Origin of the sequence: Lysinibacillus pakistanensis (assembly GCF_030123245.1) — a bacterium.
GTDB lineage: Bacteria > Bacillota > Bacilli > Bacillales_A > Planococcaceae > Lysinibacillus > Lysinibacillus pakistanensis.
The window spans coordinates 5,020,910-5,078,580 of record NZ_CP126101.1; the positions used below are offsets into that span (position 1 = coordinate 5,020,910).

General features: G+C 39.4%; 62 protein-coding genes, 6 tRNA genes, 3 rRNA genes and 3 pseudogenes (2 of these 74 running past the window's edge). 3 read left to right on the forward strand and 71 right to left on the reverse strand.

What is annotated here, in order from left to right:
• The 14 genes from glmS to QNH24_RS25065 form a co-directional block, all read right to left on the reverse strand.
• Positions 1-1,023, reverse strand: partial view of a glutamine--fructose-6-phosphate transaminase (isomerizing) gene (gene glmS, locus QNH24_RS25000; RefSeq protein WP_283870045.1) — the 5' portion only. 780 nt of this gene lie to the left of the window's left edge; only the first 1,023 of its 1,803 coding nucleotides appear in the window; the start codon lies at positions 1,021-1,023; the stop codon falls past the left edge of the window.
• Positions 1,024-1,811: 788 nt separating this feature from the next.
• Entirely contained in the window at positions 1,812-2,333 is a 522-nt protein-coding gene (locus tag QNH24_RS25005) for a type 1 glutamine amidotransferase domain-containing protein (RefSeq protein ID WP_283872945.1), read from the reverse strand.
• A gap of 137 nt (positions 2,334-2,470) precedes the next feature.
• Complete coding sequence (gene glmM, locus QNH24_RS25010) at positions 2,471-3,823, reverse strand: phosphoglucosamine mutase (RefSeq protein ID WP_283870046.1); 1,353 nt, start codon at positions 3,821-3,823, stop codon at positions 2,471-2,473.
• Between the two features lie 324 nt (positions 3,824-4,147).
• Positions 4,148-5,209, reverse strand: a complete 1,062-nt coding sequence (locus tag QNH24_RS25015; protein WP_283870047.1) for a CdaR family protein — start codon at positions 5,207-5,209, stop codon at positions 4,148-4,150.
• Positions 5,202-6,038, reverse strand: a complete 837-nt coding sequence (gene cdaA, locus QNH24_RS25020; protein WP_283870048.1) for a diadenylate cyclase CdaA — start codon at positions 6,036-6,038, stop codon at positions 5,202-5,204. Before cdaA ends, QNH24_RS25015 begins: the two co-directional genes overlap by 8 nt.
• 149 nt (positions 6,039-6,187) lie before the next feature.
• On the reverse strand, positions 6,188-6,814 hold the full coding sequence (locus QNH24_RS25025; RefSeq protein ID WP_283870049.1) for a zf-HC2 domain-containing protein: 627 nt from the start codon (positions 6,812-6,814) through the stop codon (positions 6,188-6,190).
• Positions 6,815-6,826: 12 nt separating this feature from the next.
• Entirely contained in the window at positions 6,827-7,390 is a 564-nt protein-coding gene (gene sigW, locus QNH24_RS25030) for an RNA polymerase sigma factor SigW (protein ID WP_054771242.1), read from the reverse strand.
• A 142-nt stretch (positions 7,391-7,532) separates the two neighbouring features.
• Positions 7,533-8,438 (reverse strand): arginase, encoded by a 906-nt coding sequence (gene rocF, locus QNH24_RS25035; protein WP_283870050.1) that lies wholly within the window; start codon positions 8,436-8,438, stop codon positions 7,533-7,535.
• 185 nt (positions 8,439-8,623) lie between these two features.
• A tRNA-Lys gene (locus QNH24_RS25040) sits at positions 8,624-8,696 on the reverse strand.
• Between the two features lie 14 nt (positions 8,697-8,710).
• Positions 8,711-8,785 (reverse strand) — tRNA-Gln (locus tag QNH24_RS25045).
• Positions 8,786-8,799: 14 nt separating this feature from the next.
• A tRNA-Tyr gene (locus QNH24_RS25050) sits at positions 8,800-8,883 on the reverse strand.
• A 14-nt stretch (positions 8,884-8,897) separates the two neighbouring features.
• Positions 8,898-8,973 (reverse strand) — tRNA-Val (locus QNH24_RS25055).
• Between the two features lie 72 nt (positions 8,974-9,045).
• Positions 9,046-9,120: transfer RNA gene (locus tag QNH24_RS25060), tRNA-Glu, on the reverse strand.
• Between the two features lie 119 nt (positions 9,121-9,239).
• Positions 9,240-9,316, reverse strand: a tRNA-Asn gene (locus QNH24_RS25065).
• 265 nt (positions 9,317-9,581) lie between these two features.
• Between QNH24_RS25065 and mbcS the strand changes: the two genes are divergently transcribed.
• A complete protein-coding gene (gene mbcS / locus QNH24_RS25070; protein ID WP_283870051.1) occupies positions 9,582-11,159 on the forward strand; it encodes an acyl-CoA synthetase MbcS in 1,578 nt (525 codons plus the stop codon).
• A gap of 235 nt (positions 11,160-11,394) precedes the next feature.
• Here the strand turns inward: mbcS and rrf are convergent.
• From rrf to QNH24_RS25085, 3 genes are all read right to left on the reverse strand, one after another.
• Positions 11,395-11,510, reverse strand: a 5S ribosomal RNA gene (gene rrf / locus QNH24_RS25075).
• A 70-nt stretch (positions 11,511-11,580) separates the two neighbouring features.
• Positions 11,581-14,508: ribosomal RNA gene (locus tag QNH24_RS25080) — 23S ribosomal RNA — on the reverse strand.
• A gap of 306 nt (positions 14,509-14,814) precedes the next feature.
• A 16S ribosomal RNA gene (locus QNH24_RS25085) occupies positions 14,815-16,366 on the reverse strand.
• The 16S, 23S and 5S rRNA genes sit together here, the layout of an rRNA operon.
• Positions 16,367-16,632: 266 nt before the next feature.
• On the opposite strand from QNH24_RS25085, the gene QNH24_RS25090 reads away from it, so the two are divergent.
• Positions 16,633-17,292, forward strand: coding sequence for a hypothetical protein (locus tag QNH24_RS25090; RefSeq protein WP_283870052.1), 660 nt, complete (start codon positions 16,633-16,635; stop codon positions 17,290-17,292).
• A gap of 34 nt (positions 17,293-17,326) precedes the next feature.
• On the opposite strand, the gene QNH24_RS25095 is transcribed toward QNH24_RS25090, so the two are convergent.
• Positions 17,327-18,007, reverse strand: a complete 681-nt coding sequence (locus QNH24_RS25095; RefSeq protein ID WP_283870053.1) for a KinB-signaling pathway activation protein — start codon at positions 18,005-18,007, stop codon at positions 17,327-17,329.
• Between the two features lie 152 nt (positions 18,008-18,159).
• Between QNH24_RS25095 and gerD the strand changes: the two genes are divergently transcribed.
• Complete coding sequence (gene gerD, locus QNH24_RS25100; RefSeq protein ID WP_283870054.1) at positions 18,160-18,765, forward strand: spore germination lipoprotein GerD; 606 nt, start codon at positions 18,160-18,162, stop codon at positions 18,763-18,765.
• A gap of 58 nt (positions 18,766-18,823) precedes the next feature.
• Here the strand turns inward: gerD and QNH24_RS25105 are convergent, their stop codons facing one another.
• The 53 genes and pseudogenes from QNH24_RS25105 to rpoC form a co-directional block, all read right to left on the reverse strand.
• Positions 18,824-19,879, reverse strand: coding sequence for a P-loop NTPase (locus QNH24_RS25105; RefSeq protein WP_283870055.1), 1,056 nt, complete (start codon positions 19,877-19,879; stop codon positions 18,824-18,826).
• A gap of 72 nt (positions 19,880-19,951) precedes the next feature.
• Positions 19,952-20,665 carry an N-acetylmuramoyl-L-alanine amidase gene (locus tag QNH24_RS25110; RefSeq protein ID WP_283870056.1) on the reverse strand — a complete coding sequence of 238 codons (714 nt, stop codon included), beginning with the start codon at positions 20,663-20,665 and terminating at the stop codon, positions 19,952-19,954.
• Between the two features lie 179 nt (positions 20,666-20,844).
• The gene (locus QNH24_RS25115) at positions 20,845-21,795 is read right to left on the reverse strand and encodes a DUF4822 domain-containing protein (RefSeq protein WP_283870057.1); all 951 of its coding nucleotides are present in this window, start codon (positions 21,793-21,795) and stop codon (positions 20,845-20,847) included.
• A 217-nt stretch (positions 21,796-22,012) separates the two neighbouring features.
• Positions 22,013-22,888 (reverse strand): annotated as a pseudogene (locus QNH24_RS25120) (DUF4822 domain-containing protein); the annotation flags it as partial.
• Positions 22,889-23,224: 336 nt separating this feature from the next.
• Positions 23,225-23,641: pseudogene (locus QNH24_RS25125) on the reverse strand (IS3 family transposase); the annotation flags it as partial.
• 153 nt (positions 23,642-23,794) lie between these two features.
• Positions 23,795-24,553: a MerR family transcriptional regulator gene (locus tag QNH24_RS25130; RefSeq protein ID WP_283870059.1), complete on the reverse strand. Its 759-nt coding sequence runs from the start codon at positions 24,551-24,553 to the stop codon at positions 23,795-23,797.
• 41 nt (positions 24,554-24,594) lie between these two features.
• Positions 24,595-24,927, reverse strand: a complete 333-nt coding sequence (locus tag QNH24_RS25135; RefSeq protein WP_283870060.1) for a magnetosome magnetite crystal formation protein family — start codon at positions 24,925-24,927, stop codon at positions 24,595-24,597.
• A 436-nt stretch (positions 24,928-25,363) separates the two neighbouring features.
• Positions 25,364-25,756 carry a 30S ribosomal protein S9 gene (gene rpsI / locus QNH24_RS25140; RefSeq protein ID WP_004233744.1) on the reverse strand — a complete coding sequence of 131 codons (393 nt, stop codon included), beginning with the start codon at positions 25,754-25,756 and terminating at the stop codon, positions 25,364-25,366.
• 25 nt (positions 25,757-25,781) lie between these two features.
• Positions 25,782-26,219, reverse strand: a complete 438-nt coding sequence (rplM, locus tag QNH24_RS25145) for a 50S ribosomal protein L13 (protein WP_004233742.1) — start codon at positions 26,217-26,219, stop codon at positions 25,782-25,784.
• Positions 26,220-26,397: 178 nt separating this feature from the next.
• Complete coding sequence (gene truA / locus QNH24_RS25150) at positions 26,398-27,138, reverse strand: tRNA pseudouridine(38-40) synthase TruA (RefSeq protein ID WP_283870061.1); 741 nt, start codon at positions 27,136-27,138, stop codon at positions 26,398-26,400.
• A gap of 13 nt (positions 27,139-27,151) precedes the next feature.
• On the reverse strand, positions 27,152-27,949 hold the full coding sequence (locus QNH24_RS25155) for an energy-coupling factor transporter transmembrane component T family protein (protein WP_054771434.1): 798 nt from the start codon (positions 27,947-27,949) through the stop codon (positions 27,152-27,154).
• Positions 27,946-28,818, reverse strand: a complete 873-nt coding sequence (locus tag QNH24_RS25160; RefSeq protein WP_283870062.1) for an energy-coupling factor ABC transporter ATP-binding protein — start codon at positions 28,816-28,818, stop codon at positions 27,946-27,948. Before QNH24_RS25160 ends, QNH24_RS25155 begins: the two co-directional genes overlap by 4 nt.
• The gene (locus QNH24_RS25165; protein WP_283870063.1) at positions 28,794-29,639 is read right to left on the reverse strand and encodes an energy-coupling factor ABC transporter ATP-binding protein; all 846 of its coding nucleotides are present in this window, start codon (positions 29,637-29,639) and stop codon (positions 28,794-28,796) included. The genes QNH24_RS25160 and QNH24_RS25165 overlap by 25 nt, the downstream gene beginning before the upstream one ends.
• A gap of 505 nt (positions 29,640-30,144) precedes the next feature.
• Positions 30,145-30,525, reverse strand: a complete 381-nt coding sequence (gene rplQ / locus QNH24_RS25170) for a 50S ribosomal protein L17 (protein WP_012296051.1) — start codon at positions 30,523-30,525, stop codon at positions 30,145-30,147.
• A gap of 57 nt (positions 30,526-30,582) precedes the next feature.
• Positions 30,583-31,527 (reverse strand): DNA-directed RNA polymerase subunit alpha, encoded by a 945-nt coding sequence (locus tag QNH24_RS25175; protein WP_004233733.1) that lies wholly within the window; start codon positions 31,525-31,527, stop codon positions 30,583-30,585.
• A 139-nt stretch (positions 31,528-31,666) separates the two neighbouring features.
• Complete coding sequence (rpsK, locus tag QNH24_RS25180; protein ID WP_004233731.1) at positions 31,667-32,056, reverse strand: 30S ribosomal protein S11; 390 nt, start codon at positions 32,054-32,056, stop codon at positions 31,667-31,669.
• A gap of 25 nt (positions 32,057-32,081) precedes the next feature.
• On the reverse strand, positions 32,082-32,447 hold the full coding sequence (rpsM, locus tag QNH24_RS25185) for a 30S ribosomal protein S13 (protein WP_004233729.1): 366 nt from the start codon (positions 32,445-32,447) through the stop codon (positions 32,082-32,084).
• A gap of 24 nt (positions 32,448-32,471) precedes the next feature.
• A complete protein-coding gene (rpmJ, locus tag QNH24_RS25190; RefSeq protein ID WP_000868344.1) occupies positions 32,472-32,585 on the reverse strand; it encodes a 50S ribosomal protein L36 in 114 nt (37 codons plus the stop codon).
• 37 nt (positions 32,586-32,622) lie between these two features.
• Positions 32,623-32,841 (reverse strand): translation initiation factor IF-1, encoded by a 219-nt coding sequence (gene infA, locus QNH24_RS25195; RefSeq protein WP_004233690.1) that lies wholly within the window; start codon positions 32,839-32,841, stop codon positions 32,623-32,625.
• An 86-nt stretch (positions 32,842-32,927) separates the two neighbouring features.
• A pseudogene (locus QNH24_RS25200) lies at positions 32,928-32,996 on the reverse strand (hypothetical protein); the annotation flags it as partial.
• A 259-nt stretch (positions 32,997-33,255) separates the two neighbouring features.
• Positions 33,256-33,909, reverse strand: coding sequence for an adenylate kinase (locus tag QNH24_RS25205; RefSeq protein WP_283870064.1), 654 nt, complete (start codon positions 33,907-33,909; stop codon positions 33,256-33,258).
• Between the two features lie 70 nt (positions 33,910-33,979).
• Positions 33,980-35,275 carry a preprotein translocase subunit SecY gene (secY, locus tag QNH24_RS25210; protein WP_283870065.1) on the reverse strand — a complete coding sequence of 432 codons (1,296 nt, stop codon included), beginning with the start codon at positions 35,273-35,275 and terminating at the stop codon, positions 33,980-33,982.
• On the reverse strand, positions 35,275-35,715 hold the full coding sequence (rplO, locus tag QNH24_RS25215; RefSeq protein ID WP_054771430.1) for a 50S ribosomal protein L15: 441 nt from the start codon (positions 35,713-35,715) through the stop codon (positions 35,275-35,277). The genes secY and rplO overlap by 1 nt, the downstream gene beginning before the upstream one ends.
• 34 nt (positions 35,716-35,749) lie before the next feature.
• Positions 35,750-35,932, reverse strand: coding sequence for a 50S ribosomal protein L30 (gene rpmD / locus QNH24_RS25220; protein WP_054771429.1), 183 nt, complete (start codon positions 35,930-35,932; stop codon positions 35,750-35,752).
• 13 nt (positions 35,933-35,945) lie between these two features.
• Positions 35,946-36,449 carry a 30S ribosomal protein S5 gene (rpsE, locus tag QNH24_RS25225; RefSeq protein WP_054771428.1) on the reverse strand — a complete coding sequence of 168 codons (504 nt, stop codon included), beginning with the start codon at positions 36,447-36,449 and terminating at the stop codon, positions 35,946-35,948.
• Positions 36,450-36,470: 21 nt separating this feature from the next.
• Complete coding sequence (rplR, locus tag QNH24_RS25230; RefSeq protein ID WP_283870066.1) at positions 36,471-36,830, reverse strand: 50S ribosomal protein L18; 360 nt, start codon at positions 36,828-36,830, stop codon at positions 36,471-36,473.
• Between the two features lie 32 nt (positions 36,831-36,862).
• The gene (rplF, locus tag QNH24_RS25235) at positions 36,863-37,402 is read right to left on the reverse strand and encodes a 50S ribosomal protein L6 (protein ID WP_283870067.1); all 540 of its coding nucleotides are present in this window, start codon (positions 37,400-37,402) and stop codon (positions 36,863-36,865) included.
• A gap of 30 nt (positions 37,403-37,432) precedes the next feature.
• Positions 37,433-37,831 carry a 30S ribosomal protein S8 gene (gene rpsH, locus QNH24_RS25240; protein ID WP_008181717.1) on the reverse strand — a complete coding sequence of 133 codons (399 nt, stop codon included), beginning with the start codon at positions 37,829-37,831 and terminating at the stop codon, positions 37,433-37,435.
• Positions 37,832-37,860: 29 nt separating this feature from the next.
• A complete protein-coding gene (locus tag QNH24_RS25245; protein WP_004233656.1) occupies positions 37,861-38,046 on the reverse strand; it encodes a type Z 30S ribosomal protein S14 in 186 nt (61 codons plus the stop codon).
• Between the two features lie 21 nt (positions 38,047-38,067).
• Positions 38,068-38,607: a 50S ribosomal protein L5 gene (gene rplE / locus QNH24_RS25250; protein WP_004233654.1), complete on the reverse strand. Its 540-nt coding sequence runs from the start codon at positions 38,605-38,607 to the stop codon at positions 38,068-38,070.
• A gap of 28 nt (positions 38,608-38,635) precedes the next feature.
• Positions 38,636-38,944 (reverse strand): 50S ribosomal protein L24, encoded by a 309-nt coding sequence (rplX, locus tag QNH24_RS25255; RefSeq protein WP_053482809.1) that lies wholly within the window; start codon positions 38,942-38,944, stop codon positions 38,636-38,638.
• 35 nt (positions 38,945-38,979) lie between these two features.
• Positions 38,980-39,348, reverse strand: coding sequence for a 50S ribosomal protein L14 (gene rplN, locus QNH24_RS25260; protein WP_004233650.1), 369 nt, complete (start codon positions 39,346-39,348; stop codon positions 38,980-38,982).
• Between the two features lie 43 nt (positions 39,349-39,391).
• Positions 39,392-39,655: a 30S ribosomal protein S17 gene (rpsQ, locus tag QNH24_RS25265; RefSeq protein ID WP_004233648.1), complete on the reverse strand. Its 264-nt coding sequence runs from the start codon at positions 39,653-39,655 to the stop codon at positions 39,392-39,394.
• An 18-nt stretch (positions 39,656-39,673) separates the two neighbouring features.
• Positions 39,674-39,874 (reverse strand): 50S ribosomal protein L29, encoded by a 201-nt coding sequence (gene rpmC, locus QNH24_RS25270; protein ID WP_004233646.1) that lies wholly within the window; start codon positions 39,872-39,874, stop codon positions 39,674-39,676.
• Positions 39,864-40,298, reverse strand: coding sequence for a 50S ribosomal protein L16 (gene rplP / locus QNH24_RS25275; protein WP_004233644.1), 435 nt, complete (start codon positions 40,296-40,298; stop codon positions 39,864-39,866). The genes rpmC and rplP overlap by 11 nt, the downstream gene beginning before the upstream one ends.
• A 1-nt stretch (position 40,299) precedes the next feature.
• Positions 40,300-40,953: a 30S ribosomal protein S3 gene (gene rpsC / locus QNH24_RS25280; protein WP_004233642.1), complete on the reverse strand. Its 654-nt coding sequence runs from the start codon at positions 40,951-40,953 to the stop codon at positions 40,300-40,302.
• Positions 40,954-40,956: 3 nt separating this feature from the next.
• Positions 40,957-41,301 carry a 50S ribosomal protein L22 gene (gene rplV / locus QNH24_RS25285; RefSeq protein ID WP_004233639.1) on the reverse strand — a complete coding sequence of 115 codons (345 nt, stop codon included), beginning with the start codon at positions 41,299-41,301 and terminating at the stop codon, positions 40,957-40,959.
• A gap of 22 nt (positions 41,302-41,323) precedes the next feature.
• A complete protein-coding gene (rpsS, locus tag QNH24_RS25290) occupies positions 41,324-41,602 on the reverse strand; it encodes a 30S ribosomal protein S19 (RefSeq protein ID WP_036151954.1) in 279 nt (92 codons plus the stop codon).
• Positions 41,603-41,662: 60 nt separating this feature from the next.
• The gene (gene rplB / locus QNH24_RS25295; protein WP_054771424.1) at positions 41,663-42,493 is read right to left on the reverse strand and encodes a 50S ribosomal protein L2; all 831 of its coding nucleotides are present in this window, start codon (positions 42,491-42,493) and stop codon (positions 41,663-41,665) included.
• Positions 42,494-42,541: 48 nt separating this feature from the next.
• The gene (gene rplW / locus QNH24_RS25300) at positions 42,542-42,826 is read right to left on the reverse strand and encodes a 50S ribosomal protein L23 (RefSeq protein ID WP_004233628.1); all 285 of its coding nucleotides are present in this window, start codon (positions 42,824-42,826) and stop codon (positions 42,542-42,544) included.
• On the reverse strand, positions 42,826-43,449 hold the full coding sequence (rplD, locus tag QNH24_RS25305) for a 50S ribosomal protein L4 (protein WP_004233626.1): 624 nt from the start codon (positions 43,447-43,449) through the stop codon (positions 42,826-42,828). The genes rplW and rplD overlap by 1 nt, the downstream gene beginning before the upstream one ends.
• Positions 43,450-43,475: 26 nt before the next feature.
• Entirely contained in the window at positions 43,476-44,105 is a 630-nt protein-coding gene (rplC, locus tag QNH24_RS25310) for a 50S ribosomal protein L3 (protein WP_283870068.1), read from the reverse strand.
• 44 nt (positions 44,106-44,149) lie between these two features.
• Entirely contained in the window at positions 44,150-44,458 is a 309-nt protein-coding gene (gene rpsJ, locus QNH24_RS25315; RefSeq protein WP_004233624.1) for a 30S ribosomal protein S10, read from the reverse strand.
• Between the two features lie 447 nt (positions 44,459-44,905).
• Positions 44,906-46,891, reverse strand: coding sequence for an FtsX-like permease family protein (locus QNH24_RS25320; RefSeq protein ID WP_283870069.1), 1,986 nt, complete (start codon positions 46,889-46,891; stop codon positions 44,906-44,908).
• Positions 46,881-47,642: an ABC transporter ATP-binding protein gene (locus QNH24_RS25325; protein WP_283870070.1), complete on the reverse strand. Its 762-nt coding sequence runs from the start codon at positions 47,640-47,642 to the stop codon at positions 46,881-46,883. Before QNH24_RS25325 ends, QNH24_RS25320 begins: the two co-directional genes overlap by 11 nt.
• Positions 47,643-47,738: 96 nt before the next feature.
• A complete protein-coding gene (locus QNH24_RS25330) occupies positions 47,739-48,755 on the reverse strand; it encodes a sensor histidine kinase (protein ID WP_283870071.1) in 1,017 nt (338 codons plus the stop codon).
• Between the two features lie 6 nt (positions 48,756-48,761).
• A complete protein-coding gene (locus tag QNH24_RS25335) occupies positions 48,762-49,451 on the reverse strand; it encodes a response regulator transcription factor (protein ID WP_283870072.1) in 690 nt (229 codons plus the stop codon).
• Between the two features lie 221 nt (positions 49,452-49,672).
• Entirely contained in the window at positions 49,673-50,860 is a 1,188-nt protein-coding gene (gene tuf / locus QNH24_RS25340; RefSeq protein ID WP_283870073.1) for an elongation factor Tu, read from the reverse strand.
• A 135-nt stretch (positions 50,861-50,995) separates the two neighbouring features.
• Positions 50,996-53,074 (reverse strand): elongation factor G, encoded by a 2,079-nt coding sequence (fusA, locus tag QNH24_RS25345; protein WP_283870074.1) that lies wholly within the window; start codon positions 53,072-53,074, stop codon positions 50,996-50,998.
• Positions 53,075-53,116: 42 nt separating this feature from the next.
• Positions 53,117-53,587 carry a 30S ribosomal protein S7 gene (gene rpsG / locus QNH24_RS25350; RefSeq protein WP_054771422.1) on the reverse strand — a complete coding sequence of 157 codons (471 nt, stop codon included), beginning with the start codon at positions 53,585-53,587 and terminating at the stop codon, positions 53,117-53,119.
• A 44-nt stretch (positions 53,588-53,631) separates the two neighbouring features.
• Positions 53,632-54,051, reverse strand: coding sequence for a 30S ribosomal protein S12 (gene rpsL, locus QNH24_RS25355; RefSeq protein WP_004233609.1), 420 nt, complete (start codon positions 54,049-54,051; stop codon positions 53,632-53,634).
• Positions 54,052-54,149: 98 nt separating this feature from the next.
• Positions 54,150-54,398, reverse strand: a complete 249-nt coding sequence (locus QNH24_RS25360; RefSeq protein ID WP_054771420.1) for a 50S ribosomal protein L7ae-like protein — start codon at positions 54,396-54,398, stop codon at positions 54,150-54,152.
• 136 nt (positions 54,399-54,534) lie between these two features.
• Positions 54,535-57,671 carry the 3' portion of a DNA-directed RNA polymerase subunit beta' gene (gene rpoC, locus QNH24_RS25365; RefSeq protein ID WP_283870075.1) on the reverse strand. The gene runs 550 nt beyond the window's last position, so 3,137 of the gene's 3,687 nt are visible here — the last part of the coding sequence; the start codon falls outside the window, past its right edge; it ends in the stop codon at positions 54,535-54,537.

Below are 57,671 nucleotides of genomic sequence, written 5' to 3' on the forward strand. Positions count from 1 at the left end.
AAACAATGGTCTTTCAGATAGTAGAGGCATATTGTAGCCGAATTCACTTGAAATATGCACTTCTACTGGGATACCCGCCATTTTCTCAAAATATTGCTTTCCGATTAGGCCTGCATGGTAGCTTGTGCCAGCTGCAATAATATACAGGCGATCTGCTGCTCTTAATGCTTTTAAAATATCTGCATCAATTGTTAATTCGCCATTCTCACCTTCATACGCTTGAATAATTTTGCGAATAACCGTAGGCTGTTCATCCATTTCTTTTAGCATGTAGTGAGGGTAAGTTCCTTTTTCAATATCGCTCATATCAAGCTCTGCTGTGTATGGTGCACGTTCTATTAATGAACCATCTAATTTTGTAATTTCCACACTAGCCTTGTGTACAATTACGACCTCTTTATCATGAAGCTCAATGTATTGATCTGTTACTTGTAGCATCGCCATTGCATCAGAAGCTACAACATTGAAGCCCTCACCAACTCCAACTAATAGAGGTGATTTATTTTTTGCTACAAAAATTGTATCTGCCGCTTCCGCATCTAATAGTGCAAGTGCATATGAACCATGTAATAAAGATAAAGTTTTACGGAATGCCTCAGCTGTCGTTAAGCCTTCTTTTACAAATAACTCTACTAATTGCACAATGACCTCTGTATCTGTATCAGATTTCATGGGAATGCCTTTTAAATAAGTTTTTTGTAATAAATGATAGTTTTCAATAACCCCATTATGCACAAGTGTAAAACGTCCTGATGCACTTTGATGAGGGTGAGCATTTAAACGATTTGGCACACCATGCGTTGCCCAACGTGTATGACCAATCCCAATTTTAGCTGTAATTTCTTCGTCCACGGCCTCACGTAAGTCAGCAATACGTCCTTTTTCTTTAAAAACCGTTACGCCTTCTTCATTACGTACAGCAATACCTGCTGAGTCATAGCCACGGTATTCTAATTTCTCTAAACCTTTTAATAGGATTTCCTTTGCATCCGATTCACCAATATAACCTACAATTCCACACATAAAATTCATTTCCTCCGATATCGTCAATTTCATGCAATGACAAATTAGACCCCAGCCTATCGAATTTTTATGAATGTAAAAGTAATACTTCTTTTTCTTAGAAAAAAAGCATACAACTACATGCACCTTACCACTACTTACTCAGCTGACTGAAAAGTAGCCAATCGATACGTGAAGTTTCTCTATTTATCTTTGCTTTCACTAATACCTTTTCCATTTTCTGTACATTCAATCACTCGAATGCTTTCAAAATGAAAAATGACAATCGGGTATGTCGATCGGGAGGCATCCGCCGAATTTTCGATAAACCTCCACCTCGTCTGCTGAAGATTTCTCCGTCCAATTTCCTCAGCTCAGGCGCTATAATTGTTTTCCGATTTAACGCTCTCTTTCCTCCTTCTGCGTTCGTTAAAGGATAAGGTCGGACCTTATCTTCAACTTCTCCATCATACTCAATCATATGCTATCCGTCAAATTATCGTTATAAAAATATCTCCCTTCACCCCTTTATATTGACAATAATGAGACAACTATTAAAAATTTACTAGTTAATCAGAGCAAGCTGTTGATTTAAATGAAAGCTTCCAGCAATAGTACGAAACTCATGACAATTCGGATTATGCATTGGCTGTTTAGTAAGGCATGGTGATGGATAAGACATATCTTTGTAGAGGATTGTTTTATTTTTTAATTGCGGGGATTGGTATTATTAAATGTCTGGAACTTAAAAATGAATATCAAAATAAGGAAATATTCATTTTTCCTTATTTTGATAGTTTACCTCTTTTTTATCGCCCTTTATGTTCAAGTAATTTCACAATTTCTCGGTTAAATGCTGGCAAGTCATCTGGTGTACGACTTGTGACTAATTGTTTCTGACAAACAAATACCTCCTCATCATGAAATTTAGCACCAGCATTTTCTATATCTACACGAATCGATTTATAGCCAGTTGCATCGCGGCCGTTTAAAGTCTTAGCCGTAATGAGTAATTGAGGTCCATGACAAATAGCAAACGTTGGCTTCATATCATCCATAAATTTCTTTACAAAAGCAACCACACGATCATCTGCACGTAATATATCGGGAGAAAATCCACCTGGAATAAACAGTGCATCAAACTCAGCAGCCTTCACCTCGTCAATTGCTTTATCTATTTGTACTTTCTTCCCATGCTTGCCCTGTACGTCTTTCCCAGACTTCGTATCAATTGTTACTAGTTCATGACCTGCTGCTTCCAACGCCTCTTTTGGACTTGTATATTCTATATCCTCGAACATATCAGTAATGACAGTAGCAATTTTAGCCATATTCATCAAACACTCCTTGTTTTTGTGATTCTGTACTAATATTCCCAATCCCATTACTTTCAAACATTCTATTTAGGTACGTATGTTTCATAGAAAAAACTCGATTTCCATTAAAGGAAATCGAGTTTGACTGATTCTTATTCTGTTAGACCCATTTCAGCGCGGACGACATCAGCAATGCGCTCTACATAACGTGAACAGTCTGCCTCTGTTGCAGCTTCCACCATTACGCGTACAAGTGGCTCTGTACCAGAAGGACGAACTAATACGCGGCCGTTGCCTGCCATTTCCGCTTCAACCTCAGCAATGACAGATGCAACCTTAGCATTCTCTGTTACTGCATGCTTGTCAGTTACACGAACATTTACTAAACGCTGAGGGAAAATTTTCATTTCAGATGCTAACTCAGATAGTTTTTTTCCAGTCGCTTTCATAATATTCACTAGCTGAATACCTGTTAGTAAGCCGTCACCCGTTGTATTATAGTCAAGGAAAACGATATGCCCTGACTGCTCGCCACCTAAGTTATATTCATTGGCACGCATTTCTTCCACAACATATCGATCACCAACTGCTGTTTGAACACTTTTCATACTATTGCTTTCTACAGCTTTGTAGAAGCCCATATTGCTCATTACCGTTGATACGATTGTTTGTTTTTTCAAGCGTCCCACTGCATTTAAATGCTTACCGATGATGAACATAATTTGATCACCATCTACAATTTTGCCATTTTCATCAACCGCGATCAGACGATCACCATCGCCATCGAATGCTAGGCCAACATCTGCATCTTTTTCAGTGACAAATTTAGCTAGTCCTTCTGGATGTGTAGATCCTACACCATCATTAATATTTAGACCTGTTGGTGAAGCACCCATTGTTGAAATATCCGCTTCCAGATCAGCAAATAAATGTGTAGCAAGGGAAGATGTAGCACCGTGTGCACAGTCTAATGCTACATGTATGCCATCAAACTCTTCATCTACAGTTTGTTTTAAGTATTGAATATATTTTTGTCCACCCTCGAAGTAGTCACTTACGGAACCTAAATCTGCCCCTATTGGACGTGGCAATGTATCTTCTTGTGCATCAAGTAATGCTTCAATTTCATCCTCTTGCGCATCTGTTAGTTTAAAACCATCTGGACCGAAAAATTTAATGCCATTATCTGCAACTGGGTTATGTGAAGCTGAAATCATGACGCCTGCATTTGCACTCAGAATTCTCGTAAGGTAAGCCACACCTGGAGTTGAAATAACTCCTAAACGCATCACCTCTACACCGATTGATAAAAGGCCAGCCACAAGTGCACCTTCTAGCATTTCACCTGAGATACGTGTATCACGACCAATTAAAACCTTGGGACGGTCAGTTGCATCCTTTGTTAAAATATAGCCCCCTACTCGGCCAAGTTTAAATGCGAATTCCGGTGTTAACTCACTGTTCGCGACACCACGGACGCCATCTGTTCCAAAATATTTACCCATTTTGATTATTCTCTCCTTCAATGCATGTCGGTGATCAGTTCATCCATGTGACAAAAAGATCGCCCATCTGCTTACTTTTGGAAAAGTCAATTTTCGTTTATTCACTGGTAACTATTAATTAAATTTCTATGCTTATTATCTGAATTTGAACAAGTCTCTATATTTTATAAGCAACTTCTAAAAATGCAAAGAATAAACATAGAGTATTTCGATTTAGCTTGAGTATCTATTATCGTTCGTGCTTTTTCTTATCCGAGAAAGAATACTCTACCGATAGAGAATGAATCTCTACTGAATCAAAATAAAATTATAGTCAGTTATTGTTTAAGAATCAATATCTTCTGTTTTCTCAGTAGGAGTATTTTCATCAGAAGGTGTGGTATTTGGTTCCTCAGTAGGAGGTGAAGGTGGAGGAGTAGAAGTTGTTGGTGTTGTTTTCTCCTGCTCTACCTTTGTAATATCTGCCTTTATTTTAATTTTTGAGTCAGATATTTTTGTCACGCCTTCGGGTAATTTTACATCATATTCATACGTTTTAGATTCTGTAATTTTTGACAAATCCACTTCTACAGGAATTCCATTTAAACTGTCTATAATTGATTTTCTTCCATACACTTTCACCATTTTTTGATTAAGTGTTAATTCATTAATGGTCACATCATCTGGCGCTTTTCCAATTTCCTTCATAACAACAGGGAGTTCCTTACTATATTCTGCTATATCAACTTTTACTTTCACAGTCTCTGGTTCTATTGTCACGTCTAATTTATTTAAATCACGATCTAACACTTTAACAGCTGCTACCTGAGAGAATGGTTCCGTTAAACCTTGCTCGCCTGTTACAGTAGCTTTGACATAACTAATGTTTTCAATTGCACTTTTTGCACCTGTAACATATACGGTTGCTGGCTTAGCAGTCATTCCTTTTAAGATAAATCCTTCTTCGATTAAACGATTATTCATCTCAGGGTCAACACGAAATTCCTGTGTGACCTTTTCTTCAATATTTACATTTACCATTGCTGGGTCTAAAGTAACCTGTAATTTATTAGAAATGTTTTCGTACTGCAGCCTAACATTATGCTTTCCTATTAGCAAGTTACTTAAATCCACAAATACCGAGAAATCTTTTGCTGCCTTTGCCTGTAAAACAAGTTGCATTGGGCCTTTTATTGTCACATCAACAGTTTTCGGCAGACCTGTAACAATAAGATTCTCATTGTCATAAAAAACATCGACAGGCACATCGCGAATTACATCTGTTTGCTCATTGGAGGTTGTTTTATTTGAAGAAGTTAGCTCCGTACGAACAGAGAAAAAGAGCAAACAGGCAAGAAATAGTGCGATGATTCGTAACACCCATGGACTATCCATCATTTTATCCATTCTTTTTCCCCCTCCAAGTCAACTTAGAGGCTGCATTTGATTCTTGTGCTGTTCCAAACCACATATTACGTAACAGTGTTTCAAATTCCTCTAGAGAAAGATTTCGGTGTAGATTGCCATTTAGTGTAATACTAATAGCACCAGTTTCTTCTGATACAACAATCGTTATCGCATCTGTCACTTCACTTAGACCAAGTGCGGCACGGTGGCGTGTCCCAAGCTCCTTTGAAATAAACGGACTTTCAGATAGTGGTAAGTAACAAGCTGCTGCAGTTACTTTATCCTTCTGTATAATAACGGCCCCATCATGAAGTGGTGTATTAGGTATGAAAATGTTAATAAGTAATTCAGAAGAGATTGCGGCATTTAGACCAATGCCTGTCTCAATATATTCATTTAAACCTGTTTCCTTTTCAATAGAAATTAACGCCCCTATACGTCGTTTTGCCATATAACTAACAGATTTTTTCATGGCCTCAATTAGCCTTGTTTGTTCTTCCTCGACCTGGCTGGTAGAGCGTTGGAATAGCTTACCTCGACCGATTTGTTCAAGACCACGTCTGATTTCCGGTTGGAAAATGATAATTATCGCTAAGAAACCAAACTCGATGACTTGATTGAGCATCCAGCCTAACGTTTCTAACCCTAAAAAGTCCGTAATGATGCGCGCAATAATTATTACGAAAATTCCTTTTAATAATTGGACAGCCTTCGTACCTTTAATGAGGGTTAAAATTTTATAAACAACGTACCAAACAAGCAGTACATCTAAGAAGTTAATAACAATATTCACAGGTGTTAAATCAGCGAAATGTTCGATAATTTGCACGTGGCATCCCCCACTTTTCATTGCGAATCCATACACATTTAAGTATAGCACATTCTTATCAAATGTAACTTTTTTCAAATGAAAAGTCTACTCATAAGAGTAGACCTTTCAGCCTCTCACGTGCACTATCTTTTAGGACGTATAGAGTGTTATTTAGTTTCTTCTTTATCCTCGAATGTCAAAGCGGTTTTTACTGAATTTTTGATTGTATACCATAACCATTCGAATGCTTCGTCAATTTCCTCAATTTTACCTGATACAACTGCCGAAGAAGCCATATACTGCCCGTTAATAACAGTGATATTGCCATCAACTTCACCCTCAACAATTAAATCACCATTTTTAACAACAATATCGCCTTTCACCACTTCTCCCTCAGGTACAATAACTGTCTGACCATCAACAACTAAGTTTGGCTGCTTGGTCACAGAGAAATGTTGGTCATCCATGAAGTTCCCAATTAAAGTTGCACTCATGAATAAGCAAAATACTGCTGCTGCCACAAATAATGGATGCCGGCGAATCCATTTTTGCATGCCTACACGACTTTTGGGTTTCGGTAAACGAGCCATCACAGATTCTTCAAAATGCGGAGGTGCTGTAATATGGGAAGCACTCTTCACAAAGGCGATTGTTTCACTCAATTCCTGCATCAATTGTTTACAATCACTACATGAATGCAAGTGTTGTTTTAACTCTTGCTCATGCTCACGACTAATGTCACCGTCTAAATAATCATGCATATAGTCTATAATATGCTCTGGACAAGTATTCATGACGCTCCCCTCCTACAGATTGTTTAATTGCTTACGTAATGCTTCACGTCCGCGGTGAATTCTCGTTTTCACCGTTCCAAGAGGCATATCTAAAATCTCGCTAATTTCTTGCAACGATAACTCTTCAATATATTTCAATACTATAACTGAACGATATTTATCTGGTAAACGTCCAATTTCATATTGAATGCGATCCTGTAGCTCCATTTGCTCTATTTGTTCCTCTGGTAGCTGGTCATCTGCTGCGATTTGCGAATACATATCAAGCCCTTCTGTACCAGCTACTTCTGCATCTAAATAATAATCCGGCTTTTTTTTCCGAATACGATCTATGCAGAGGTTAGTCGCAATGCGATAAAGCCACGTAGAAAATTTTCGTTTCTGATCAAAAGTATGCAAATTCATGTAGGCACGAACAAATGCTTCTTGAGCAATATCCTCAGATTCTTGTTTATTTCCTAACATCCTATAGCATACTTGGTACAGTTTGTGCTGATAGAGACTCACAATATCGGCAAATGCGTTTTGATCGCCTTTAAGCACTTGTTTTATTCTCTTATTTACTAACGCATCCATTGTGTTGACTTCTCCACCTTTACAACTGTCTTATACTATACGAGGTTCTGATAAGAAAAGTTTCAATTTATTTTTATTATTTTTAATTATAGCAAAAGATTTTTGTTCATTGTGGTGAAAGACAATTTTTTGTTAATTTTCTTTAAACTAGTGTTTCTCCGAATAAAGAACCCATTAAGGCAACAGCAACATTAGCTGTTGTGTTTTTTTCATCTAAAATCGGATTAACTTCAACAAATTCAGCGGATGTTAACATACCTGATTCTTGTAGCATTTCCATAGCTAAATGACTTTCACGATACGTAATTCCCCCTGGTACAGGTGTCCCAACTCCTGGTGTATACAGTGGGTCCAGACCATCTAAATCAAGGGATAAATGCAAGCCATCAACATTCCGTTCTTTTAAATAGGCAAGAGCATCTTCCATAACACGCGTCATACCAAGGCGATCAATTTCGTGCATTGTGTACACCTTAATCCCTTGCTGACGAATAAGCTCACGTTCTCCCGGGTCTACAGATCGAGCTCCGATAATAATAACATTCTCAGGTTTAATTTTTGGCGCAAAGTCGCGAATACGAACTAAGCGCTCATGACCAAGCCCAATGCTTACAGCTAAAGGCATACCATGTATATTGCCAGAAGGTGTTGTCTCAGGTGTATTTAAATCAGCATGTGCATCATACCAAATAACACCTAGGTTTTTATAATGCTCTCCAAGACCAGCAAGTGTACCAATAGCAATACTGTGATCTCCACCAAATACTAATGGGAACCTTTTTTGTTCTAATACTGCATGCACATTATTTGCTAAAGCTGTGCTAACTTCAATAACTTCCTCTAAATTAAGTAGTTTTTCATCTACAACGGCATTTTTAAGTGTTTGACTAACTCGAATATCCCCTAGATCTTGTACCTTATGACCAATTGCTTCTAAGCGTTCCACAACTCCCGCATAACGGATCGCACTGGGGCCCATGTCTACGCCTCTACGTGCTTGCCCATAATCAGTTGGAACCCCAATAATAGAAATATCAAATTTATTCATCTTTTTATACCTCCTTCTAGTTGTAAGGATATTGTAAAGCCTATATCTGCCTTGGCTCAACTGTACATTTTTTTGCATATTTATACATATATCTTGAACATAAAAAAATCTCCTACTGTTTTCAGCAAGAGATTAGTATCTGTAGTTAATGTAACACTTCTTAAAATAATTTATACTAAGAAAAGTGAGCCATGAAGGACTCGAACCTTCGACCCTCTGATTAAAAGTCAGATGCTCTACCAACTGAGCTAATGGCTCATAAAAAGAAAAAATGGCTGGGGTACTAGGATTCGAACCTAGGCATGACGGAATCAAAATCCGTTGCCTTACCGCTTGGCTATACCCCAATCATTTATAAAACTGGTGGAGGGGGACGGATTCGAACCGCCGAACCCTAAGGAGCGGATTTACAGTCCGCCGCGTTTAGCCACTTCGCTACCCCTCCGAAATAACACTATATGGTGGAGGATGACGGGCTCGAACCGCCGACCCTCTGCTTGTAAGGCAGATGCTCTCCCAGCTGAGCTAATCCTCCATAGAAACAGGTGTTCATTTCTTAACAGCTTATTTTCTTTTTAAGCCTTTGCATTACTACAAAGCTTTAAAATGGTGACCCCTACGGGATTCGAACCCGTGTTACCGCCGTGAAAGGGCGGTGTCTTAACCACTTGACCAAGGGGCCATTTCATTAATGTTCCAAACAGGACAAGATTTATATTACCATTATTTCTAACTTAATGCAATACTTTTTTATATTTTCTTGAACTATGTATAAAAGCATCCTAAAAATGGGCAAAAAAATGGCTCCGAAGGCAGGACTCGAACCTGCGACAACCTGATTAACAGTCAGGTGCTACTACCAACTGAGCTACTTCGGAACAATGCTATTCAACTAAGTTTTCTAAAAACTCTTAAGTACATTTATTATTATAGCAAGCATTGTAAATTATGCAACACTTTTTATAAAAAATTTTATATTTTTTGTCGAATGGTATTATAAAAACCATTAAATATCAAAATAGTTCTCTATTAAATCTAATATTTCTATTTTGCGTATTTAATATTCTTGCTGTATATTATTGTAATTGATAAAATAAATATAGTTTTACGAATTTTCTATTATTTCCGGGGAGGAATGTTCAAATGGTTACAAACGATTTAATTGCACCAGAATTTTATAACATTACTGAGGAATTAGAGAAATTTTCTCAGGATAGTGAACGTCAAGCAATAAGATGGTTAAATACTCAACAGGAGCGTCGAACTATTTCCTATGTTGAGCTTGTTCAAAAAATGAACCAATACGCACATGCTTTTACGAAGAAGGGGCTTCAAAAAGGCGATCGCGTATTAGTCATTACTCCACGACTACCTGAGGCATACTTTGTCTTTCTTGGCTGTCTAAAAGCTGGGATTGTTCCTATATCTTGCTCTGAGATGTTGCGTGCAAGTGATTTAGAATATCGTATGGAGCACTCCTCTGCAAGTGCAGTGATTGCTTTTGAGGCATTCACTGGTGAAGTAGATCGTATTACTTCTTCTGTTGAGGCTTTAAAAAACAAATTGGTTATCGGAACTGCTCCAGGTAATTGGACGTCGTTAGATGAATTAGCTAGCACGCAACCAGATACATTTACTGCAGTTCCTACAAAACGTGATGATATGGCGTTTCTTTCATATACTTCTGGTACAACTGGTAAACCAAAGGGTGTTGTTCATTCGCACGGCTGGGGATATGCACATATTCGCACAGCAGCCTCACAATGGCTTTGTGTACGTGAAGGTGACTTAGTATGGGCTACCGCAGCACCAGGATGGCAAAAATGGATTTGGAGCCCGTTTTTATCTACTATAATGCTAGGTGCAACTGCATTTGTTTATCATGGAGGATTCGATGCAAAAACATATCTTCAGCTACTTCAAGATGAAAAGATAAATGTATTATGCTGTACACCAACTGAATATCGTATTATGGCGAAAATTGATAATTTAAAAGATTACAATCTATCCTCATTACGAAGCGCAGTCTCTGCTGGTGAACCATTAAATCGACCGGTTATCGAAGCATTTATGAATAATTTTGGTCTTAAAGTCCGAGACGGCTATGGTCAAACAGAAAATACACTGCTAATCGGCACACTAGAGAATACTGAGTTACGTCCTGGTTCAATGGGTGTTCCAACTCCTGGTAATATTGTACGTATTGTAGACAATGAAGGTAATGAAGTATCTGTTGGAGAAGTTGGAGATATCGCTGTACATAAGTCATCTCCTGCTTTGTTTAAAGAATACTATCGTGAGCCTGAACGTACACAAGCTGCCTTCCGTGGCGATTGGTATATTACTGGTGACCAAGCCAAATGTGACGAGGATGGCTATTTCTGGTTTGAAGGTCGGGGAGATGACATCATTATCTCATCAGGCTATACAATTGGACCATTTGAAGTAGAAGATGCTTTGAATAAACACGAGGCTGTACAAGAATGTGCTGTTGTAGCAGCACCAGATGAAATCCGAGGACATATTGTGAAAGCCTTTGTTATTTTACGAGAAGCCTTTAGAGATCGTGATGAAGAGGAATTAACAAAAGAGCTGCAGGAGCACGTTAAGGCACTAACAGCACCTTATAAATACCCTCGTAGCATTGTCTTTATAGATGAATTACCTAAAACTACTTCTGGTAAAATTCGACGTGTAGAACTACGAACAGCAACTGTTTAAAATAATCTAGTTACCCAGTCATATTTTGCAGTTTCTTTGTATTCAAAAAAAGAAAAGTAAACACTGGATTCCTCTATTTTAGGAATAGGTGCTTGGATATCCATAGCTGAATCAAATCTAGCAAAAAAAAGAGACATTTCAACCAGATGGAGATGTGCTGGTGAAATGTCTCATATTTTGTTGTTTTTGGGCATAAAAAAAGCCACTACTGAGTTTGTCAGCAGCGACTTTTTGCGCCTAGCGACGTCCTACTCTCACAGGGGGAAGCCCCCAACTACCATCGGCGCTAAAGAGCTTAACTTCCGTGTTCGGTATGGGAACGGGTGTGACCTCTTTGCCATCATCACTAGATCTTGTATTTAGTTGAAAGATGTTATTCTTTCAAAACTGGATAAACGGCGCATTGAATGCTTCAAACTTTTTGGTTAAGTCCTCGATCGATTAGTATTCGTCAGCTCCATGTGTCACCACACTTCCACCTCGAACCTATCTACCTCATCGTCTTTGAGGGATCTTACTTACTTGCGTAATGGGAAATCTCATCTTGAGGGGGGCTTCATGCTTAGATGCTTTCAGCACTTATCCCGTCCACACATAGCTACCCAGCGATGCCTTTGGCAAGACAACTGGTACACCAGCGGTGTGTCCATCCCGGTCCTCTCGTACTAAGGACAGCTCCTCTCAAATTTCCTACGCCCACGACGGATAGGGACCGAACTGTCTCACGACGTTCTGAACCCAGCTCGCGTACCGCTTTAATGGGCGAACAGCCCAACCCTTGGGACCGACTACAGCCCCAGGATGCGATGAGCCGACATCGAGGTGCCAAACCTCCCCGTCGATGTGGACTCTTGGGGGAGATAAGCCTGTTATCCCCGGGGTAGCTTTTATCCGTTGAGCGATGGCCCTTCCATGCGGAACCACCGGATCACTAAGCCCGTCTTTCGACCCTGCTCGACTTGTAGGTCTCGCAGTCAAGCTCCCTTGTGCCTTTACACTCTACGAATGATTTCCAACCATTCTGAGGGAACCTTTGGGCGCCTCCGTTACCTTTTAGGAGGCGACCGCCCCAGTCAAACTGTCCGCCTGACACTGTCTCCTGCCCCGCTAAGGGGCATGGGTTAGAATTTCAATACAACCAGGGTAGTATCCCACCGACGCCTCCTTCGAAGCTGGCGCTCCGAGATCTCTGGCTCCTACCTATCCTGTACAAGTTGTACCAAAATTCAATATCAGGCTACAGTAAAGCTCCACGGGGTCTTTCCGTCCTGTCGCGGGTAACCTGCATCTTCACAGGTACTATAATTTCACCGAGTCTCTCGTTGAGACAGTGCCCAGATCGTTACGCCTTTCGTGCGGGTCGGAACTTACCCGACAAGGAATTTCGCTACCTTAGGACCGTTATAGTTACGGCCGCCGTTTACTGGGGCTTCAATTCGCAGCTTCGCTTGCGCTAACCACTCCTCTTAACCTTCCAGCACCGGGCAGGCGTCAGCCCCTATACGTCACCTTACGGTTTTGCAGAGACCTGTGTTTTTGCTAAACAGTCGCCTGGGCCTATTCACTGCGGCTCTCATGCGCTTGCACGCTCAAGAGCACCCCTTCTCCCGAAGTTACGGGGTCATTTTGCCGAGTTCCTTAACGAGAGTTCTCTCGCACACCTTAGGATTCTCTCCTCGACTACCTGTGTCGGTTTGCGGTACGGGCACCTCTCACCTCGATAGAGGCTTTTCTTGGCAGTGTGAAATCAGGAACTTCGTCCATACGGACTCGCCATCACAGCTCAACGTTACAGTGTGCGGATTTGCCTACACACACGCCTTACTGCTTGGACGCGCACAACCAACGGCGCGCTTACCCTATCCTACTGCGTCCCCCCATTTCTCAAACGGTGAGGAGGTGGTACAGGAATATCAACCTGTTGTCCATCGCCTACGCCTATCGGCCTCGGCTTAGGTCCCGACTAACCCTGAGCGGACGAGCCTTCCTCAGGAAACCTTAGTCATACGGTGGACGGGATTCTCACCCGTCTTTCGCTACTCATACCGGCATTCTCACTTCTAAGCGCTCCACCAGTCCTTCCGGTCTGACTTCAACGCACTTAGAACGCTCTCCTACCACTGACATCGTAGATGTCAATCCACAGCTTCGGTGAATCGTTTAGCCCCGATACATTTTCGGCGCAGCGTCACTCGACCAGTGAGCTATTACGCACTCTTTAAATGATGGCTGCTTCTAAGCCAACATCCTGGTTGTCTGTGCAACGCCACATCCTTTTCCACTTAACGATTACTTTGGGACCTTAGCTGGTGGTCTGGGCTGTTTCCCTTTTGACTACGGATCTTATCACTCGCAGTCTGACTCCCGTGTATAAATATCTGGCATTCGGAGTTTGTCTGAATTCGGTAAACCGGGATGGCCCCCTAGTCCAAACAGTGCTCTACCTCCAGTATTCTCATCACGAGGCTAGCCCTAAAGCTATTTCGGAGAGAACCAGCTATCTCCAAGTTCGATTGGAATTTCTCCGCTACCCACACCTCATCCCCGCACTTTTCAACGTGCGTGGGTTCGGGCCTCCAGTAAGTGTTACCTTACCTTCACCCTGGACATGGGTAGATCACCTGGTTTCGGGTCTACGACCACGTACTATTTCGCCCTATTCAGACTCGCTTTCGCTGCGGCTCCGCCTTCTAAAGCTTAACCTCGCACGTAATCGTAACTCGCCGGTTCATTCTACAAAAGGCACGCTATCACCCATTAACGGGCTCTAACTACTTGTAGGCACACGGTTTCAGGATCTCTTTCACTCCCCTCCCGGGGTGCTTTTCACCTTTCCCTCACGGTACTGGTTCACTATCGGTCACTAGGTAGTATTTAGCCTTGGGAGATGGTCCTCCCGGATTCCGACGGAATTTCACGTGTTCCGCCGTACTCAGGATCCACTCTGGAGAGAACGAACTTTCGACTACAGGGCTTTTACCTGCTCTGGCGGACCTTTCCAAGTCGCTTCATCTAACTCGCTCTTTTGTAACTCCGTATAGAGTGTCCTACAACCCCAAGAGGCAAGCCTCTTGGTTTGGGCTCTTCCCGTTTCGCTCGCCGCTACTCAGGGAATCGATTTTTCTTTCTCTTCCTCCAGGTACTTAGATGTTTCAGTTCCCTGGGTCTGCCTTCAAGACGCTATGTATTCACGTCAAGATACTACGCGATTAAACGTAGTGGGTTCCCCCATTCGGAAATCTCCGGATCAAAGCTCACTTACAGCTCCCCGAAGCATATCGGTGTTAGTGCCGTCCTTCTTCGGCTCCTAGTGCCAAGGCATTCGCCGTGCGCCCTTAATAACTTAACCTGCAGCTTTCAATACACATCGCATTTCGTTGTCAGCTTCACTCGTTCAATCAGTCACGTACTTAAGTACGCTCCTTCATTCACTCGATTGCTTCCTAGAACTGCTCGTGTCTTGAAACCTTTATTATGTTATTAAGCCTATAAAAAAACTTAAAAAATAAATGTGTTTGTTACAATTTCAATGTCGTTTTATCCAGTTTTCAAAGAACAAGTTTTGAAGTATTTCATTCGGAAGAATGAACCTTCAAAACTGAACGCAAAACGTAATCTTACAAACCCAAGGTTTGTATTCCGAAAATATCCTTAGAAAGGAGGTGATCCAGCCGCACCTTCCGATACGGCTACCTTGTTACGACTTCACCCCAATCATCTATCCCACCTTCGGCGGCTGGCTCCAAAAGGTTACCTCACCGACTTCGGGTGTTACAAACTCTCGTGGTGTGACGGGCGGTGTGTACAAGGCCCGGGAACGTATTCACCGCGGCATGCTGATCCGCGATTACTAGCGATTCCGGCTTCATGTAGGCGAGTTGCAGCCTACAATCCGAACTGAGAACGACTTTATCGGATTAGCTCCCTCTCGCGAGTTGGCAACCGTTTGTATCGTCCATTGTAGCACGTGTGTAGCCCAGGTCATAAGGGGCATGATGATTTGACGTCATCCCCACCTTCCTCCGGTTTATCACCGGCAGTCACCTTAGAGTGCCCAACTAAATGATGGCAACTAAGATCAAGGGTTGCGCTCGTTGCGGGACTTAACCCAACATCTCACGACACGAGCTGACGACAACCATGCACCACCTGTCACCGTTGCCCCCGAAGGGGAAACTATATCTCTACAGTGGTCAACGGGATGTCAAGACCTGGTAAGGTTCTTCGCGTTGCTTCGAATTAAACCACATGCTCCACCGCTTGTGCGGGCCCCCGTCAATTCCTTTGAGTTTCAGTCTTGCGACCGTACTCCCCAGGCGGAGTGCTTAATGCGTTAGCTGCAGCACTAAGGGGCGGAAACCCCCTAACACTTAGCACTCATCGTTTACGGCGTGGACTACCAGGGTATCTAATCCTGTTTGCTCCCCACGCTTTCGCGCCTCAGCGTCAGTTACAGACCAGAAAGTCGCCTTCGCCACTGGTGTTCCTCCAAATCTCTACGCATTTCACCGCTACACTTGGAATTCCACTTTCCTCTTCTGCACTCAAGTCCCCCAGTTTCCAATGACCCTCCACGGTTGAGCCGTGGGCTTTCACATCAGACTTAAAGGACCGCCTGCGCGCGCTTTACGCCCAATAATTCCGGACAACGCTTGCCACCTACGTATTACCGCGGCTGCTGGCACGTAGTTAGCCGTGGCTTTCTAATAAGGTACCGTCAAGGTACAGCCAGTTACTACTGTACTTGTTCTTCCCTTACAACAGAGTTTTACGATCCGAAAACCTTCTTCACTCACGCGGCGTTGCTCCATCAGGCTTTCGCCCATTGTGGAAGATTCCCTACTGCTGCCTCCCGTAGGAGTCTGGGCCGTGTCTCAGTCCCAGTGTGGCCGATCACCCTCTCAGGTCGGCTACGCATCGTCGCCTTGGTGAGCCATTACCTCACCAACTAGCTAATGCGCCGCGGGCCCATCCTATAGCGACAGCCGAAACCGTCTTTCAGTATGTCACCATGAGGTGACATAGATTATTCGGTATTAGCCCCGGTTTCCCGGAGTTATCCCAAACTATAGGGTAGGTTGCCCACGTGTTACTCACCCGTCCGCCGCTAACGTCAAAGGAGCAAGCTCCTTCTCTGTTCGCTCGACTTGCATGTATTAGGCACGCCGCCAGCGTTCGTCCTGAGCCAGGATCAAACTCTCCATAAAAGAAATTTGATTAGCTCAAATTGTTTTGCTGGCATCAATTTTGATGTCCAAAATTTTTGTTTTGTTCACTAGCAAAAGCTAGCTACTAAAAACTATATTGATTACGTTTTGCTTGTTCAGTTTTCAAGGTTCATTTTTTATTTTGTCGCGTCATCTCTTGGCGACTTATACATAATAACATCGATTATTCATGAAAGTCAACACTAAATCATAAGTTTTTTTAAGAAGTTTATTTTTCTCTTTAATATTTTAGAAACGAGGTTGTTATGATGGTTCGTAAAACGTTGATTTCATTGTTTTTCATCGTAATACTATTTGTTTTTATAAAGCCGATAAACTCAACTATGATTTCTGTATTTAATATCGCTGATGCTCCAGCAGTTGTAACAAAAGGGCATTACGGTACATCTCTTGTAGTAGAAATTTCTTTCTCTGATGAAGCACTAATGGACTGGCTTAACACTGTGAAAGAACCTTATCCACTCTTATTGTTAGATGCTGCATGGATTAAACGATCACCGGAACAATTAAAAATCATTCAAAAGCGGAAACTACCTACAGGATTATTAGGACCAGAGGATTCTATTGATGAACCTATTAGCATGACAGCCGTACAGAAGGATATCGCTATTTACGAAAAATATTTAAAAGAAACACCCCTTTGGTTTGCCACTCGCAATCACCAATATTCTCAGGATTTACAAAAGAACTTATTTCAACAGCAAATAAACATACTTTCTCCCTCTTTGATTTGGAAAGGTGAAAAAACACCTAAAATACAAAAAGGCGATTTTATTTTCATCACCTTGCATCAAAATAGTCCAATTACATTCAAAGATATAAATACTTTGCTACAACAAAATAAATTTATGTCGATTGAAGAAAATATTTTTGGATATAAAGTTCAAACTAAAAAATCACCATAAAAAAGTGCCTCCAACATTATCGGAGGCATCTTTATTATGCATTTGCGTTTTTCGCTTGTTCTCTACGTGCTTTACGGCGCGCTTCTAACTTTTGACGATCTTCATCAGATTTTGCATTATATTTGGGTAATACTAATAATTGATAGGCATTTACAGCAAGCAATGGGAATAGTAACAATGCAACATACTCGTTAATATTTTCATCACGTCCCATTAAAGCAATCGTCCATTCCAACGTTGTAATGACAATCATAAAAAATAAGGCTGAAATCAAAACGTGCTTTTTACCCGTCAATTTTACTTTTTGAACGGCTGTTGCAACTGCTCCAAAAATTAAAACAATTAATAATCCTAAATAGAATATCCAGCTTTGTCCCTCTTTAACTCCTGGGATAAAACGGAAGAAAATAACGTCAAAAATAGTAATAGCAATTAATAATAACTGAACCCAATTCCACAGCGTCAGAGTTCTAAAAATGTTAACTCCCACTTGATGGAGTGTTAAATAAGCAAAGAAGCCTGCTTGTGCAATAACACTCATCGTAAATCCTAAAAAGACCATCCATAAAAGCCCTGCTAAAAATTCTCCCCAATGACCATTTGTTATGTATGGTTGAAAGAAGTCCCATCTAATAAACAAGCTACAAATTCCGTTGACAGCGCCTCCAACGAGCATTGCAAAAAAGAAAAACTTTGCCCAATTTCGTATCGTCACAACTAAAAGTCCCCCAATTTCTACAATATATCTGTATTTATTTTAACAATGCATTGTTAAAAAAGCTATTTCTCATCCTAACCAATACATAAAGTCATCGTAAATGTGAACAATAATTGAAAGAGCCTATCTATAGAAAGGACTGATGATTAATGCGAAAATTTACCTTATTACTAATTCTAATGCTTTTTCTTTCTGCCTGTGCACAAGATAAAACCTCTACCATGTCCTATGATGAAATAAAAAAAATCATGATCGACTCTTTACAAACTGAGGACGGTAAAAAGGCTTTACGGCAGCTTTTAGAGGAGCCCAGCTTTCGCGAGTTACTGATTTTGGAGCATGAAGAAGTGAAGAAGGCTACCGAAGAAACCTTACTTTCTAAGGAAGCCGAAGATTTTTGGAAGAAAACATTCGAGGATCCAAAGTTTAAAGAAACTGTCGCTAAAAGTATGCAAAAGCAGCAACAGGATATTATGAAGGAATTAATCAAGGATCCCACTTTCCAAAAGGATATGGAGGCATTCTTTGGACAGCCTGATATGCAAAAGCAGTTAGAAACGATTCTTAAGTCTTCCAACATGAGAAAACAAATGGAGGAAGTCGTAAAAGAAACGATTGAAAGTCCACTTATGCAAACAAAATGGCAGGAGCTTATTAAAAAAAGTGGCGGTGAAGCAACAGCATCTTCTGGAAAAGATGAGAAAAAAGCAGGTGGCGGTGACGGCACTGACAAGGAACAAAATAACACCCAGTAATTCTTTTATTTAAAAAACGGATTTCCTCATTAAATTTAGGAAATCCGTTTTTGATTATTTATTTATTTAATTTATTGATCATTTTCGTCGCGATATCTAAATAAATTTGTCCTGTTGGGTGTTTTTCAGCATAAACAGAAGGTGCAAAATCTTCTTCTGACCAGTCCGGTTGACCCAGTGGGATTTGTCCAAGTAATTCTGTACGTAACTCCTCAGCTAACTTAGGACCCCCACCTTGACCAAATACGAATTCCCGGTCGCCTGATTTTGACTCATACCATGCCATATTTTCGATAACACCTAAAATTTCATGTTCTGTTTGTAGAGCCATTGCACCTGCTCGAGCTGCTACAAATGCTGCTGTAGGATGTGGTGTTGTAACAACAATTTCCTTTGATGAAGGCAGCATTTGATGAATATCTAGTGCTACGTCCCCGGTACCTGGTGGTAAATCAAGTAGCAGATAGTCTAATTCGCCCCATTCTACATCACGGAAAAACTGATCTAACACTTTACCTAACATTGGTCCACGCCATACAATTGGTGCGTTATTTTCAACAAAGAAGCCCATTGAGATCATTTTTACCCCAAAGCGATCAACTGGGAAAATTCGATTATCTACCACTTTTGGCATATCGGTAACACCCATCATATCAGGCACACTAAATCCATAAATATCTGCATCGATTAAGCCCACCTTTTTTCCAAGACGTGCTAATGCCACTGCGAGATTAACGGAAACTGTAGATTTCCCTACACCGCCTTTACCTGAAGCAATGGAAATAACTTGTACTGTGCTAAGAGGAGATAAAATATCTTGAGCCTCAGACTCAGTAGCTGTTCCACGGAAGCTTTGTAATTTTTCTGTTGATAGTTCCTCAAAGCGTATACCAACCGTATTTGCACCCGCTTCCTTCAAAACTTCAACAACCTTCATTTGTAATTGTAATTGTTCAGGTGTATTTGTTTTAGCAATCGCAATTTTTACACTGACATGATTTTTTTCTTCTTTTATGGCTACGTTTGTAATTCCATCTGTTTCTGCGAGTGATTTATGTAAAAATGGATCTTGTAGTTGTCCTAATATTTCTCGTACTTGTTGTTCAGTAATCACGACGAACACTCCCCTTATATTATCTCAATGTTAGTATATCATAATGATTTGATTTACGTTGTAGATGTTGCTCTATTCAATCTTCGCTAATAAATAGGCTTCTATACCTTCAACAATAGCGTTCCCCATTTTTTCTTGGTATTTTTTATCCGTTAAAAGTGCACGTTCCTCATCATTACTGATAAATCCTGTTTCCACTAGTGCAGCAGGTGATTCAACTTTTTTCAGTAAATATATTTGTTTGATAGACAGTGCTTCTCGGTCCGTATTTTTTAAATTCGTACGAATAGATTCCTGAATACTCTTTGCTAATAATTCACCGTCAGCATGTCCTTCTTTATGATAAAATACCTGTGCTCCACGCCATTTTGTTTCAGGAATGGCATTTGCATGAATTGTAATAAAAATATCTGGTTTCTCTTTTTCAACAATATCCTTTCTTAAAAAGATATCTTGCTTTTTTCGTTCTCGCATTGTACCGAATTTCTCTGACGGCGCATGCTCATCGATAACATCTCCATCCTTTGTTCTCGTCATTATTACCGTTGCGCCTTTTTTCTTAAGCTCCTTCTCAACATGCCGAGCAATTGCAAGTGTAATATCCTTTTCAATCACTTCGCCCTTTGAAGCTCCTCCATCCTGACCCCCATGACCCGCATCGATGACAACCTTTAGACCACCAAGTGGGTCTGGCAAGAAGAAGTTACGGTCCGAAGCATTCGTTTCATATGCCACGACCACTATACTCATTAGCATAATTACTCCTAGTGCAAGCCAGCGCTTCACCCATATCCACCACCCTTTTACATTTAGTGTACGATGATAGTAAGAGAACTATGCCAGAAAGTGAAAAAAACTCTCAAGTATTAACATTGAGAGATTGATTTTTAATAGAAGTTATTATTTTAAAAATGGCATTAGTCCATTACAATTTGAGAACTAATGCCGGTAATCAAGGAATTAATCTATTTTTGTGTAAATTCAGGTTTAAACTTACCTGTATAAGGTTCATGCTCTACAAATACCGTTATATCCTTACCATCTTTGTCTTTACCAGTTCTTAAATAAGTGAATTTCTTGTTATTAAGTTCAGTAATTTCAAGAACGGCCCCATATTTATTTTCTCCTAGTGAAACATGTGCTCTTACCTTATTTCCATGAAGTACGTTAAAGTAACCGTAGTCACCACGGCTTTCACCTGTTTCAGGATTGAAAAATTCATATCTATTTGTATCAGCATTATATTTAGCTATGCTAATAAAATTTGAATTATATTGTGTTACATCATTTCCTTCTGTATCTAATACAACTGTTCCCTGCCATAGTGTATCTGCTAAAATTTTATCACCATCAACATCTTGAACAATAGTGCCTGTAGAAGTTTCCAAAGTTTTATCTGGATCAGTAAATGTAAGTTTTTTATCTTTATAAGGAACATGCTCAACAAATATTTCTACATCGTTACCATTTGCATCTTTCCCCATTCTTTTATAAGTAAATAAATTTTGAGTTAGCTCCGTAATTTCCACGATAGCTTGATAATTTTTTGATTCAGAAATCAATATTCTTTGCTTTCCATCATTCGTAATAAAGAAAATACCTTTATCATCGCGACTTTCTCCTGTTTTTGCATCAAAAAATTCGTAACGACCTGAATCTGCATCGTACTTTGCCAGGCCAATAAAATTAGAATTTTCTGCGGTTAAATCCTTCTTATTCTTATCGTAAACTTTTGTACCCTGCCAGTTGGTACTACTTAGAATATTTGCATTCGCTTGACCTTTCGTCATTTCAATCTGCCTGTGATCTCCAGATTGCTCAGTTTTTACTTCCTCTTTCTTTTTTACATCTTGTTTACTCTGACATGCAGCAAGCAATGCCATTATTGCAAGTGATATGATTAATAGCCTTTTCATACATTGACCTCCATTTTATTATTCAGTTACTTCATAGTCCTCTACGAAATAACAGCTTACACGCAGTATCAGCCATTTCCACGTAAAATACACATTACTTAGCAACTTATCCAACTGGAAATACCAACGATTGTTATGTGTGATACAGGATTATAATTATATTTCTTCACAAAAAACAGCATTAGCCCCATAAAAGACTAACGCTGTTTTTCACATTTTATTTGAATGTGAATTCAGGATTATATTCACCTTCATATGGTTCATGCTCAACAAATACAGTTCCTTCAATTCCATCTTTGTCTTTACCTATTCTTTTATACGTAAACTTCTTATCATTTAGCTCTGTTATTTCAAGTGCTACACCATATTTATTGTTGCCAATTGAAACGTGGGCTCTAATTTTATTGCTATGGATAATATCAAAGTAACCATAGTCTCCACGACTTTCTCCTGTTTCAGGGTTAAAAAATTCATATTTATTTGTGTCTGCATCATATTTTGCGATACTGATGAAGTTCGTATTAAATTCAGTTACATCATTCCCAGCTTCATCTAACACTACAGTCCCATGCCACAATGTCTCTGCTAAGATCTTATCACCGTCCACGTTTTTTACAATATCACCTGTAGTAGCATCTAAAGTTTTATCAGCATCCGTGAAAGCAAGATCCTTATCATTATAAGGAACATGCTCAACAAAAACTTCTACATCGTTGCCTTCCTTATCTTTACCCATTCTTTTATAAGTAAAAATATTGTTGTTTAACTCTGTTATTTCCACAACGGCTTGGTAATTTTTCGATTCAGAAATTAAAATTCTGCTTTGACCATCATTTGTAATAAAGAATGTTCCTTTATCATCACGGCTTTCTCCAGTAGTCGCATCAAAGAATTCATAGTGACCTGTTTCAACATTATATTTAGCAAGGCCAATAAAGTTTGCATTCTCAGCTGTTAAGTCATTATTATCTTTATCGTATACCCTTGTCCCTTGCCAGTTTGTACTACTAAGCATGTTAACCATTTCTTGTCCTTTTGTTAACTGTGTATTATTTTCGATTGCGGTACTTTCTGTTTTTACTTCTGCACTTTCTGCATCATTTTTCTTTACAGGCTCTTTATCCTGACAAGCAGCAAGGAGTGCTGTCGCTGCAACGGATACTATTAATAGCTTTTTCATATCTCTATTTACCCCCATAGTTTAGTTACCTCAACCCCTTTTTAGTTAGATGATTTTTTCTAAGTTTATTGAGGTTTGATGTTCCATTGACATTCATAGTAATATTGAATGTTAAACTCCCTCTAAATAATTCCTTAAAAAAATATAAACTTATCCCAAAAAAATTTTAATAAATTCAGCAAAGCCATCTATTTTGACAGATTCAAAATAGATGGCTTTAAGTAGATTCTTTTAAGTGAATATATTTTCATTGGCCTTCCAGCGGTAATACGACAAACGAGCTACACCTAAATGACGGCAGATTTCACCAATTGGCATGATTTCTTTTAATTCCTCTACTAGCTCTACTACAACTTTTGGGACCACTTCCTCTCCAACTCTGTACTTTTTTAACACTTCAATTTGTTGCTTTAAATAACGATTCTCTGCTTGTAACTTAACGATTTCACTTTCATATTCAGGTCCTTTGCCAAATGTATATTGTTTTCCTACAGGCTGTTCAAGACGATGTAATTCGCCGTTCCTGTACCATTTCATCCATGTTTTTAACTGAGAATGGTAACGAATATTTAGCTCCTCTAATACTTGTTTTACAGGAATTCCTTCTAATCTCATTTCAATTGCTTTCATTTTCACTTCTACTGGGTAACTCACTCTTGTCCCCATAGAAAAACACCTCCACGTTGATTTGATAAGGTACAATACCCGTTTTTCAACGAAAGGTGTTTTATTTGTCTCTTTTTTTAGGTCAGTGCAATAACTACAATAGAATTTTATTCAAAAACACTTATATTGAAGGGTAATTTTTAATAGCAATGTTCAATATTCAGGTGAGTTATTATTTTGATGACAATTTATAGCTTCTTGTAAAAATTCTAGCTCCTTTTCGGTGAAAGGGTTTGGAAATGAAATTGGTTCTGTAAAGGGAAGCTTCTCTTTAATTGAATCTAAGTTTCCTTTTGCAGTTTCATCTATTAGTTTTAGGAGTATTTCTATTGTTTCTTGCGCCTCTTTTGAAGAAGGTATAGCTTTCGTAAAAGATAATTGTTTGATTTTAGTCAAAACCCTACTCCATTTTTTGTCTAAATTAATTTCTTCCTGCTTACTAATATTAAATAAATGATCATTAAAATCGTTCTCCTTCAACCACTTTTCAGTATCTTCTTCAAATATTAATTTTTGAAGCATTGAGCAAAACACATCAACATTAATAATTTCCTCAGCTTCTGTTATTTTAATAAGATGATTTAAATCAGATATAATGTTGGCAATCTCAACTTTTTTTGCTTCAAATAACTTCTTTTGATAAGTTAAAGATTTTATTAATATTTCACCTTCAACTGTTTGTTTTTCAAGTATAGTTTTAATATCTTTTAAAGGAAGGCCTAAAAACTGTAGAGCTTTAATTTTTTGTAAAAGTCTTAAATCTTCTTGTGAGTATAATCTATGTCCTCCATCTGTATAATCACTTGGTTTCAATAAGTCTATGCTGTCATAATATCGAAGAGTTCGGATGCTAACACCAGACTTTTGTACAAATTCCCCTATAGTAAATATATCTTTATCCAATATTATCACCTCATTGAAAAGCTTTTTCGTTTAGTAATATAAGATATCTTTTATACCTTAAAATATCTTATAACTGGGTAAGAAAACTTTTTTCCCTTTAAAGTATAAATCGTGGCAATTAAAATTAATATGGTTTCCAGAATAATCAGTGAAAAGGATAGAATAGAAACCATGTTTATTATTTTAGATACAAAAGTTAATACTAATAAAATAGGAAAAAAAGTAAAATGAAGATTCATCCCTTCTTTTGCGTGATTGGCAAAATAATCATTCCTACCCTTCGTTACCAGATATACTAATATCGGTAAAATAAAGGTTAACAAAAGTGAGAATAAATGCATTAAACTTGCTAGGACCCTGTTTAATATACTTTCCTTTTTCAATAGTTTTACCTCCAGTGTCATAAATTATTAGTTACCGTTTTATTCGGTAACTAAATTCATCATAAAAGGTGACGCTACTAGAGATACAAGTATAAATTTTTATTATATTTCAAAATGGTTTTTCACCACAACTCGGGGTTGACTTAAAGATTTGATTATTTTCGATAAAATAATTCCTTATTCAAACGCAATTTTTAGGTCAGTGCAAATTGTTAGCTTACTGCCTTCAATTTTTTGTAATACGCTATCATGATAGTTAAATAATCCATTTCTGAATTAGGTCTTACCCGTGATTACCAAAGGTTAATTTCATCCTTTATCACCTAGCTGTTTTAATCAAAGGGTGTATTAAGGGGGTATTATTTTTGTTCAACATAAAAAAGCTCCTCTCAGGTAAACCTGAGAAGAGCTTGGAAACGTTGATATAACAACGATATTAACGTTTTGAGAACTGAGGTGCACGACGAGCGCCGCGTAGACCTGGTTTTTTACGTTCTTTCATGCGTGAATCACGAGTAAGTAATCCAGCAGATTTTAGTGCAGCACGGAAATCTGGGTCTACTTGAAGTAGAGCACGAGCGATACCGTGACGAACAGCACCAGCTTGACCAGTGTATCCACCACCGTTAACGTTTACGTGGATATCATAGCTTCCTGTAGTTTCAGTAGCTACTAATGGTTGTTTAATTACTTCACGTAGTGCAGCGAATGGTACGTATTCTTCGATTTCACGTTTGTTGATAACAATTTTACCTGTACCTGGTACTAAACGTACGCGAGCTACAGAGCTTTTACGGCGACCAGTGCCGATGTATTGAACTTGTGCCAAAGTAATATCCTCCTCTTAATTTATATTATCCGCGAAGCTCATATGCTTCTGGTTTTTGTGCAGCATGTGGATGCTCTGTTCCTGTGTAAACATTAAGTTTAGTGAACATTTTGCGACCTAAAGAGTTTTTAGGAAGCATACCTTTAACTGCTAATTCGATCATTCTTGTTGGGTACTTATCTAGCATTTCACCAGCAGTACGAGTTTTTAAACCACCAGCGAATTGAGTGTGGTGACGGTAAAGTTTACCTTCTAATTTGTTACCAGTTAAATGGATTTTATCAGCGTTGATGATGATTACGTGATCACCTGTGTCAACGTTTGGTGTGAATGTTGGTTTATGTTTACCACGTAAGATTGCAGCTACTTCAGAAGCTAAACGTCCAAGAGTTTGGCCTTCTGCATCAACTACTAACCATTTACGGTCTACTTCGTGACCTTTAGCCATGAATGTTGTACGCATGTATATATCCTCCTAATCGATTCGATTACCGTTATTTTTCATTAAACTACACTATAAGTTTCGGGGCTTATTTGTGGTGGTAATGAAAATACCATCTGTTATCATATAATGAATGACTTTTAAAGTCAAGCAATTTCATTAAACACCTGGTGAAGTTGTTCAGAATGATAGAACGTCTCTAATAGAACACTTTTTCTAAGTATAACCCTTGTGGGGGCGCGGTTTTTCCCGCTTTATCACGGTCTTCTGAGGCGATTACAAGTGCCACATTATCTATAGCACGTCGTCCTACACCAACCTCCCAAAGTGTACCTGCAATAATACGAACCATATTATATAAGAAGCCAGTACCTTCAATCACCATATGAAGCTCTTCCCCATGCCATTCAAATTGCAGTGTCGTTACTGTGCGTACTTTATCCTTCACACTCGTATTTGCTGCACAAAAACATGAAAAATCATGTGTTCCAATGATAGCCCTCGCCGCCTCCTGCATCGCATCTACATTGGGTTTGACGCCATTTGTCTCAACCGTGAAATGTCTACGGAACGGGCTTTGAACAGGCTCACAGGACCAAATATAGCGGTATCGCTTTCCAGTCACACTGTATCGTGCATGGAAGTCATGTACTACTTCCTCTACTGACAATACGCGAATATCTCTAGGAAGCTGTACATTCAAAGCCTTGCTATACTTGTCAGCTGGAATGGCAAGTGGTGTATCAAAATGCAATGTTTGTCCTGTTGCATGGACTCTCGCATCTGTACGGCCACTTGCGGTAACTTTTATCTTTTCCCCTTTATGCATAATGGCAAGAACACGCTCTAGCTCAGCCTGGATTGTGCGCTCTCCAGGCTGTACCTGATAGCCAGAAAAATGTGTTCCATCATAGCTAATAATTACTTTTAATCGTCGCATAAAGCTAACTCCTTTAACTTCTATAAAAGAATAGCAATACAGCTATTGCTACTAGTAACACCAAAGCAAATGTATCACCCATATCCCACTTTAGCTTACGATATCTAGTGCGTCCCTCTCCTCCACGGTAGCCTCTTACTTCCATAGCTGTTGCTAAATCCTCCGCCCGTTTAAAGGCACTAACAAAGAGAGGAACTAGCAATGGGACCACGGCCTTAATACGATCTGTTAACGGTCCTGAGGATAAATCTGAGCCACGTGCCATTTGAGCCTTCATAATTTTATCTGTCTCATCCATTAACGTGGGTATGAAGCGCAATGAAATAGACATCATCAAGGCTAACTCATGAACAGGCACTTTTAAAGCTTTTAATGGATTTAGCAGTACTTCAATGCCATCTGTAATTGAGATCGGTGACGTTGTGAGCGTTAAGATAGATGTCATAAAGACCAATACTAGAAAACGTACTGAAATAAAAATCCCTTGTCGTATTCCCTCTTCGTAGATTTTAATATACTTCCAATCAAATACCAGGGCACCTTCCCTTGTCATAAAAATATGAAGTAAGAAGGTAAAGGCCATTAAAAATAGTACTGGCTTTAAACCGTTAATTAAAAAATACAGACGTATACGCGATACAAATACAATAAGTAAGGTAAAGGCTAGAAGCATAGCATACGTCGCTGTATTGTTTGCTAAAAATACGATAATAATGAACGCGAAGACAAATAGTAGCTTTGAACGCGGATCAAGCCTATGAACAGGAGAATTTCCTGGTAGGAAGCGTCCAAATATCATTTTCTCCATCATGATTCTGCACGCTCCTCTCGTAGCATTCGAGCAACTTCAGAAGCGAGCTCCTCTTCCGTTAAACATACTTTTTGAAAAGGCTTTTTCATCATTTGCTCGATTTTTTGCTGAAAGCGTACAATACGAGGAGGCTCTAAGCGGAAATTTTTTAATGTCTCGACATCTTTAAAAATCTCTTGCGGTGTACCACTCAATACGTTTTTTCCTTCATGCATAATAACAATATTATCTGCATAACGAGCTGCGTCCTCCATACTATGCGTAACTAGTATTGTCGTAAGCCCTCGTTCCTGATGAAGATTATAAAACATATCCATAATTTCCTTTTGACCACGCGGATCAAGCCCAGCAGTTGGTTCATCTAAAACAATCACCTCTGGCTCCATGGCTAATACACCTGCAATTGCCACTCGTCTCATCTGTCCACCTGATAAATCAAAAGGTGATTTTTCAAGGACGTTCTCTGGTAGACCTACTAAGCCAACTAGTTCCTTTGCACGGGCTTCAGCCTCTTGTTCTGAGACACCGAAATTCATAGGACCAAACATAATATCCTTTAACACGGTTTCTTCAAACAGTTGATGTTCTGGAAATTGAAATACAATACCAACCTTTTGGCGAACAGCCTTTAAATCCTTCGCCTTTTTACCAGCTACAACAATACGGTCTCCTATATGTACTTCCCCAGAAGTAGGTCTTAGAAGTGCGTTAAAGTGCTGAAGTATGGTTGATTTTCCCGAGCCTGTATGCCCAATAATCGCTTGATACGTATGTGATGGGATTTCAAAATCTACATCGAATAATGCCCGTTTTTCAAAGGGTGTGCCCTGTGCATAGGCATAGCTTACTTGTTGAAGTTTGATGTCCATAAGTCATTCACCAACTCTTCTTCTGTCATATGTTGTCCCATTAATGGAACACCTTCCTTTTGCAGTAACTTTGATAGCTTCATGGCAAATGGTAAGTCAAGCCCTAGCTCAACTAGCTTGTCCCCAAGTGCAAATATTTCTACAGGTGTACCCTCAGCAAATTTCTTACCATCGTTCATGAAAAGGATACGATCCGCAAGCATCGCCTCTTCTAAATCATGTGTAATGGATAGTACTGTTAATCCTGTTTCAGCACGTAAAGTTTGAACTGTCTGTAATACTTCACTACGTCCCTGTGGATCTAGCATAGACGTAGCTTCATCGAGGATAAGAAGCTTTGGCTTTAACGCAAGTGCACCTGCGATGGCAACACGCTGCTTTTGCCCACCCGATAAGTGATGAGGCTCATGATCTAAGAATTCACTCATTTTCACTTGCTCTAGTGCTGCATGTACACGTTTCACCATTTCTTCAAATGGTACACCGTTATTTTCAAGAGCAAAGGCTACATCATCCTGCACAGTCGCTCCGACAAATTGATTATCAGGATTTTGAAAAACCATCCCCATCTGCGAACGGCTCTCCCAAAGATTCTCTTCTGTTAATACTTCGCGTAATATACGTACATCGCCCTGTTGTGGATATAACAATCCATTCATTAGCTTTGCAATCGTAGATTTACCAGAACCGTTATGGCCCACGATAGCAATCCATTCACCCTCCTGCACTGCAAAGCTTACATTCTCCACAGCATTACGGCTTTCATTATCTTCCGGTGTATATGAAAATGTTACATTATTTAACGATAGAATTTCAGGCATTTCTAGAACTCCTCTCTACATGCTCAGCTCTACTAACTAACTTACACTGTTTTATGTATGATTTCTACTACAATCATTATGTCGATAAAAGAAAAGTGATAAAAACATTGTAGTAATTCCTATCCAACTCTTTTACATTGAGCAAAACATCCAAGATTTTAAGGCCCTCTAATATGGATTGTTCACGTCATGTTAATGAATGTATTTGATATAAAAAGCAAATTCCCAAGCCCATATATTAAAAAAAGCACCACAATTTGGCGCTGTCTTACATAATAAAAAAGCGCGCACCTCATTCAATAGAAATGCGCTAGTCGTTACATTTACAAGAAACATGGGTGCTCAAATCCTTGTTTCCTTGAATGAGGTGCGGAGAGCTAAACGAGACGCCACACCTAAGTGCCCGCTCATCATAACGCTCAGCTTAATTATTTGTCGTATAAATCATTTATAAAGAAAGAGGGTGGTGATTCCCACCCTCTTCACCACAAGTTTTCTCTTATGATTAAACTAGTTCAATCACAACTACAGGTGCACCGTCACCACGACGAGGACCTACTTTAAGAATACGAGTGTAACCACCTTGACGTTCTGCATAACGTGGCGCAACATCATCAAATAACTTTTGAAGTGCAAATGAAGTTGTTTCGTTACCTTCTGCATCAGTAGTTGTTACTAGTTCACGACGGATGAATGCAGCAGCTTGACGGCGTGCGTGTAAATCACCGCGTTTACCTAAAGTAATCATTTTTTCAACAGCTTTACGTACTTCTTTAGCGCGAGCCTCAGTAGTTTCGATACGCTCGTTGATGATTAAATCAGTAGCTAAGTCACGTAACATCGCTTTACGTTGAGAACTTGTACGACCAAGTTTTCTGTAACCCATGGATGTTTCCCTCCCTTATAAAAAAATATCTGATCTTGTAAGTTTTGTTTAAATCGCTTAGTCTTCTTTGCGTAATCCTAAACCAAGCTCTTCTAACTTCGCTTTTACTTCTTCTAGTGACTTACGTCCAAGGTTACGAACCTTCATCATATCGTCTTCTGACTTGTTTGCAAGCTCAAGTACTGTATTAATACCAGCGCGTTTCAAGCAGTTATAAGAACGAACAGAAAGATCAAGTTCTTCGATAGTCATCTCTAAAACTTTTTCTTTTTGATCCTCTTCTTTTTCGACCATGATTTCAGCAGTTTGTGCCTCATCAGTCATGCCAACGAAGATGTTAAGATGCTCGGTTAAAATTTTTGCTCCGAGCGAAATCGCCTCTTTCGGACCGATGCTACCATCTGTCCACACATCAAGAGAAAGTTTATCGTAGTCAGAAGACTGACCTACACGAGTATTTTCCACTTGGAAATTGACGCGTGATACTGGAGTGTAAATAGAGTCGATCGGGATCACGCCGATAGGAAGATCCTCACGTTTGTTTTGATCAGCAGGAGTGTAACCACGGCCGCGTTGAGCGTACATACGCATACGTAAATGACCGTTTTTAGCGATTGTTGCAATATATAGATCTGGGTTTAAAATTTCTACGTCACTGTCATGTGTAATGTCAGCAGCCGTAACTGTACCATCGCCTTTTACATCAATCTCAATAACTTTTTCTTCGTCAGAGTAGATTTTAAGAGCAAGTTTTTTCACGTTCAAAATAATTGAAGCTACATCCTCTACCACGCCTTCTACTGTTGAGAATTCGTGAAGAACACCGTCAATTTGAATTGAAGTGACAGCAGCTCCTGGTAATGAAGACAGAAGGATACGACGTAAAGAATTACCCAAAGTGTTTCCATATCCGCGTTCAAGCGGTTCTACAACAAACTTTCCATATTTGGAATCTTCGCTGATCTCCACCGTTTCAATCTTTGGTTTTTCAATTTCGATCATTTCATTTACCCTCCTTCAAAACATCGAATGTATAGGTTCTTTCCATCATAGATTCGATCGTCAATGACGTATCGTTTATTATCTGCACAAGACAGTCTGTACAAAAAATGATGTTCTCATACAATATGAGACGCACCCATTACACGCGACGACGTTTTGGCGGACGGCAACCATTGTGAGGAACTGGAGTAACGTCTTTAATAGCAGTTACTTCTAACCCAGCAGCTTGAAGTGCACGAATTGCAGCTTCACGACCTGCACCAGGACCTTTAACAGTTACTTCCAACGTTTTCAGACCATGTTCAAGGGATGTTTTAGCAGCAGTTTCTGCAGCCATTTGAGCAGCGAATGGTGTAGATTTACGTGAACCACGGAAACCAAGAGCACCAGCACTTGACCAAGATACAGCGTTACCTTGCATATCTGTAATCGTTACAATTGTATTGTTAAATGTAGAACGAATGTGTGCAATACCAGATTCGATATTCTTTTTCACACGACGTTTACGAGTTTGTTGTTTACGAGCCATGTTAAGAAGGAACCTCCTTTACCAATTATTTTTTCTTGTTCGCAACTGTTTTACGAGGACCTTTACGCGTACGCGCATTGTTCTTCGTATTTTGACCACGAACAGGTAAACCACGACGGTGACGGATACCACGGAATGAACCGATTTCCATCAGACGTTTAATATTTAATGAAGTTTCGCGACGTAAGTCACCTTCAAGTTTGTATGAATCTAATTGTTCACGGATTTTGTTTAACTCATCTTCAGTTAAGTCGCGTACGCGTGTATCTTCTGAAATGCCTGCGTCAGCTAATACTTTCTGAGCTGTAGTTTTACCAATACCGAAAATGTACGTTAATGAAATTACCACGCGTTTGTCGCGAGGAATGTCAACACCAGCAATACGTGCCATGTACGTTGTGCACCTCCTTCAGAATTATCCTTGTTTTTGTTTGTGTTTAGGATTTTCACAGATTACCATTACTTTACCGCGTCGGCGAATTACTTTACATTTTTCGCAGATCGGTTTCACAGATGGTCTCACTTTCATCTAACCTAACCTCCTTAGTAGTCCGGAGCGCAAAAGATTATTTAAAACGGTATGTGATACGACCGCGAGTTAAATCATAAGGAGATAACTCGATAGTAACCTTATCTCCAGGTAGAATGCGGATAAAGTGCATACGAATCTTACCAGATACGTGTGCTAGAATCACATGTCCATTTTCTAATTCTACCTTAAACATCGCGTTTGGCAAAGTCTCAACAACTGTTCCTTCGACTTCAATTACATCATCTTTCGCCATCTACTCTGTCTCCTCTCTATATGCAAATTAAAGTTCTCATCGTTACATCAAACGGATATCTGCTGCAACCATCGAAGCAACCTCGTTTCAACATATGTTTGGATTGTATGAGAGATGTTTGAAAGACGCTCGTCTGGTTTCGCTTCACACAATCCACGGAATCTACAGGACCAGCAAAGGGCACTGAATCTCCCATGTTTACACGAATACCGGAATGTCTTGGATGAGATATTCATACCCGTTACACAGATGCTTCCACGAAACCCATTATACTCCTTTAAAAATAATGTTGCACTTTTTAAAAGAAATATATACCGGGCACAATATGCTTTTGCAACTCTCAAAAAAATTATGTTTCGTTGTTGCTTCCGCATGCCTCCCGCGGAAGCAGTATTCTGCGCCCGGAGCCGGGTATCAGCTGCGGCTGCCCTGTAATAGAGCATCAAGATCAGCAAACACTTTGTTAATATCTTGCTGCCCATCTATATTAGTTAACACACCTTTAGCTTCATAGAAATCAAGTAAAGGCTGTGCTTGTTTCATATTTACGTCCAGACGGTTTGCAACCGTTTCAGGATTATCATCCGCACGTGTATAAAGCTCGCCACCATCTTTATCACATTTTCCTTCCTCAGCAGGAGGATTGAAAATTAAATGATAGGATGTACCGCAAGTTTTACAAATACGACGACCTGATAGACGAGCAATTAACTCATCTCTTTCAACTTGAATGTTAAGCGTATGTTCAATTGCCTTGCCTAGATCAGCAAGAATGCTATCTAAAGCTTCAGCTTGTGGAACAGTACGAGGGAACCCATCTAATAAGAAGCCCTTTTCACAATCAGGCTTAGCAAGTCGCTCACGAACAATACCAATCGTTACTTCGTCTGGAACTAAAGCTCCTTGATTCATAAACGATTTAGCCTGTAAGCCTAGTTCTGTGCCTTCTTTAATAGCAGCACGGAACATATCGCCTGTAGAAATATGAGGAATCGCGTACTTCTCAACAATCTTATCTGCCTGTGTACCTTTACCAGCACCTGGCAGACCCATTAAAACGATATTCATAAGGAAATATTCCTCCCACAAAAGGTTTGCTGATTTCAGGAAACGATGAAACGTTCCCCAAAAACCAACATTATTTCATAAAGCCTTTGTAGTGACGTTTAACAAGTTGAGACTCTAGCTGTTTCATCGTTTCGAGCGCTACGCCGACTACGATAATAATACTTGTACCACCGATCTGCACAGTGGCAGGTAGATTCATAAAGTTCATGAATAAAATCGGCATTACAGAAAGAACAGTTAAGAAAATCGCACCGACAAATGTCAGACGATATAACACGCTTGTTAAATACGTTTGCGTACTTTCTCCAGGACGAATACCTGGAATGTAAGCACCTTGCTTTTTCAAGTTATCAGCCACATTTTCTGGATTCACTTGTACGAATGCATAGAAATATGTGAATGCGATAATTAAAACAATATAAACAATCATTCCAACAGGTTTTTCATAATTGAATATGTTTTCAATGAATGTTGTCACATCATTTTTACCAAAGAACGGAACTAACATACGAGGTGTCATCAAGAACGCTGATGCAAAGATTACCGGAATAACCCCTGCGGCATTTACTTTTAATGGTAAATGCGTTTGTTGACCACCAGTTTGCTGGTTACGTCCAGTAACTCGTTTTGCATACTGTATTGGAATTTTACGTAGTGCTTGTTGCACGTAGATAACTCCAACAACAACTGCAAGCATAATTAAAATAAGTAAGCCTAGGATAACCAGGTTGATAAATAGCTTATCACCAGCACCCTCGATTTGTTGTGCATAAACTTGGTTGATACTTGTAGGTAATGCCGCAACTATACCTGCGAAAATTACAATCGAAATACCATTACCAACACCATGCGCAGTAATTTGTTCAGCAAGCCAAACTAGGAATGCTGTACCCGCTGTTAATACAATACAAATTGTAACATACGTTAAAATTCCTTCTTCCTTAATCAATGATCCGCCATACATTTTATTAAAACCAAATGACATCGCGAATGACTGAATAAAAGCAAGAATGATTGTAAAGTAGCGAGTGAATTGAGCAAGTTTACGTCGTCCGACTTCACCTTGCTTTGCCCATTCAGCAAATTTCGGTACTACGTCCATTTGCAATAACTGAACAATGATTGAAGCAGTGATGTATGGATAAATCCCCATAGCGAAGATGGAGAAGTTTTTCAGTGCACCACCGCCAAAAGTATTCAGGAAACCAACGAGATTCAACTCATCAGTTACCTTTAATACATTAGCATCAACGTTTGGTACTGGCACAAACGTACCAATACGGAAAACGATTAACAATAAAAGGGTGAAAATGATTTTATTTCGTATATCTCGAACACGCATAAAGTTAGAGATTGTCTGAAACATTAAATCACCTCAGTAGTTCCGCCGGCATTCTCGATTGCTTCTTTTGCTGAAGCTGAGAATTTATGAGCTTTTACAGTAAGCTTTTTGTTTAGAGTTCCGTTGCCAAGAACTTTAATTCCAGCTTTTTCATTGCTCACAAGACCAGTTTCAAGTAATAATGCAGTAGTTACCTCTGCACCGTCTTCGAAACGGTTTAAAGTGTCAAGGTTAACGATTGCGTATTCTTTACGGTTAATGTTCGTAAAGCCACGTTTTGGTAAACGGCGGAATAATGGGTTTTGACCGCCCTCGAAGCCTGGGCGTACACCGCCACCAGAACGAGCGTTTTGACCTTTATGACCTTTACCTGCTGTTTTACCGTTACCAGAACCGATACCACGACCAACGCGGTTGCGTTGCTTACGAGAACCTTCTGCTGGTTTTAACTCATGCAGTTTCATAGTGGGTGGCACCTCCTTGTTCAATAATTGGAAATTAAATTTCTTTTACAGTAACTAAGTGAGCTACTTTATCTAACATACCGCGAGTTGCTGCATTATCAGCTTTCTCAACAGTTTGATGTAATTTACGTAAACCTAGAGCTTCGATTGTCTTACGTTGCGCCGGTTTAGTACCAATCACAGATTTTGTAAGGGTGATTTCTAATTTGTTAGCCATTATCTTTCCCCCCTTATCCTAATATTTCTTCCACTGATTTACCACGTAATTTAGCTACGTCCTCTACGCGTTTTAATTCAGTTAAACCTTGAACAGTTGCACGCACCATGTTGATTGGTGTGTTTGATCCAAGTGATTTTGAAAGAATATCAGTAATACCAGCAAGCTCAAGTACGGCACGTACTGGGCCACCAGCGATAACTCCTGTACCAGGAGCAGCAGGTTTGATTAGGATTTCTCCTGCACCAAAGCGACCTTGCACTAAGTGTGGAGTTGTTCCACCTACGCGTGGCACTTCGATTAAGTTTTTCTTCGCATCTTCAACAGCTTTGCGGATAGCATCTGGCACCTCTTGAGCTTTACCAGTACCGAAACCTACATGACCGTTTCTATCGCCAACTACAACTAATGCTGTGAAGCGGAAGCGACGTCCACCTTTAACAACTTTAGCAACACGGTTAATAGTAACTACGCGTTCTTCAAGTTCTCCAAGTTTGTTTGCGTCAATACGACTCATGAAATGTGTCCCTCCTTCTTATTAAAATTCTAAACCGTTCTCACGTGCAGCTTCAGCTAAAGCTTTAACGCGTCCATGATATAAGTAACCACCACGGTCAAATACTACAGCAGTAATATTTTTTTCCGTAGCGCGTTTTGCGATTGTTTCACCGACTTTAGTTGCAGCATCAACATTGTTACCAGCACCTTCGAAAGCATTTTCTTGAGAAGATGCGCTAACAATTGTTACGCCTGCTACGTCATCGATAAGTTGCGCGTAAATGTTCTTGTTAGAACGGAATACGTTTAAGCGTGGACGCTCAGCAGTACCCGAAATTTTAGAACGTACACGTGCATGACGTTTTTTACGAACCTGATTTTTATCTTGTTTCGTAATCACAAGGGTCACTCCTTTCTAATGCTTAGGCAGCATTATTTACCTGTTTTACCTTCTTTACGACGAACATATTCGCCTTCATAACGGATACCTTTACCTTTGTAAGGCTCTGGTGGACGCACGTCACGGATGTTAGATGCAAGAGCACCAACGCGTTCTTTGCTGATACCTTTAACGATGATTTTAGTGTTAGAAGGAACTTCAATTTCTAGACCATCTTCAGGTGTGAACTCAACTGGATGTGAATAACCTACGTTAAGTACAAGTTTTTTACCTTGTAATTGCGCACGGTAACCAACACCGATAAGCTCTAAAGATTTTTCGAAACCAGCAGAAACACCAGTAACCATGTTCGCTAGAAGCGCACGAGTAGTACCGTGGTTTGTGCGGTGTTCTTTTGAATCAGAAGGACGAGATACTGCGATTACGTTACCTTCTTGCTCAATTTTCATATCTTGGTGGAAAGAACGAACAAGTTCGCCTTTAGGACCTTTAACAGTAACATTGTTGTCAGCTGCAACAGTAACAGTTACGTTAGCTGGTACCTCGATAATTTTTTTACCTACACGAGACATTTAGTTGCACCTCCATTCATTTATTGCTAATTACCAAACGTATGCTAGAACTTCGCCGCCAACTTGTTTAGCGCGAGCTTCTTTATCTGTTAATAAACCTTGTGAAGTTGACACTAAAGCGATACCAAGTCCGTTCAATACTTTAGGTACTTCATTTGTTTTAGCATATACTCGTAGACCAGGTTTAGAAATACGTTTTAAGCCAGTGATAACACGCTCGTTATCTTTACCGTATTTTAAGAAGATACGGATAATACCTTGCTTATTGTCTTCCACGTATTCTACGTCACGTACGAAACCTTCACGCTTTAAAATTTCAGCGATTTCTTTTTTCACGTTGGAAGCTGGTACTTCTAACTTCTCGTGACGAACCATGTTCGCATTACGAATGCGAGTAAGCATATCTGCAATCGGATCAGTCATTGTCATTACATTTACCTCCTTCCCAAATTAGGGGATTACCAGCTGGCTTTTTTCACGCCAGGAATTTGTCCCTTATATGCAAGTTCTCGGAAACAAATACGGCAAAGTTTGAATTTGCGATATACTGAATGTGGACGACCACAGCGTTCACAACGTGTATATTCTTGTACTTTAAACTTTTGCTTACGTTGTTGTTTAACGATCATAGATTTTTTAGCCACGTTTTCGCCCTCCTTGTTTGATTACTTTTGGAACGGCATACCGAATTGTGTCAATAACTCGCGAGCTTCTTCATCAGAATTCGCTGTCGTTACGATCACGATGTCCATACCGCGTACTTTTGAAACTTTATCGTAATCGATTTCTGGGAAAATTAATTGCTCTTTAACACCTAAAGTGTAGTTACCGCGACCATCGAATGCTTTTTTAGAAACACCACGGAAGTCACGTACACGAGGTAGTGAGATTGAGATTAATTTGTCCAAGAATTCATACATACGCTCACCGCGTAATGTAACTTTAGCACCGATAGGCATACCTTCACGTAGACGGAAGCCTGCGATCGATTTTTTCGCTTTCGTTACTACTGGTTTTTGACCAGTGATGATTGTTAATTCTTCTACAGCTGCATCTAATGCTTTTGAGTTTTGAACTGCATCACCAACACCCATGTTGATAACGATTTTCTCAACTTTTGGCAGTTGCATAACTGATTTATATCCAAACTTGCTCATAAGAGCAGGTGAAACTTCATTTAAATATTTTTCTTTTAGGCGGCTCATGTGTGTACCTCCCTTCTATTTATACTAATTAGTCGATTACTGCACCTGATTTTTTTGCAACACGAACTTTTTTACCGTTTTCGATTTTATAACCTACACGAGTCGGCTCGCCAGATTTAGGATCGATTAGCATTACGTTCGAAACGTGAATTGCAGCTTCTTGGCTCACAATTCCACCTTGTGGATTCAATTGGTTAGGTTTTACGTGTTTTTTCACGATGTTCACACCTTCAACAAGAACGCGATCTTGTTTAGGGTAAGCAGCAAGAATTACGCCTTCTTTGCCTTTATCCTTACCAGTGATAACCTTAACCTTGTCACCTTTTTTTACATGCATGCTGTCGCACCTCCTTGATTGGCACTATCATGAAATTAAAGAACTTCTGGAGCTAGAGAAACGATTTTCATGAAGTTGCTGTCACGTAATTCACGTGCAACAGGTCCGAAAATACGAGTTCCGCGTGGTGATTTATCATCACGAATAATTACACAAGCATTTTCATCAAATTTGATGTACGTACCATCTTTACGACGTACGCCTGATTTAGTACGAACGATAACAGCCTTAACAACGTCACCCTTCTTGACAACGCCACCTGGTGTTGCTTTCTTAACTGTACAAACAACGATATCACCGATGTTAGCAGTTTTACGGCCAGAGCCACCAAGCACTTTAATTGTAAGAACTTCACGTGCACCTGAGTTGTCAGCAACTTTCATACGACTTTCTTGTTGGATCACTTAGGTTACCTCCCTTCGGAAATTGGTTGTTCCGAAATAGTTATTAAATAATAACCGCTTTTTCTACAACTTCAACTAGACGGAAACGTTTAGTAGCTGATAGCGGGCGAGTTTCCATGATACGTACGATATCACCGATTTTCGCTGTGTTTAACTCATCATGAGCTTTAAACTTTTTAGAGTATTTTACACGTTTACCATAAAGCTTGTGCTTTTTGTAAGTCTCAACTAAAACAGTAACAGTTTTGTCCATTTTATCTGAAACGACGCGGCCCGTGTAAACTTTGCGTTGATTACGCTCAGTCATACTTGAAAACCTCCTTTATCAGTTATTTGCACTGATTTCTCTTTCACGAATAACAGTTTTCATACGCGCGATTGCTTTACGCACTTCACGAATACGAGCTGTGTTTTCTAATTGACCAGTCGCCAATTGGAAGCGAAGGTTGAAAAGCTCTTCTTTCAGTGATTTCACTTTTAATTCAATTTCAGAAGTGGCAAGGTCACGGATTTCATTAGCTTTCATTAGATTCACCACCAGTTTCTTGACGTTTTACGATTTTACATTTAACAGGAAGCTTATGTGATGCTAAACGAAGTGCTTCACGTGCAACCTCTTCAGATACACCAGCAATTTCGAACATTACTTTTCCTGGTTTTACTACTGCTACCCAACCTTCAGGAGAACCTTTACCAGAACCCATGCGGACTTCTAGAGGTTTTTTAGTGTAAGGTTTGTGTGGGAAGATTTTAATCCAAACTTTACCGCCACGTTTCATGTAACGAGTCATCGCGATACGAGCAGATTCGATTTGACGGTTAGTAATCCAGCTAGCTGTTTGAGCTTGTAAGCCCCATTCGCCGAAAGTTACTTCTTTACCGCCTTTCGCTTCGCCACGCATGTTTCCGCGGTGTTCACGACGGTATTTTACGCGTTTAGGCAATAACATATTATTTGCCTCCTTCCACAGATTTCTTCGTAGGAAGAACTTCACCACGGTAGATCCATACTTTAACGCCTAATTTACCGTAAGTAGTGTCAGCTTCTGCGTGTGCATAATCAATGTCAGCACGTAGAGTATGAAGTGGAACAGTTCCTTCACTATAGTGTTCAGCACGCGCAATATCAGCGCCACCTAAACGACCAGATACTTGTGTTTTAATTCCTTTTGCACCAGCGCGGATTGTGCGTTGGATCGCTTGCTTTTGCGCACGACGGAATGATACACGGTTTTCTAATTGACGAGCGATGTTTTCAGCTACTAAGCGAGCATCAAGATCAGCACGTTTGATTTCGATAATATTGATGTGTACACGTTTACCAGTTAAATCGCTAAGGTATTTACGAAGATTTTCAACTTCAGTACCACCTTTACCGATTACCATACCTGGTTTCGCAGTGTGAATTGTAATGTTTACACGGTTTGCAGCACGTTCGATTTCTACTTTAGAAACAGAAGCGTCTTTAAGAGCCGTTTCAATATATTTACGCACTTTGATGTCTTCGTGAAGTAGAGTTGCATAGTCTTTTTCAGCGTACCATTTTGACTCCCAGTCACGAATAATACCAACGCGTAGTCCTATTGGATGTACTTTTTGACCCACGGATTAACCCTCCTTCTTCTCAGATACCACTAGAGTAATGTGGCTTGTGCGTTTGTTAATTGCGCTTGCACGTCCTTGTGCACGTGGACGGAAACGTTTTAATGTTGGACCTTCATCAACGAAAACTTCAGAAACTACTAAAGAGTTGATGTCAAGATCATAATTGTGCTCAGCGTTAGCAACTGCAGATTTTAATACTTTTTCAACGACTGGAGACGCCGCTTTTGGAGTATGACGTAAAATTGCAACTGCCTCACCAACTTGCTTGCCTCGAATTAAGTCTACAACTAGACGTACCTTACGAGGAGCAATGCGAACTGTACGAGCGATAGCTTTAGCTTGTGTCATTAGGATTTACCTCCTCTCAAAATTAGCGTCTTGTTTTCTTGTCGTCTGCACCGTGACCTTTGTAAGCACGTGTCGGTGCGAACTCACCAAGTTTGTGGCCAACCATATCTTCTGTTACGTATACTGGAACGTGTTTACGTCCATCATAAACAGCAATCGTTAAACCGATGAAGTTCGGGAAGATTGTAGAACGGCGTGACCAAGTTTTGATAACTTGTTTTTTCTCAGAAGCCTCTTGTGCCTCCACTTTTTTCATTAAGTGGTCATCGACAAAAGGTCCTTTTTTCAAGCTGCGACCCATGTAGGAACCTCCCTCCGTGATTCCACCACGGCTCTCACATAGAACCGTAGTTTAATCACTTTATTTTTTACGACCACGGATAATAAATTTATCCGATTTGTTTTTCTTCTTGCGAGTTTTGTAACCAAGTGCTGGTTTACCCCAAGGAGTCATTGGTGATTTACGTCCGATTGGAGAACGTCCTTCACCACCACCGTGTGGGTGATCGTTAGGGTTCATTACAGAACCACGAACTTCTGGGCGTTTACCTAACCAACGGCTACGACCTGCTTTACCGATGTGTACAAGTTCGTGTTGTTCGTTACCAACTTGACCGATTGTAGCGCGGCAAGTAGCTAACACTAAGCGTACTTCGCCAGATTGTAGACGAACAATTACGTATTTGTCTTCACGACCAAGTACTTGAGCAGAAGTACCAGCAGAACGTACTAATTGTCCACCTTTACCAGGTTTTAATTCGATGTTATGGATAGTAGTACCCATTGGAATGTTTGCTAATGGTAATGCATTACCTACTTTAATATCAGCATCAGGACCAGACACGATTGTTTGACCAACCTCTAGACCTTTTGGTGCTAAAATGTAAGCTTTTGCTCCATCAGCGTAGTTGATTAATGCGATATTCGCAGAACGGTTTGGATCATATTCAATAGTAGCAACTTTTGCCGGAATGCCATCTTTAACACGTTTGAAATCGATAACACGGTATTGCTTCTTATGACCACCACCATGATGACGAACAGTGATTTTACCTTGGTTGTTACGACCAGCTTTGCGTTTAGTTGGTTCAAGCAATGATTTCTCAGGCTTGTTAGTTGTAATTTCCGCAAAGTCTAATGACGTCATATTACGACGACCATTAGAGGTAGGTTTATACTTTTTAATCGCCATTGTGTTTTCCCTCCTTCTTGAGTGTTCAAATCATAAATCCATTAAGGATTACATTTCGAATAATTCAATTTCTTTGCTATCAGCAGTTAATTTAACAATCGCTTTACGACGTTTGTTTGTGTAACCACCATAACGGCCAACGCGTTTGAATTTACCTTTGTAGTTAAGAACGTTTACTTTCTCAACTTTTACACCAAAGATTTCTTCTACTGCGTCTTTTACTTGAGTTTTGTTTGCACGAGTGTCTACTTCAAAAGTATACTTTTTCTCTGCCATAAGTTCTGAAGAACGCTCAGTAATGACCGGACGTTTTAAAATATCACGTGCTTCCATTATCCAAGCACCTCCTCAACTTTTTCTACTGCAGATTTAGTGAATACAACTTTATCATGACCTAATAGATCAAGAACGTTGATTCCATTTGCAGTTAAAACTGTTACACCTGGGATGTTACGAGCAGATAATGCTACGTTTTCATCTAGATCAGCAGTTACGAATAAAGATTTTTTCTCTAAAGAAAGATCTTTAAGGATTTTTGTGAATTCTTTTGTTTTTGGTGCTGCTAGTGTAAGAGCATCAAGAACTAAGAAATTTTGTTCTACTACTTTAGCTGATAAAGCAGATTTAAGAGCTAAACGACGAACTTTTTTAGGTAATTTATAAGAATAGCTACGTGGAGTAGGACCGAATACGATACCACCGCCGCGCCATTGTGGAGAACGGATAGAACCTTGACGAGCACGACCAGTTCCTTTTTGACGCCATGGTTTACGACCACCACCAGCAACTTCAGAACGGTTTTTCACCTTGTGATTACCTTGACGAAGAGAAGCGCGTTGAGCTACCACTGCGTCGAATAATACTGCTTCATTTGGCTCGATTCCGAAAATCGCATCGTTTAATTCGATTTCACCAACTGAAGCACCTGTTTGACTAAGTACAGATACCTTTGTCATTCCTGTTTCCTCCTTTCCTTAAGTGATTACTTAGCTTTAATTGCAGTTTTAACTGTAACTAGAGCTTTTTTAGAACCAGGAACATTACCTTTAACAAGTAGTAAGTTACGTTCCGCATCAACTTTCACGATTTCTAAGTTTTGGATTGTAACTACAGTGCCACCCATTTGACCAGGTAATTTCTTTTGTTTAAATACGCGGTTCGGAGCAACTGGACCCATTGAACCAGGACGACGGTGGTAACGAGAACCGTGAGCCATAGGACCACGAGATTGACCATGGCGTTTGATAACACCTTGGAAACCTTTACCTTTAGTAACTCCTGTTACATCGATTACATCGCCTTCTGCGAAAATTTCTACTTTGACTTCTTGACCAACTTCGTATTCTTCAACGTTCACGTTGCGGAATTCACGAATGAAGCGCTTAGGAGCAGTGTTCGCTTTTGCTACGTGACCCTGTTCTGGTTTGTTAGAAAGCTTAATGCGCTTGTCTTCGAAACCAACTTGAATTGCTTCGTAGCCATCTGTTTCAACAGTTTTCTTTTGAAGAACTACGTTTGGAGTAGCTTCGATAACTGTTACCGGGATTAAATCGCCGTTTTCAGCGAAAACTTGTGTCATACCAATTTTTCTACCTAAGATTCCTTTAGCCATTTGTCACACCTCCTGTAAGTTTTGAAAAGTTATATTTTTTACCATTAAAGTTTGATTTCGATATCAACGCCAGATGGTAAATCAAGTTTCATTAACGCGTCAACAGTTTGTGGTGTTGGGTTAACGATATCGATCAGACGTTTATGCGTACGCATTTCGAATTGTTCACGAGAGTCTTTGTACTTGTGAACAGCACGAAGAATTGTGTACACAGACTTCTCAGTTGGAAGTGGAATCGGACCTGATACACTTGCACCTGAACGTTTTGCAGTTTCCACAATTTTCTCAGCAGACTGATCTAAAATACGGTGATCATACGCTTTTAAACGAATACGAATCTTTTGTTTTGCCATTATTTTCCCTCCTTCTCGCCTATTTTCTAGACATTCTCCACGAAAATTCTCCTACACACCGCCATGGCAAAGCGGCCGGGTGTGTCGGCAACCTCTCGCTTCATCGCAGTCAAAGACCAACATTCAACATTATATACAATAAAAAAAGAATAAGCAAGTCTTTTCGCTAAATTCTTTTAAATGTTGCTGATATTCATACTACTATTATTTCTTCGCTTATTTAAGCCGTTTACTAGTATAAAGAATTTCTAGAAATATTGCAACACATAAGAGTATAATATCAACACTTTCGAATATTTCTAACAATTTACTATCTTATATAAAAGTAGATATTACAATTCCAAACTAAAAATCTTTGAATATACCCAACTCATCCTTCACTTCACATAAAAAAACAGTATGGTGATTAAATACCCATACTGTTTTTGAGTTTCTTCCTATTTAAATTTATAGTGATTCGCGAATAACCTTTTTATAATAGCCCACTGAGAGGAATGCAAAGATAGCATATAAAACTATATAACAACTCATAGCAATCCACAACGGCGCTGTTAACTCTGAGCCAAATAAAAACCAACCAGATTTTACAGCAAAATAACTATGAAGTAATCCAATGACTAATGGAACACCAAAATTGAAGGCCTGTTTCATATAAATTCCTTTCAAAATATCTTTTTCAGCAAAGCCTATCTTTCTTAGAATTGTATAAGATCCACGCTCTTCTTCAGCCTCAGACATTTGCTTAAAGTATAAAATGCTACCTGTTGTCATTAAAAATGCTAATCCTAAAAATGCAGTCGTAAAAATAGTTATTCCTAAGTCTTCAATATACTCCTTACGTTCGTTTTCAAAAGATGATTGAATAAACTGTTTTGATTGACCATTGCTATCCAACGCTGAAATAACCCCTGCACCTGTTTGAATATATAATTTCTCTGCTGCTGCCATATCTTCTTTTGATTTCAAATTAATTGTGGCTTGCTTATGCCAAGGGAAAAGCTCAGATTGTACTGCTAGCTTTTCAAACATTTCATCTGTAACGACAAAAATTGGTCCACCACCGCCAGCTGTTACGATCCCACTTATAATACTATTATCTTGAATGTCCACAACATGAAATGTTTCCTTGAGCTCTCCAGCAGATACCACAATATTGCGATCTTTCTCTAACTTGAACATCGCTGCCATGTACCCACCATAATTTGTTAAGATAACCTCATTACCAGATATCGATGCATCTGGGTTAATTTGTTGATAATCAGAAAGTGGAACGGTATAGATTGTTCCTTCCATATTATAAAAAGGATTTCCTTCTCGTTGTTCTTCTTCTGATAATAATTGTCCAACTGAGGCTATTACTCCCTGTAATCGGTAATCTATTTTGTCAAAAGCAATATTCTCGTCCTCTAGCTTCTTTAGAAATTCCTGCCCATTGTCTTCTAGTAAGATATAATCTCCAGGTACTTGGCTAAATGCCGATGACTCTGACGAATAATACCCTATATACGATAATGTTGTAATCCCTAGAGAAACACCCGTTAAAACTGTTATTAATGTCAAAGATTTTGCGTTACTTTTCATGCGATGCATAATTGGTGTTAATGCTAATACATCACGAACGGTTAAATGTCCATTTTTCTTTAAACGGATAGAATTCATGATAAACGCTACAGAGAAACGAAATACTAAAAATGTTCCACCTATAGTAGTAGCTAAAATAATCATCATATTAACAAATAAGTTGCCAGCAGATTCGATATCAAAGAGCTTAGTTGAAGCATAATAGCCATATCCAATCAATACAAGCCCTATAAAGCCTATTGCCATTTGTAGTGGACTGAAACGCTTTACACGTTCATCTGCCTGTTTAGCAGCACTGAATAAGGAAAGCAATGATACGCGGTGAATCATCCAGGCCATCTGGACAAGCACAATTACTAAGAGTATAACGAAAACGATAATAGATTTCTGAAATGCCTCGATACTAAATGTCATCGTGACAAGCGCCTCTTTTTCTAGAACTCGTAATAGTATCATGGCAAATAATCGAGAGCTAAAGAAGCCTGCAAGCATACCTAAAATGACTGCACCAACAAATAATAGAATACTTTCAATCGCTAATAGACGTACAATCAATCCCTTTGTCATACCGATTAGTTGATATAAACCAACTTCCTTACTACGACGCTTCATAAATAGATGGTTTGCATATAGTACGAAGAATAACACTATAAAATACAATATATATGTTGCTGCTCCAAAACCTGCTGTGGCTGTACCACTCTTACTTACAGTTTCTAGTACATCAGCATTGTTTTGCAAAGTCACAAAGGAAAAAAATAAAGTCACACTGAAAATAAGAGCAAAGAAATATAAATAATAGTGCTTCATATTTTTCTTCATGCTACGTAATACAAGCTTACTAAGACTCATAACCGTCACCACCTAGCACACTTTGCGTATGCATGATTTCTTGGAAAAACGCCTGCCTCGTTTTATCCCCTTTATATAGCTCACTATAAATAAGCCCGTCCTTTAAGAACAAAACACGCGTACAAAAGCTTGCGGCTACTGCATCATGCGTAACCATCATAATAGTAGCCTTCTTTGCCTCATTAATACTTTGCAGATTTTTTAAAAGGGCAGTGGCTGATTTAGAATCAAGTGCACCAGTAGGCTCGTCTGCAAATACTAGTGATGGATTTGTAATGAGTGCACGAGCTGCAGATGTACGTTGTTTTTGTCCACCTGATATTTCATTGGGATATTTATTTAGAATCTCAGCAATTCCTAATAAATTTGTTAGCTCCTTTACACGACTGTCTGCAACAGCCTTTGGTAGCTTGCCAATAGCCAATGGTAATAATATATTTTCTTTTACCGTTAACGTATCCAGTAAATTATAGTCTTGGAATATGAAACCTAGTTGCTCACGGCGAAAGTTAGCTAGAGCCTTTTCCTTCATGCCTCGTAAGTTTTGACCATTTATTTCAATAACACCTTCTGTGGCAAAATCAATGGAGCACAGAACGTTTAATAATGTTGTTTTTCCAGAACCTGATGGACCCATAATTCCAACAAATTCTCCTTGATTAACCTCTAAATCAATACCCTTTAAAACCTCTTGAGCTGTTGATTTTTTACCGTAGACCTTCTTTACTTTACGACCAATTAAAACTGCCACTTATAAACGCCCCTTTCTATAGTTCAAGTGTACCCTGTCTTCTTCGCTTATTCGTGCGTTTTACATGACAATATAAAAAGGTAGGTGACAATTTCGTCATCTACCTGTTAGTTTGACATATTCATTTTGTAATGGAAAACGCAAGGTAAATATGGAGCCTTCCCCTACACTAGATTGAACCGTTATACGAATTCCAATCTTCTGTGCCACATTATGTGCTAAGTATAAACCCATACCTGTTGATTGACTAGATTCCCTTCCAGCTGTCCCCGTATATGACTTCTGAAAAATTCGAGGTAAATCCTCCTTACGAATACCAATACCATTATCTTTAATGTGTAATAGTGTCGCTCCTGTTGGGTCTACTTCTGTAAATATGAATATCTCTGAGTTCGCAGGACTATATTTAATCGCATTAGATAAAATTTGTCGAACAATAAAGGCTAGCCATTTACCATCTGTCATTACGGTTTCTGTTAGCTCTTCAACATCAAAGCCGATACCCTTTTCAATACACCATGCCTGCATAGCTTTTATTTCGTTATAGACAGCGGCTCGTAGCTCCATTTCTACCATATAATTATCTTTTTCAATGGTAGATAATCGTGTTTGATGTAGCTGCTGATCAACTAATAAATGCAGCCTAAGCCACTCTGCCTCTAATTTACGACGTAATGTTAAATCTTCTATATGATCAAGCATTAGATTAATAGTTGTTAATGGTGCTTTTACCTCATGAACCCATGCAAGAAGCTCATCTGAATACTCCTGTAATTGAACTTTAGCTTGATTTAACTCTGTATTTTTATCATAAATAATATCTTCTATTTTCGTAAAGTAAGCTGCTTGAAAAGGCGAAAGGACCAAGCTTCTGCTATGTGCATCATCAAGTTGGCTATCTACATTTCCCAGGAAATCTTTAAGCTGCTTTGTCTCAACTACGTATCTCCAAAAAAGAAATATTATAAAACTAACAAGCAAAATCACATTTACGTACCAAATAGATACCCCTACTAAACCAACGTCTAATAAAAATAAGATGTTAAGTACAACCACTATAAATAAAAAGTAGCCTACCCATGCTAAGCGTTCTCTTATAAATAATAATAACATCGTGCTTCACGTCCCCTGTGTGACTGCAATATAACCAAGTCCCTTTTTAGTTAAAATTACATCCTGTAAGCCTATATCCTCAAGCTTCGTACGTAAACGATTAACATTTACAGACAAAGTGTTATCATTAACAAAGCGCTCATCATCCCATAACTTTCTCATCAAATCATCTCTAGAAACAATTTGATTCGTCTTTTCCACTAAAATACGTAAAATAAAGAGTTCATTTTTAGTTAAAGAGGATAGATTACCATTATACATAATTTCACTTCTAGCATAGTCAATAATCGCACCATTGAAGCGTGTAACATCCAAAGATTCTTCTATATAATCGTATGTACGACGTAAAATAGCCTGAACCTTAGCTAGTAATACTTCCATATGGAAAGGTTTTTGTACAAAATCATCGGCACCCATTTGCATTGACATGACCATATCCATCGGGTGATCTCGTGACGATAGAAAGAGGATAGGGACCTTTGAAATATGACGAATTTCACGACACCAATGAAAACCATCATAGGCTGGTAATTGTATATCAATTATGACTAGATGGGGTTTTTCCTCTATAAAATCATCCATCACCTTTTGAAAATTATTAGGGCCAACCACTTGTAAAGACCATTGGGTAAATCTTGTCTGAATCATTTCAAAAATTGATGGATCATCCTCTATCAATAATATCTTCAACTCCATATTGAAGCACTCCTTTTTAACAAGTAGGATATCTTGCTATTAACGCCGCAAGCTTGAAAATACCAATTAATCTTTTAAATAATCATAGTACAATCTGTCATTAGCCACACTAAGTGAACATACAATAATCTAATTTAAATTTATTACTCTAATTTTAACATAAAAAAACCAATCCGCAGGCGTCCCCACAGATTGGTTTTGAAAATTAGCATGCGCTAAAATTATTTTTGGATAGAAGAAACTACACCAGCGCCTACAGTACGGCCACCCTCACGGATAGAGAATTTAGTACCTTCTTCAAGAGCGATTGGAGCGATAAGTTCTACTGTCATTTCGATGTTATCGCCAGGCATTACCATTTCAACGCCTTCTGGTAAGTTACAGATACCTGTTACGTCAGTTGTACGGAAGTAGAACTGAGGACGGTAGTTAGAGAAGAATGGAGTATGACGGCCACCCTCTTCTTTTGATAAAACGTAAACTTCTGCTTTGAAGTTAGTGTGTGGAGTGATTGAACCTGGTTTAGCTAATACTTGACCACGTTGGATTTCATCACGAGAAACACCACGAAGAAGTGCACCGATGTTGTCACCAGCTTCAGCATAGTCTAATAATTTACGGAACATTTCTACACCAGTTACAGTAGTAGATTTAGCTTCTTCAGCGATACCGATGATTTCAACTACGTCACCAACTTTTACTTGACCACGTTCAACACGGCCAGTTGCAACTGTACCACGACCAGTGATAGAGAATACGTCCTCTACTGGCATCATGAATGGTTTGTCAGTTTGACGTTCTGGAGTTGGGATGTAAGAATCTACAGCATCCATTAATTCAACGATTTTTTCTTCCCATTCTGGTTCACCTTCAAGAGCTTTAAGAGCAGAACCTTTGATTACAGGAATATCATCACCTGGGAAGTCATATTCAGATAGTAGATCACGGATTTCCATTTCTACTAATTCTAATAATTCTTCGTCATCAACCATATCACATTTGTTCATGAATACTACTAAGTATGGAACACCTACTTGACGAGATAAAAGAATGTGCTCACGAGTTTGTGGCATTGGGCCATCAGCAGCAGATACTACTAAGATACCGCCATCCATTTGTGCAGCGCCAGTGATCATGTTTTTAACATAGTCAGCGTGTCCTGGGCAGTCAACGTGTGCATAGTGACGAGTTTCTGTTTCATATTCTACGTGAGAAGTATTGATTGTAATACCACGCTCTTTTTCTTCTGGAGCGTTATCGATGTCAGCGTAAGATTTAGCTGTACCACCCATTTTTTTAGAAAGAACTGTAGCGATTGCAGCAGTTAAAGTAGTTTTACCATGGTCAACGTGTCCGATTGTACCAATGTTAGCATGCGTTTTAGAACGGTCAAATTTTTCTTTAGCCATTAGAGATTGCCTCCTCAAAATTGTATGTTTTATTTTTAAATTTATAGCATGAAAGCTGATAGAGAACGGGCCCATCCCCTATCCTGCAATCATAGCTTACAAATTAGTTATACTTTATGCAAGATGAAAATTCAATTATTCACCTTTATTTTTTTTGATGATTTCTTCAGAGATTGATTTAGGTACTTCTTCATAGTGATCGAATACCATAGAGAATACACCACGACCTTGCGTTGCAGAACGTAAAGTTGTTGCATATCCAAACATTTCTGAAAGTGGAACCATCGCACGAACAACTTGAGCGTTACCGCGAGCTTCCATACCCTCTACGCGACCACGGCGAGAAGTGATGTTACCCATGATATCACCAAGGTATTCTTCTGGAATTACAACTTCAACTTTCATCATTGGTTCAAGTAAAACTGGGTTACATTTAGAAACCGCGTTTTTAAGAGCCATAGATGCAGCAATTTTGAATGCCATTTCGTTAGAGTCAACATCATGGTATGAACCATCGAATAATTTCGCTTTGACGTCGATTAATGGGTAACCAGCAAGTACACCGTTTTGTAGAGAGTCTTTAAGACCAGCTTCTACAGCAGGAATGTATTCACGTGGAACTACACCACCAACGATAGCATTTTCAAATTCAAAGCCTTTTCCTTCTTCATTTGGAGAGAATTCAATCCAAACGTGACCGAATTGACCACGACCACCAGATTGGCGGACGAATTTACCTTCAACTTGAGCAGAGCCACGGAATGTTTCACGGTAAGATACCTGTGGAGCACCAACGTTAGCTTCTACTTTAAATTCACGGCGCATACGGTCAACTAAGATATCAAGGTGAAGTTCACCCATACCAGAGATGATTGTTTGACCTGTTTCTTGGTCAGTATGAGCACGGAAAGTTGGATCTTCTTCTTGTAGTTTTTGTAAAGCTTGACCCATTTTATCTTGGTCTGCTTTTGATTTTGGTTCTACAGAAAGAGAGATAACTGGCTCTGGGAATTCCATTGATTCAAGAATAACTAGGTTTTTCTCGTCACATAATGTATCACCAGTAGTAGTATCTTTAAGACCTACCGCTGCTGCGATATCCCCTGCGAATACTTGAGAAATCTCTTCACGAGAGTTAGCGTGCATTTGTAGGATACGACCTACACGTTCACGTTTACCTTTCGTAGAGTTTTGTACATATGAACCTGATTGTAAAATACCAGAGTACACACGGAAGAATGTTAATTTACCAACGAATGGGTCTGTCATAACTTTAAACGCAAGAGCCGAGAATGGTTCTTCGTCTGAAGAATGACGTACAACTTCTTCATCAGAATCTGGTAAAGTACCGTTGATAGCAGGTACATCTGTTGGAGCTGGTAAGTAATCGATTACCGCATCAAGCATTTTACGAACACCTTTGTGTTTGAATGCTGTACCACAGATAACTGGGTAGAATTCAACGTTAATTGTTGCTTGACGAATAGCCGCTTTAAGCTCTTCTTTAGAAATTTCTTCACCAGCGAAGTATTTTTCCATGATATCTTCATTAACTTCAGCAACTGCTTCGATTAATTTTTCACGGTATTCTTCAGCTTGTGCTTTATACTCTTCAGGAATTTCGCCTACAGATACATCTGTACCTTGGTCGTTTCCATAGAAAGTAGCGTTCATTTCAATTAAGTCAATGATTGCAGAGAATTGATCTTCAGCACCGATTGGTAATTGAATTGGATGTGCATTTGCTTGTAGACGCTCATGTAAAGTACCTACAGAGTAAAGGAAGTCAGCACCCATTTTATCCATTTTGTTGATGAATACGATACGTGGTACACCGTATGTTGTAGCTTGGCGCCATACAGTTTCAGTTTGAGGTTCAACACCAGATTGAGCATCAAGTACTGTTACCGCACCATCAAGTACGCGTAGTGAACGTTCAACTTCTACTGTGAAGTCTACGTGTCCAGGAGTATCGATGATATTTACACGGTGGCCGTCCCATTGAGCTGTTGTTGCAGCAGAAGTGATTGTAATACCACGTTCTTGCTCTTGTTCCATCCAGTCCATTTGAGAAGCGCCTTCGTGAGTTTCACCAATTTTGTGAATCTTACCTGTGTAATAAAGGATACGCTCAGTTGTTGTTGTTTTACCAGCATCAATGTGAGCCATGATCCCAATATTACGTGTATTCTCTAGAGAGAATTCGCGTTTCATTAGGTATTTCTCCTTCCATATTGAGCTTATGCGATGTTTAGATTACCAACGGTAGTGAGCGAATGCTTTGTTCGCTTCTGCCATTTTGTGCATATCTTCACGTTTTTTAACCGATGCACCAGTGTTGTTAGAAGCATCAAGAATTTCGTTAGCTAAACGCTCTTCCATTGTTTTTTCTCCACGAAGGCGAGAGTAGTTAACTAGGTAACGAAGACCTAAAGTCGTACGACGTTCTGGACGTACTTCAACTGGCACTTGGTAGTTAGAACCACCAACACGGCGAGCGCGTACTTCAAGAACAGGCATTACGTTGTTTAGGGCAGCTTCGAATACTTCAATTGGATTTTCACCAGAACGTTCTTTAACTAGCTCGAACGCACCGTATAAAATCTTTTGAGAAGTACCTCTTTTACCATCAATCATCATTTTGTTGATTAAACGAGTTACTAGTTTTGAATTATAAATTGGATCTGGTAACACGTCACGTTTGGAAACAGGACCTTTACGAGGCATGTGTTTTCCTCCTTTCATTGAGTGAATAACTTATAGATTTTAAATTATTTTTTTTCTTTAGGGCGTTTTGTACCGTATAGAGAACGTGATTGCATACGACCGTTTACACCAGCAGTATCAAGAGCACCACGCACGATATGGTAACGAACACCCGGTAAGTCTTTTACACGACCGCCACGGATAAGAACAACACTGTGCTCTTGTAAGTTGTGGCCTTCACCAGGAATGTACGCTGTAACCTCGATTTGGTTAGTTAAACGTACACGAGCGTATTTACGTAACGCTGAGTTAGGTTTTTTAGGCGTCATTGTACCTACACGAGTACAAACACCACGTTTTTGAGGAGATTTAACATCAGTTAAAGATTTTTTAAATGAGTTATATCCTTTGTTTAACGCTGGTGAGTTTGATTTCGTGATTTTAGATTTACGAGGCTTACGTACCAATTGGTTAATTGTAGGCATCGATTTTTCCTCCCTTCATTTCTTCTTTTTCAATACCACACATCCAGGTGGTTCATTTTTTGGGTAAAAACAAAGTCTTTGTGTTTCAAACACAAAAACTACTCTACAGCAATCGCAACTACCGCAGCTCCAACATGGATTCCACAGGCCTTGCCCAATTCCTTTTTGGACTCAACAAGAATAATTGGTATCCCGATTTCTCTCGCGAAAGATATGGCCGAATCGGTTACCCAATTGTCTGCATCAAGTGCCACAAAGAGTTCTTTCACTGAACCAGCTTGCATTGCTTTCACTGCTTGCTTTGTACCTATGATTGTTTGACTAGCCCTTACTTTATCATAAGACATTTTCATATCCTCCGAAGTACAGACAGTTAACTATCAACCTTCAATATATTATCATTATCAATTTCGGCTGTCAACTAATATCTTGAAAAAGTCCGAAGAGACATAAAACTCATCTCTTCGGAACTTATTTAAATGATTATTCAGCAGAAACTAAATCTTCCGAGTCAAGCTCATCTTTTTCGATGCGGATTTGACGGTAACGTTGCATACCAGTACCTGCAGGAACAAGTTTACCGATAATTACGTTCTCTTTTAATCCAAGAAGCTCGTCACGTTTACCTTTAATTGCTGCATCTGTTAACACACGAGTTGTTTCTTGGAATGATGCGGCAGATAAGAATGATTCTGTTTCAAGAGAAGCTTTTGTAATACCCAGGATAACAGGTCGACAAGTTGCAGGATTTTTGCCATTCATAACAGCATCTGCATTTGCCTCTGCAAATTGGTGGATATCTAGTAATGAACCTGGTAATAAATCTGTATCTCCAGCTTCAATTACACGGACTTTACGAAGCATTTGGCGAACCATTACCTCAATATGTTTATCTCCAATTTCTACCCCTTGCATACGGTATACTTTTTGAACTTCTTTTAATAAATATTCTTGAACAGTTGAAACGTCTTTGACTTTTAACAATTGTTTTGGATCGATAGAACCCTCTGTTAAAACTTGACCACGCTCTACATTATCACCTTCGATAACTTTTAGACGCGCATTATAAGGTGCTTGATACTTACGAGTTTCTACATCACCTTGAATAGTAATTTCTTTTAAGCCTTCACGGATTTCTGTGATATCTGAAACAGTACCTGCGATCTCTGAAATAACAGATTGACCTTTTGGATTACGTGCTTCAAAGATTTCTTGGATACGTGGAAGACCTTGTGTAATATCGTCTCCGGCAACCCCACCTGTATGGAATGTACGCATTGTTAACTGTGTACCTGGTTCACCGATTGATTGAGCGGCAATAATACCAACTGCCTCTCCAACCTCAACCTTTTCACCTGTTGCTAAGTTCATGCCGTAACATTTTTTACATACGCCATGTTTTGTATTACATGTGAACGCTGAACGGATAGTTACTTCCTCGATACCAGCCTCGATAATTACACGAGCAATATCTTGGTCAATTAAGCCGTCTTTTTCTAAAATAACTTCACCAGTTTCAGGGTGTACAATTGTTTTCTTCGTATGACGACCAACAATACGTTCATCTAGAGCCTCGATTAGTTCAGTGCCTTCCATTAATGCACCAATTGTTAAACCACGGTCAGTACCACAGTCATCTTCACGCACAATAACATCCTGTGCAACGTCAACAAGACGACGTGTTAAGTAACCTGAATCGGCAGTTTTTAGGGCTGTATCGGCAAGACCTTTACGCGCACCATGCGTCGAAATGAAGTACTCTAATACTGTTAAACCTTCACGGAATGAAGATTTGATTGGAAGTTCAATGATACGACCAGCCGGGTTGGCCATCAGACCACGCATACCTGCTAATTGTGTAAAGTTAGAGGCATTACCACGGGCACCTGAATCAGACATCATAAAGATTGGATTTGTTTTCTCAAGAGATTTCATCAGCTTCGATTGAATTTCATCTTTCGCTGCACTCCAGCTTGAGATAACGCGGTCATAACGCTCATCTTCCGTAATGAAACCACGACGGAATTGCGCCTGAACTTTATCCACTTTTTCTTGAGCCTCTGCTAAAATTTCACCTTTATCTGGTAATACGACAATGTCAGAAACACCAACAGTAATACCCGCGCGTGTTGAATATTTAAATCCTAGGTTTTTCATGCGGTCAAGCATTTTAGATGTTTCTGTAATGTGGAAACGTTTAAACACTTCGGCAATGATATTTCCTAAGAATTTTTTACGGAACGGGTTCACAACTGGTACTGATGCAAAGTATTTGCGCAGTACAGCTGTACGTTGTGCATTAATTTTGCCTTTTTCATCAAGTGCATTATAAGCAGCATCTGTCTCAAGCTCTTTTAACGTTTCTTCGTCAATTGTTAAGTTAACAAAGAATTTGTCTGGTGTTTCTTGCTCTAAGTTGAAATCAGTTGGCTCATTAATATACGGGAATGATTTAGGCAAAATTTCGTTAAAGATTACTTTCCCAACAGTTGTTAATAAGAACTGATTATTTTGTTCTTCTGAAAATCTTGGGTTGTTTAAAGAACTTGCTTTAATGGCAATACGAGTATGCAAGTGAACATGACCTGTATCATATGCAATTAACACTTCATTTGGACCATAGAAAACAGAGCCTTCTCCTCGAGCATCTTCACGCTCAAGTGTTAAGTAATAGTTTCCTAATACCATATCCTGAGAAGGTGTTACAACTGGTTTCCCGTCTTTCGGATTCAGGATATTTTGTGCAGCAAGCATTAATAGACGTGCTTCTGCTTGTGCTTCTGCTGATAATGGTACGTGAACCGCCATTTGGTCACCATCGAAGTCAGCGTTGTAAGCTGTACATACCAATGGGTGAAGACGAATAGCACGACCTTCAACTAATGTTGGTTCAAACGCTTGAATACCAAGACGGTGAAGTGTTGGTGCACGGTTTAGTAATACTGGATGCTCACGAATGACATCTTCTAAAACGTCCCATACGTCGTTGTTTAAACGTTCGATTTTACGTTTAGCAGATTTAATATTATGAGCAAGACCGCGTTCAACTAATTCTTTCATAACAAATGGTTTGAATAACTCAATAGCCATTTCTTTTGGTAGACCACATTGGTACATTTTCAAGTTTGGACCTACTACGATAACGGAACGACCAGAGTAGTCAACACGTTTACCAAGTAAGTTTTGACGGAAACGACCTTGTTTACCTTTCAACATATGTGAAAGTGATTTTAACGGACGATTACCCGGACCTGTTACAGGGCGACCACGACGACCGTTATCAATTAAAGCATCAACTGCTTCTTGTAACATACGTTTTTCATTTTGTACGATGATGCTTGGTGCACCAAGGTCTAGTAAACGTTTTAAACGGTTGTTACGGTTGATTACACGACGATATAAATCGTTTAAGTCAGAAGTAGCGAATCGACCACCATCTAATTGCACCATTGGACGAAGCTCTGGTGGAATGACAGGTAGTACATCTAAAATCATCCATTCAGGTGAGTTACCTGAGTTACGGAAAGATTCAACAACTTCTAGACGTTTGATGGCACGCGTGCGACGTTGACCTTGTGCAGATTTCAACTCTTCTTTTAAAGATTGTGTTTCATCTTCAA

What these genes read in the sequence shown, in the direction of transcription:
- QNH24_RS25360 (WP_054771420.1), bottom strand. Translation starts at nt 54,398, where the DNA reads ATGTCTTATGATAAAGTAAGGGCTAGTCAAACAATCATAGGTACAAAG.
- QNH24_RS25320 (WP_283870069.1), bottom strand. Translation starts at nt 46,891, where the DNA reads ATGAGTCTTAGTAAGCTTGTATTACGTAGCATGAAGAAAAATATGAAG.
- rplV (WP_004233639.1), bottom strand. Translation starts at nt 41,301, where the DNA reads ATGACACAAGCTAAAGCTATCGCTCGTACAGTTCGCATTGCTCCTCGT.
- rocF (WP_283870050.1), bottom strand. Translation starts at nt 8,438, where the DNA reads ATGAATAAATTTGATATTTCTATTATTGGGGTTCCAACTGATTATGGG.
- QNH24_RS25160 (WP_283870062.1), bottom strand. Translation starts at nt 28,818, where the DNA reads ATGGACATCAAACTTCAACAAGTAAGCTATGCCTATGCACAGGGCACA.
- rplW (WP_004233628.1), bottom strand. Translation starts at nt 42,826, where the DNA reads ATGGAAGCACGTGATATTTTAAAACGTCCGGTCATTACTGAGCGTTCT.
- QNH24_RS25175 (WP_004233733.1), bottom strand. Translation starts at nt 31,527, where the DNA reads ATGATCGAAATTGAAAAACCAAAGATTGAAACGGTGGAGATCAGCGAA.
- rpmD (WP_054771429.1), bottom strand. Translation starts at nt 35,932, where the DNA reads ATGGCTAACAAATTAGAAATCACCCTTACAAAATCTGTGATTGGTACT.
- truA (WP_283870061.1), bottom strand. Translation starts at nt 27,138, where the DNA reads ATGCGACGATTAAAAGTAATTATTAGCTATGATGGAACACATTTTTCT.
- QNH24_RS25015 (WP_283870047.1), bottom strand. Translation starts at nt 5,209, where the DNA reads ATGGATAAAATGATGGATAGTCCATGGGTGTTACGAATCATCGCACTA.
- QNH24_RS25090 (WP_283870052.1), top strand. Translation starts at nt 16,633, where the DNA reads ATGATGGTTCGTAAAACGTTGATTTCATTGTTTTTCATCGTAATACTA.
- tuf (WP_283870073.1), bottom strand. Translation starts at nt 50,860, where the DNA reads ATGGCTAAAGAAAAATTTGACCGTTCTAAAACGCATGCTAACATTGGT.
- QNH24_RS25205 (WP_283870064.1), bottom strand. Translation starts at nt 33,909, where the DNA reads ATGAATATCGTTTTAATGGGTCTGCCAGGTGCTGGTAAAGGTACACAG.
- rpmC (WP_004233646.1), bottom strand. Translation starts at nt 39,874, where the DNA reads ATGAAAGCTAATGAAATCCGTGACCTTGCCACTTCTGAAATTGAATTA.
- gerD (WP_283870054.1), top strand. Translation starts at nt 18,160, where the DNA reads ATGCGAAAATTTACCTTATTACTAATTCTAATGCTTTTTCTTTCTGCC.
- rpsJ (WP_004233624.1), bottom strand. Translation starts at nt 44,458, where the DNA reads ATGGCAAAACAAAAGATTCGTATTCGTTTAAAAGCGTATGATCACCGT.
- secY (WP_283870065.1), bottom strand. Translation starts at nt 35,275, where the DNA reads ATGTTTCAGACAATCTCTAACTTTATGCGTGTTCGAGATATACGAAAT.
- rplX (WP_053482809.1), bottom strand. Translation starts at nt 38,944, where the DNA reads ATGCATGTAAAAAAAGGTGACAAGGTTAAGGTTATCACTGGTAAGGAT.
- rplQ (WP_012296051.1), bottom strand. Translation starts at nt 30,525, where the DNA reads ATGGGTTACAGAAAACTTGGTCGTACAAGTTCTCAACGTAAAGCGATG.
- rplD (WP_004233626.1), bottom strand. Translation starts at nt 43,449, where the DNA reads ATGACAAAGGTATCTGTACTTAGTCAAACAGGTGCTTCAGTTGGTGAA.
- rplP (WP_004233644.1), bottom strand. Translation starts at nt 40,298, where the DNA reads ATGTTATTGCCTAAACGCGTAAAATACCGTCGTGAACACCGCGGAAAC.
- rpsQ (WP_004233648.1), bottom strand. Translation starts at nt 39,655, where the DNA reads ATGACTGAGCGTAATCAACGCAAAGTTTACACGGGCCGCGTCGTTTCA.
- QNH24_RS25115 (WP_283870057.1), bottom strand. Translation starts at nt 21,795, where the DNA reads ATGAAAAGGCTATTAATCATATCACTTGCAATAATGGCATTGCTTGCT.
- infA (WP_004233690.1), bottom strand. Translation starts at nt 32,841, where the DNA reads ATGGCGAAAGATGATGTAATTGAAGTCGAAGGAACAGTTGTTGAGACT.
- QNH24_RS25165 (WP_283870063.1), bottom strand. Translation starts at nt 29,639, where the DNA reads ATGCCTGAAATTCTATCGTTAAATAATGTAACATTTTCATATACACCG.
- QNH24_RS25330 (WP_283870071.1), bottom strand. Translation starts at nt 48,755, where the DNA reads ATGTTATTATTATTTATAAGAGAACGCTTAGCATGGGTAGGCTACTTT.
- rpsE (WP_054771428.1), bottom strand. Translation starts at nt 36,449, where the DNA reads ATGAGTCGTATTGACGCAAACAAACTTGGAGAACTTGAAGAACGCGTA.
- rplE (WP_004233654.1), bottom strand. Translation starts at nt 38,607, where the DNA reads ATGAGCCGCCTAAAAGAAAAATATTTAAATGAAGTTTCACCTGCTCTT.
- sigW (WP_054771242.1), bottom strand. Translation starts at nt 7,390, where the DNA reads ATGGATGCGTTAGTAAATAAGAGAATAAAACAAGTGCTTAAAGGCGAT.
- rplC (WP_283870068.1), bottom strand. Translation starts at nt 44,105, where the DNA reads ATGGCTAAAGGAATCTTAGGTAGAAAAATTGGTATGACACAAGTTTTC.
- QNH24_RS25335 (WP_283870072.1), bottom strand. Translation starts at nt 49,451, where the DNA reads ATGGAGTTGAAGATATTATTGATAGAGGATGATCCATCAATTTTTGAA.
- fusA (WP_283870074.1), bottom strand. Translation starts at nt 53,074, where the DNA reads ATGAAACGCGAATTCTCTCTAGAGAATACACGTAATATTGGGATCATG.
- rpsM (WP_004233729.1), bottom strand. Translation starts at nt 32,447, where the DNA reads ATGGCACGTATTGCTGGTGTTGACATTCCTCGCGACAAACGCGTGGTA.
- rpsL (WP_004233609.1), bottom strand. Translation starts at nt 54,051, where the DNA reads ATGCCTACAATTAACCAATTGGTACGTAAGCCTCGTAAATCTAAAATC.
- mbcS (WP_283870051.1), top strand. Translation starts at nt 9,582, where the DNA reads ATGGTTACAAACGATTTAATTGCACCAGAATTTTATAACATTACTGAG.
- QNH24_RS25025 (WP_283870049.1), bottom strand. Translation starts at nt 6,814, where the DNA reads ATGAATACTTGTCCAGAGCATATTATAGACTATATGCATGATTATTTA.
- rpsG (WP_054771422.1), bottom strand. Translation starts at nt 53,587, where the DNA reads ATGCCTCGTAAAGGTCCTGTTTCCAAACGTGACGTGTTACCAGATCCA.
- rpsS (WP_036151954.1), bottom strand. Translation starts at nt 41,602, where the DNA reads ATGGGTCGCAGCTTGAAAAAAGGACCTTTTGTCGATGACCACTTAATG.
- rpmJ (WP_000868344.1), bottom strand. Translation starts at nt 32,585, where the DNA reads ATGAAAGTGAGACCATCTGTGAAACCGATCTGCGAAAAATGTAAAGTA.
- glmM (WP_283870046.1), bottom strand. Translation starts at nt 3,823, where the DNA reads ATGGGTAAATATTTTGGAACAGATGGCGTCCGTGGTGTCGCGAACAGT.
- rplB (WP_054771424.1), bottom strand. Translation starts at nt 42,493, where the DNA reads ATGGCGATTAAAAAGTATAAACCTACCTCTAATGGTCGTCGTAATATG.
- rplO (WP_054771430.1), bottom strand. Translation starts at nt 35,715, where the DNA reads ATGAAACTGCATGAGTTAAAACCAGCAGAAGGTTCTCGTAAGCAACGC.
- QNH24_RS25005 (WP_283872945.1), bottom strand. Translation starts at nt 2,333, where the DNA reads ATGGCTAAAATTGCTACTGTCATTACTGATATGTTCGAGGATATAGAA.
- rpsH (WP_008181717.1), bottom strand. Translation starts at nt 37,831, where the DNA reads ATGACAATGACTGATCCGATTGCAGATATGCTTACTCGCATTCGTAAT.
- rplM (WP_004233742.1), bottom strand. Translation starts at nt 26,219, where the DNA reads ATGCGTACAACATTCATGGCTAAAGGTCACGAAGTAGACCGTAAATGG.
- rplF (WP_283870067.1), bottom strand. Translation starts at nt 37,402, where the DNA reads ATGTCTCGTGTAGGTAAAAAAATTATCGAGGTACCAGCTAACGTAACT.
- QNH24_RS25155 (WP_054771434.1), bottom strand. Translation starts at nt 27,949, where the DNA reads ATGATGGAGAAAATGATATTTGGACGCTTCCTACCAGGAAATTCTCCT.
- rpsK (WP_004233731.1), bottom strand. Translation starts at nt 32,056, where the DNA reads ATGGCTCGTAAACAACAAACTCGTAAACGTCGTGTGAAAAAGAATATC.